The sequence below is a fragment of the Bradyrhizobium sp. YR681 genome, assembly GCF_000282615.1.
Lineage (GTDB): Bacteria > Pseudomonadota > Alphaproteobacteria > Rhizobiales > Xanthobacteraceae > Bradyrhizobium.
In genome coordinates this window covers 57672-101190 of record NZ_AKIY01000328.1, presented here as the reverse complement: position 1 = coordinate 101190, position 43519 = coordinate 57672, and the positions used below count along the sequence as shown (strand labels likewise).

Sequence of the window (43519 nt, the reverse complement as noted above, 5' to 3'; positions counted from 1 at the left end):
AGGGAAGGCCGAGTGATTGGCACCACCTGTATGCTGCTGTGCGGTTTTCTGCGTGTGCCTTTTGCGCAGCAGACCGCGGGTGCGAGGTCAGCACCCGGCCTTCCCTGCGCCCTCTTGGCTATGAGGGTGGAGTCACGAAGCAAAGCTCGGGCGAATTGCGCCGCGAGGACGAGAAGCTGTGTCTGCAAACTCATGCAAGCTGGAAGAGCGAAGCTGCCGCCTCATACGCCGTCATTGCGAGCGCAGCGAAGCAATCCAGAATCCCTCCGCGGAAAGACTCCGGATTTGCATCGCTGCGCTCGCAATGACGCTGTGGAGACAGAGTCGCGCCGCACTCCGCCCTCGTCCCCCGGACGCCGCGCAGCAACGCTTGCGCTTTGCAGCGCCCCCGGAACACGGGAGTGGACCATGCCGCTTACCACCGATAGCTCAGCGTCCCGATCACCTGGCGCCGTTCGCCGGCGTAACAATAGCCGGACTGGCAAGTGTCATACTTCTCGTCGAACAGATTGGTGGCGTTCACGCGCATATAGGCGCCCTGGAAATTCCGGTCGAGCTTGCCCAAATCGTAGTCGATCACGGCGTCGAACAACGTCTTCGCCGCATTTTCGAACGTATTCTGGTCGTTGCCGAAGTTCGCGCCGATATAGCGCACGCCAAGGCCCAATCCCAGCCCCTCGACGGGCGAGCCGGACTGGAAGGTGTATTTGCCGAACGCCGCGACCGAGTTTCGGGGGATGCCGGAATATTCGTTGCCGGTCGTATCGGCGTTGCCCCGCGTGATCACGACGTTGAGATGAGTGTAGGCCGCGGTGAGATCGAGGCCCGGCTTGAGTGCCAGCTTGGCCTCGAGCTCCAGTCCTTTGGACTCGATCTGTCCGGTTGCCGCCTGGAATGCGATGTCGTCGGGATTGGTGCGCAGGACATTGTCCTGCTTGATGTCGAACACCGCGGCGGTCAGCAGCACCGGGAAACTCGGCATCTGATATTTGATGCCCGCTTCGGTCTGCTCGCCGGTGGTCGGCTTGAACGTGGCGCCGGTGACGTCGACGCCGGTCTGCGGGCTGAACGACGTGGCATAGCTGACGTAGGGCGCAATGCCGCTGTCGAACAGATAGCTCAGGCCCGCGCGGCCGGTGAAGGCCGAGGGCTTCGAGGTTTCCGGAGTTCCGCCCAGCGTCGTTGTCGTGCTCTGCGAGACCCAGCTCTGGCGGCCATTGAGCGTCAGGATGAAACCGCCGAGCCTGGCCTGCTCCTGTGCATAGACCCCGACCTCGTTGATCGACTGGCTGGTGAAGATCGAAAATGCCGGCGAGGCGATCGCCTGGGCGCCGTAGTTCATGGTCGCAAGATTGAGATCGGGCGCCGGCCCGTACCCGATCTTGTCGTCGTATTTGGAATGACTGTAGTCGACGCCGAACAGGACGGTGTTCTTGACGGCGCCGAGCATGAACTTGGCCTCGGCCTGGTTGTCGAGGGTAGCGGTCTTGAGATTGTCCACGATGCGCCAGGCGGAGCGCGAGGCGGTCTGGGTCGCAGTGTCGATCGAGTCGATCTGCGTGTACTTCGCGTCCACGCCGACCTGATAGAATCGGAAGTTCTGCCGCACGGTCCAGGTGTCGTTGACGTTGTGCTCGAACGCGTAGCCGATGCGAAATTGCTTCTGGTCCATGGCGCTGAACGCCGGGTCGTTCGAGTAGATGTTGGTCAGCTTGCCATCGGCCGTGCGCGCGTTTCCGATGCTCGCGGCGGTGCGGCTGGTCTGATATTCGCCGAGGATCGTGAATGTCGTATCAAGATTCGGCTTCCAGGTCAGGGCCGGCGCGATATAGGCCCGGTCGTCGTCATTGCCGGGAAACCAGGTCTTGGCGTCGCGGAACAAGCCGGTCAGGCGGTAGTACAATTGGTCGCTGCCGGGCACCGGACCGCCGACGTCAAAGGCGCCCTGGTAACGATCGTAATTCCCGGCCTGCAATTGCACTTCGCCGAACGGCGTCTGTGTCGGCCGCTTTGTCGTGACATCGACGATGCCGCCGGGAGAGCCGAGGCCGTAAAGGCCGGAGGCCGGACCTCGGAGAATCGACACGCTCTCCAATCCGTAGGGCTCGATCTTGGGAATGACGAAATTGCCGCCTGCCTGACGCAAGCCGTCGCGATAGATGCCCGTATAGGTCGCGTCGAAGCCGCGGATATAAAAACTGTCGAAGCGCGGATCGTACCCGAAGGCCGAGGTCGTGACGCCGGGCGTGTAGTTGACGGCGTCCTTGAGCGTCTGGACGTTGCGATCCTCGAGCTCCTTCTTCGTCACCACCGAGAGGGACTGCGGCGTTTCGATCAACGGCGTGTTGGTCTTGGTGCCGGCGGTGCCGGTGGTTGCGACATAGCCGGTTGTCGCAGCGACCGCGCCTCCGGCCGCCTGCGAAGCGCGATTTTGATCGGCTGCCGGATTGGCGCGCCGGTTCGCCGAGGCCGCGCGAGGAGATCGTGTGCGCTGATTGGACGCGGCTGGTCTGCGCGTCTTCGGTGCGTCCGTCGCCTCGACGGTGACCGGTGGCAAATTGCTGCTCTGGGCCAATACCTGGGACGGCAGGATTTCAACGGATACCAATACGACCGAACCGAACATCGTTGCGTTGATCGCAGCTGCGGTGCTGAACCAACGATGTTTCCTCTCCGACAAAGCAACGCCCACCGATGATGATCCCCATTTCGTCCAACCGATTCACGCGAACGCTGGCCAGCTGCGTGCTGGCGCGCGTCGAACGATGCGGACTTCTATGGGTGATGCGTCTCGAATTCCACTGGCGCAGAATAGAATTGCTCGAACGTGTGGAGAGCGATCCTGGAATGATTCGAGACGCGCTTGCAAACGTGAGGTCGCGTGCGGCAGATGCGCGCACGCGGAAATCGTCTCTGCTCGCTGGCGATCGTGGCGTTCCGATCGACGGATTGTCGCCGGGTGCGGCGGCGCGTTGCGGGCCGTGCTGCTCGTCGGATCGATCGACCGGCGCGCCGCGAGCCCGTCACCAGGAGATCGGAATTCTCTGTGCGAATCCGCCGAGATCGGAATCGGTGCTCAGCGGCTGGCGATCGAGCGGCCGGTCGCTGTTGCCGCGTGCGAAGGAGGCGCCGGGCGGCAGGGCATAGTCGGTGAACTTGCGCTCGCCGGGAAGCAGTTCGGTTCCTCCGTCGAGCCAGGAGCGCTTGCTGACATAGAGGCGGGTGTGCGGTCCGGACTGGTAGGAGCGGTTGGGGCCGCGAGGACCGTACTCATAGACGGAATGCTGCGTCGTCCGCGACGGATCGCGCTTGCCGGCCGTGGCGGCATGGGCGGTGAGCGTCGAAGCGAGGAGGGCGACAAGCAGCGTTCCGGTCGTGACAATCGGGTTCATCAGCGGGTACCCCATGCGAGTTCCTGATCTCGTGGCGTCTCGCACCGGCTCGAGCGCCTGTAAACAATCCGGCCGTTGCGCAATGTTGCTGAACGCGGGCATGGACGGATCGCATGGGCTGCGACTTCAATGCGGGCCGGTCGCCGCTGCCGGGCCGCGCGGTCGTCGCGATCGACATGCTCGGCGGTTGACCGGCCAATCAAATTGAACGACCGGAAACAGTACAGCAATATCAAAGCCACACCTCGGCCACAGCCGTTTCGTTTCAGAGCAGTCAGGTGCTCTTGAGGTGTGGAATGTCGGTTTTGCGGGCCTGGCTGATCGCGGTGGTGATGAGCGGCGTATTGATTGCGAGTTCAGTTCCCGTCGTGCTGCTGTCGCAGCCGGCGGCCGCGCAAGTCGTGGAGACGATCGTCGTCGAGGGCAATCGCCGCGTCGAGGCCGAGACGGTCCGCTCCTATTTCAGGCCCGGCCCCGGCGGGCGCCTCGATCAGCCCGCGATCGATGAGGGTCTCAAGGCGCTGATCGGGACCGGCCTGTTTCAGGACGTGAAGATCAACCAGGCCGGCGGCCGCATCGTGGTGTCGGTGGTGGAAAATGCCGTGATCGGCCGCATCGCCTTCGAGGGCAACAAGAAGATTAAGGACGAGCAGCTCTCGGCCGAGATCCAGTCCAAGCCGCGCGGGACCTTCTCGCGGGCGCTGGTGCAGTCCGACACGTTGCGCATCGCCGAGATCTATCGCCGGTCCGGCCGCTACGATGTGCGCGTTACGCCCGAAATCATCGAGCAGCCGAGCAGCCGCGTCGATCTGATCTTCACGGTCGAGGAGGGCGCCAAAACCTCGGTCAAGTCGGTCGAGTTCATCGGCAACAGCGCCTACTCGGCCGCGCGCCTGCGCGACATCATCAAGACCCATGAGAGCAATTTGCTGAGCTTCCTCGGCAACAACGACATCTACGACCCCGACCGCGTCGAGGCCGACCGCGACCTGATCCGCCGCTTCTACCTCAAGAACGGGTTCGCCGACGTCCAGGTCGTGGCCGCGCTCACCGAATACGATCCGGACAAGAAGGGCTTCCTCGTCACCTTCAAGATCGAGGAGGGTCAGCAATACCGCGTTGGTTCGGTCGACTTCCGCTCCGGCATTGCCAATTTCGACGCGGGCTCGATGCGCTCCTATTCGCGTGTCGGTGTCGGTTCGCTCTACAACGTGGAGGCGGTCGAGAAGTCGGTCGAGGAGATGCAGATCGAGGCCTCGCGCCGCGGTTACGCCTTTGCCGTGGTACGGCCGAGCGGCGACCGCAATTTCGAGTCGCACACCGTGTCGGTGGTATTCAACGTCGACGAGGGGCCGCGCACCTATATCGAGCGCATCAATCTGCGCGGCAACACCCGCACGCGCGACTACGTGATTCGCCGCGAATTCGACATCTCGGAAGGCGATGCCTACAACCGCGCGCTGGTCGACAGGGCCGAGCGGCGGTTGAAGAACCTCGACTACTTCAAGAGCGTGAAGATCGTGACGGAGCCCGGTTCCTCGAGCGATCGGGTCATCCTGATCGTCGACATGGAAGAGAAGTCGACCGGCGACTTCTCGATCTCGGGCGGTTACTCCACCAGCGATGGCGCGTTGGCGGAAGTCTCGGTCTCCGAGCGCAACCTGCTGGGCCGAGGCCTTTATGCCAAGGCGTCGGTGAGCTACGGGCAGTATTCGCGCGGCATCTCGCTGTCTTTCGTCGAGCCTTACTTGCTCGACTACCGGTTGGCGCTCGGGTTCGACACCTATTGGAAGCAGCAGAAGTCGAACAGCTATACGAGCTACGGCGTGACGACGCTGGGCTTCTCCCCGCGCTTGGGCTTTGCGCTGCGCGAGGATCTGTCGCTGCAGCTGCGCTATTCGCTCTATCAGCAGAGCATCACGCTCGCCAGCGCCTACAACAACTGCAACAACAACGCGTCTAACGCATCGCTGGCCTTCAACCCGACGCCTGCCTACGTTCAGAGCGTGCTGGGCGGTGTGGACCCGACCAATTCCACGAGCTCAGGGGTCTATGGCTACGGCTGCTATGGCGACGGCGAATCCAGCCTGCCGGTTCGGAAGGAGCTGGCGAGCGGCGCGACCTGGACCTCGGCGATCGGCTACACGCTGAACTACAACACGCTCGACAACAACAAGAACCCCACCGACGGTCTGCTGGTCGACTTCAAGCAGGATTTCGCCGGCGTCGGCGGCAACGTCACTTATCTGAAGACCGCGATGGACACCAAGTACTACACCCCGCTGGTGTCCGAGATCGTCAGCGTGATCCACCTTCAGAGCGGCATCCTCAACAAGATCGGCAACGACGATCTGCGCATGCTGGACCATTTCCAGATGGGGCCTAACCTCGTGCGCGGCTTCGCCTCGAACGGCATCGGTCCGCGCGACATCACCTACCTCAATTACGGTTCGACCGGCGATTCGCTCGGCGGCACCAAATATTGGGGCGCGTCGATGGAGTTGCAGATGCCGTTCTGGTTCCTGCCCAAGGAGGTTGGCCTGAAGGGCGCGGTCTACGCCGACGCCGGCTCGCTCTGGGGCTACCAGGGGCCAACCTCGTGGGCGGCCACGGGTGAGGTCAACACCAAGGCTTGTCCGACCTGCGGACTGCAATATGACGACGGCAACGTGGTGCGCTCGTCGGTCGGCGTCGGCCTGATCTGGGCCTCCCCGTTCGGGCCGCTGCGCTTCGACTATGCCGTGCCGCTGACGAAGGGCAAATATGACAACGTCCAGGAGTTCAGGTTCGGAGGTGGCACCTCGTTCTAGCGATACCAGGCCGGCACGGGAAATTGCGGCATTGTTCGTGCATTTGTGAAAATGCGTGATGACCTTCGCGTGAGCGCGCGTGGACAGATATCGGCGGATGTCCGATAATGCGTCCTGCAATCTGCGGGACACTGTGGCCTGCACGTCAGCTTCCACAGAAGGACTATCCGGATGACACAGGCAGGCGCCTACGGACAGAGGCTCGGGCAATTCCTGCGGTTGGAGGATGCGCCGCCCGCGCTGGTCGCCCGTTCGCTGCGCAGTGCCGAACTCGCGGTCACCGAAACCCGCAACGACCACCCGGTGCCCGGCCTGTCCGGTTCGCTGGCCGCTGAAGATGCCTTTCTCGTCAGCCTGAAGCTGCACGACTACCCGGACTGCGAGCTCTGGGAGAGTGGCAAATCGGTCATGAAGGCGGACGTTCGCGCGGGGGCGACCTATCTCTACGACCTCAAGCGTGATCCGCGCTACGTGATCGACAAGCCGTTCCACTCGCTGTTCTTCTACATTCCGCGTTCGGCCCTCGACAGCATCGCCGAACAGAGCAACGCGCCGCAGATCGACGAGCTCGACTGCCGGACCGGCGTCGGCCATGACGACGAAATCATTCGTCACATCGGTGCGTCGTTGCAGGAGGGGCTGCGCAGGCCGAACGAGGCCAACCAGCTCTTCATCGACCACATGATGCTCGGGCTCACCGCTCATGTCGCCCAGAGCTATGGCGGGCTTCAGCGTGCATCCGCTCCCGCGCGGGGAGGTCTTGCGCCATGGCAGGCCAAGCGCGCCTGCGAACGGCTGGAGTCGGATCTCGGCGGGAAGCTCTCGCTGCAAAAAGTCGCGGCCGAGCTCGACCTCTCGGTCAGCCACTTCTCGCGCGCGTTCCGCATCTCCGTCGGCCTGCCGCCGCACCAATGGCTGCTGCATCAGCGCGTAAAGGCCGCCAAGCAGTTGATGAGCGTCCGCGATTTGCCGCTATCGGAGATCGCGATGTCGGCCGGCTTCGCCAACCAGAGCCACTTCACGCGGGTGTTTTCCTCGGTCGTCGGCGTCAGCCCGGCCGTCTGGCGCCGCGAGGCGCTCGGCGCATCGAGCCGCTGCGCCTAAGCCTCGGCGGTTGCATTTCTAGCGGCGCTTGGCGAGTGAGATGGTGTAGGCGGCGCGGCGCGCAGCAAAGATCTCGTCGGGCGGGTGACCGATGCCGTCGGCGAGATTGGCCGGGTTGAAGATGGAGGCGTCGCAGGCCTGGTCGGGCTCGAAGCCGGTAATCACGATCGTGCCGAGGCGCACCTGTTCGCGGCTGTCCTCGTCCGGCCAGCGCGTGGTCACGTCCATGGTGGGATCGCCGGGGCGATCGAGCAGGGCCATCACGTTGAAGCGGACATGGCCCGCGGTGATCCGCCGGCTCAGCTCGCCGTGCAGGAAGTTGGCCGGCTGGCCCTTCGCTTCGTTCTCGCCCAGCGTAATCTCGCCGCCGGCCGGGACGATCTTGAACTTGATGAAGCGCGTCTCACCTTGCTCGTTCGTTGCCGGGAAGGCATGCACGCCCCAATAGGTCGTGCCGGCTAAGCTTCCGGGCAGCGGACGCGCGGCGATGTAGTTCGCCTGATTGAGCGTTTCGGGATTGGCTGCGGAAAACGCCTTGACCTTCGCGATATCAGGCTTGCCATCCGGCCCGGGGATGCGCGCTTCGAGGAAGGCCTGCATCTGGTCGAGCGTTCGCGCGAAATGCACCGGCGCGCTCTCCACGAGAATATCGGATCGATGATCCTCCTCGCCGAGCTTGAAGCTGAAACCGCGCAGCACCAGATTGTTGGTGTCGGCCACGTCAGGGTTGCCGCCGCCCACCGCAAAGCGCGCCAGCACACGCGATGGTCTTGTGAAGCTCTGCGATTTCGTCACTTCCGCCGCCCGATCCGACGGGGCGTAGGTGCCGCGAACGCACCAGCCTTTGGCGAAGCTCGCGCGCACCTTTGGCGGATTGCCGGCAACCGCTTTGAGCGCGTCGACGATGGAGGCGGGCGTTGCGGTGCCTTTCGGGCTCTCGGACATGGCGGACTTTCTCGCGCGTGCGGGCAGGTGTTAGGCGCGATGCCGATCCGGCGTCTTTCCCAAAGCGGCCAGGTTTTGCCCGATCCTGCTTAATGATTTTTCGGGCGCCGGGGCATCCGGTCGACGGACGCCGCGGTAAAAAAATGCATTATCCTGTTAGTCGAGAGCGCTGAATTCGGACACCAAAGGCAAATTTCCATCGATATTCGCTGAAATTGACCTCGAATAGCGGTAGCCGCACGAAGCGAGGAGATTGACTCATCCCTTTGATAATGCATTATGCATTTATGTTGATCACCGAAGCGCAAGGCAAGGCGCTCCTGCAAGCCGCCGCCATCGCCACGCCATCAAGTCAGGAATTGAGCTCGCTCGACGAGGTCAGGGCCTGTCGCATCGCGCTGCCCGTTGCCGTGAAAGCCCAGGTGGCCGCCGGCGGTCGCGGCAAGGCGGGGGGAATCCGAAAAGCCGGCTCCGGCGCCGAGCTCGAGCAAGCTTTCGGCGCGATCATGGCGATGCGGTTCGGCGGCGAGGCGCCGTCCTCGGTGCTGGTCGAGAGCTGGCTCGACATCGCGCGCGAACTGTATCTGGCGGTCGCGATCGACAGCCGCGTCGGCGGCTTCAACGTGCTCTATTCGCCGCGCGGCGGCATCAATATCGAGGATGGCCCGCCGCCGTTGAGCTATCCCGTCGGGCTCGCCCGCAATTTCCGCGCCCATGTGCTTCGCGCGCTGCTCGAACCGGTCGAGAGCGATGCCAAGGTGCGCGAACGCGTGATTTCCACGGCGAGGCGCCTGCTCGAGGTCGCGCAGGCCAACGAATGCACGACGGTCGAGATCAATCCGCTGGTCGTCTCCAGCGATGGCGCGTTGATCGCGGCGGACGCCAAGATCGTCCTCGACGAAGCGGCCGCCTTCCGCAAGACGGCGACCGCTGCGACCATTGCGGCTGCGCGCGACAAGGCCGCGCGCGAGATCAGGCTGTGCGAAGAGGCCAATCTGATGCTGGTCTGGCTCGATGGCGAGATCGGCCTGATCTCCGGCGGCGCCGGCATGACGATGGCCGCGATGGACGCGATCGACGGCGCCGGCGCGCAGCCGGCCTGCTTCCTCGACGTGAGCGGAAATCCGACGCCGGCGGGATTCGGGCTTGCCTTCGATCTGCTGGATCGCGCGCCGAACGTGAAGGGCATTTTGGTCAGCATGTTCGGCGGCGGGCTGCATACCGATCGTGTGGCCAAGACCCTCGTCGAGCTTCTGGCGAAGCGAGTTTCCTCGAAGCCGGTGACGCTCCGCCTCAACGGCACGCGCAGCGATCTGGCGACGACCATTCTCGGCGAGGCCGGCCACCGGAACCATGCGACGCTGGAGATCGCCGTCGCCGACATCGTGAAGAAGGTTGCGGGAACGCGGTCATGAGCATTCTCCTCGACGCCGACGCGCGCCTGTTGATCGTCGGTATTACCGGCAAGTTCGGGACGTTCTCGGTCAAGGATCTCGCGCAGAGCCACACGCGGGTCGTCGCCGGCGTGGCGCCGGGGCGCGGCGGCCAGTCCGTCGAGGGCATACCGGTGTTTTCGAGCGTCGCCGCCGCGATGAGGGAAACGCACGCCAATGCGGCGCTGATCTATGTTCCGGCCATGGTCGCACTCGACGCGGTGCTGGAGACGATCGAGGCCGGCTGTCCGCTGATTGCCTATCCCGGCGACGGCCTGCCAGTGCTGGACGCGATGGAGATGCGTGCGGCCGCGATCGAGCATAGCGCGCATCTGGTCGGACCGAACTCGCCCGGCCTGATTTCGCCCGGCAAGGCCAAGCTCGGCTTCATGCCCTCATTCTGCTACGCGCCCGGCCCGATCGGCGTGATCTCGCGCAGCGGCTCGCTCTCCTATGAGGCCTGCTTCCGACTGTCGCAGGCCGGCCTCGGTCAGACCAGCGTCATCGGCATCGGCGGCGATCCCGTGCGCGGCGTCAATGCCGCCGAGGCGATCGCGCTGTTCCACGATGATTCGGAGACACGCGCCATCATCTATCTCGGCGAGATCGGCGGCTCGGAAGAATACGCGCTCGCCGAATATGCAAAGCGACCGGACGCAAAGCCGGCTGCGGCGCTGCTGGTCGGCCGGACCGCGCCGGCCGGCAAGAAGATGGGACATGCCGCCGCGATGATCGGCTCCTACGCCGAGAGCTGGGGCGCCAAGGTCGAGGCACTCGATCGCGCCGGCGTGGTGATCGCGCGCGATCTCGACGGTCTTCCCGCCGCGGCCGCCTCGGCGCTGGCCCGCGCCATGAAACCCGCAGCCTAGCAAAACTCAACTCAGACAGGGAATGGAGACCACGATGGCAGACGTCATGGAAAAAGAAAAAGAGGTCGGTCACGCGCCGGCGGAAGGAAAGATCACCGACGAGGCGATCGCGCAGGCGCGCAGCATGATCGGTCTTCAGCTTCGCCCTGAAGGGCCGTATCTCCAGGATGCGACCGACGATACCATCCGCAATTTCTGCAACGGCATCGGCGATCTCAACCCGCTGTATCGCGATGCCGAGCACGGCCGCCAGAGCCGTTACGGCACCAATGTCGCTCACCCCATGTTTCCGATGGCGTTCGGCTGGATCGGCCGCACCCGCTGGGGCCTGCCCGGTGTCCACGGCTTCTACGCCGGCAACGACTGGGAGCTGTTCCGCCACATCCGTCCCGGCGACCGCATCACCGCGATCGAGCGCGTCGTCGGGATCGAGGAAAAGGAGAGCAAGTTCTCCGGCCGCCTCGTGCTGCAATATGTCGAGGCGACCTATTCCAATCAGCGTGGTGACGTCGTCGCGCGTGCGCTCGGGACCTGCACGCGTCACGAGCGCAAGGCCGCGCGCGACGCCGGCAAGTACAAGGACGTCAAGCCCTATGAGTACACCGCCGACGAGTTCGCCGCGCTCGACGAGGCGATCCTGAAGGAAGACGAACGCATGCGCGGCACCGCGGTCCGCTACTTCGAGGACGTCAATGTCGGCGACGAATTGCCGCCGATCGTGCGCGGACCCCTGTCGTTGATGGACACGATGGGCTTCCTGGTCGGCTGCGGTCGCGGTCACACGCACGGCATCGTGCTGAAATCCGCGGTCAAGCATCCCGGCCATTTCTTCCGCAATCCGGAAGCCGGCGGCGGCATCGAATATACCGGCATCGGGCATCATCGCGAGTCGGTGGCCAAGGAAGTCGGCGTTCCCGGCACCTATGATTACGGCCCGCAGCGCTCCTCCTGGCTCGCCAGCCTCGTCACGAACTGGATGGGCGATGCGGCCTTCCTGAAGCGCGTGCGCACCGAGATGCGGCGCTTCAACACCATGGGCGATTCCACCTGGTGCAAGGGCAAGGTCAGCAAGAAGTACGTCAAGGACGGCTTCGCGCTGGTCGACCTGGAGATCTGGGGCGAAAACCAGCGCGGAGAATTGACCACGCCGGGCCTTGCCACCGTGATGCTGCCGTCGCGCAACGTCGAGAACCGCGTGTTCTTCGATGGATCGACCCTCGATCTGGAACTGCCGACGATCCGCTAGCGCGGACGTGAACAACGTCCCGGGAGCATGATGCGCGGTTTCGCATCATGCTCTCGAAAACGCCGGCCAATAACAACAAGGGGAAGCGTTGCCATGATGGACGGGGCCGTTGCGCCGTTGCTCGCCGGAGTGACTGTCGTCGAGATCTCGCGCGGGGTTGCGGCGGGCTACGCCGGCCGTTTGCTCTCGACCCTTGGCGCCGAGACGGTTCTCGTCGAGCCGCCGGACGGCAACCCGCTTCGTCGCGAACCGCCATTTCTTCCGCCGGCGGGTGAAGCCAGCGCCCTGTTCGCATTCCTGGCCGCGGGGAAGAAAAGTGTCATCTGCGATTCCGGGACGCCGGGCGGGCGCGCGGGGCTGTCGGCCCTGCTGGCCGCGGCCGATGTCCTCGTCCACGACCTGCGGGCCGACGAACGTGCGAGCCTCGAAGTCGACGAGCGGACTCTCAGGGCGTGCCATCCGAATTTGATCGACGTCTCGGTGCTGCCGTTCGGCGCGGTCGGGCCGAAGGCTGATTGGCAGGCCGAGGAGATCAACCTGATCCATGCGTCGGGCGAAGGCTTCCTGCTGCCCAACGGCCTTGCCGCCGAACTTTTTCCAGATCGTCCACCGCTGAAGGTCTACGGGCATTTCGCCGAATACCAGGGTGGCGTGGTGGCTGCGCTCGGGGCGCTGTGCGCGTTGATCGGCCGTGAGCACGGCGGCGGCGAGAGCGTCGACGTCTCCGTGCAGGACGCGGCGCTCGCCGTGGGCGCCTTCGCCCTCCAGCGGTTCGGTGACGGCTCGCTGGAGCACCGCCGCACCCGCTCGTTCAAATATGGCGGCGTGCTCGAATGCGCCGACGGCCATGTCGAGCTGCTGACGCTGGAAGAGCGGCAGTGGCGTGGCCTGGTCGAACTGATGGGCCGTCCCGACTGGATGCTCGATCCAGCGCTGTCGGACTCGCTGGAGCGCAGTCGCCGCGGTGTCGAGATCAACCGCGCCGTTCGCGCCTGGGCGCTCGGAGAGCGGACGGCGGACGTCGTCGCGCGGGCCCAGGCGCTCGGCGTCCCCATGGCGAAATATGCAAGCCCGGCCGAGGTGTTGTCGGGCGCACATGAGCGCGCGCGGGAGTTGTTCCAACCCGTGGAGATAGCGGGCGCCGGTTCTCTGCCTGTGCTGTCGGCGCCGTTCCATGTCGACGGCGCGGCACTGCGCCTGAGAGCCGGACCGCCGCGGCTCGGCGAACATCAGCACCTGCTCACGGCCGGTCACCAACGCGATCACCTGCGCGTCGCTGCGGAGGCCTCATGAAACCGCTTGCCGGCGTCCGCATCGCCGATTTCACGCTCCACGCGGCGGGACCGTTCTGCACGCACATCCTGTCGCAGCTCGGCGCGGAGTGCATCAAGGTCGAGAGCGCGGCGCGCCCGGATATCTTCCGCAAGCCGCATCCCGTCTACGGCCGGATGGGGCCGGCGAGCTTCGACCAGGTTGCGGCCAACAAGCTCTCGGTGCGCATCAATCTGAAGGATGCCAGGGGCAGTGCGCTGGCCAGGAAACTGGTCGGGGCAAGCGATCTTGTCTGCGAGAGTTTTCGGCCCGGCGTGATGGAACGGCTCGGTCTCGGCTATGCCGCGCTGGCGGCGCTGAAGCCGTCCGTGGTGATGGTGTCCGTGTCGTCGTCAGGCCAGCGCGGGCCGGATTCGCATTTCGCCGGTTACGCGCCGTTGTTCGGCGCCTGGGGTGCGCTCGGCTATCTCACGGGCTACGAAGACGGCCCGCCGGTCGAGATGCGGCACGTGATGGATCATAGCGTCGGCATGAACGCGGCAATGGTGGCGGTGGCCGCGGTGTACCGCCTGCGCCGCACGGGGCGCGGTGGACATGTCGATGTCAGCGCGCGCGAGGTTGCCTGCTCGCTGGTCGGGGAGGCGTTGCTGTTTGCCGCGGCCGGAGGAAGCCCGGTGCGGATAGGTAATGATCATCCGCGGATGGCACCGCACGGTGTGTTTCGGACCCGCGACGAAGATCGCTGGTTGACCATCGCGGTGCGCACCGACGACGAATGGCGGGCCCTGGTGAGGTTGATGGATACGCCGCATCTGCTGACCGATCCGCGGTTTCAGAGCGCAGCAAGCCGGCACGAATATAGGCGGGCGCTGTACGGCGAAATCGAGCATTGGACGATGACCTGCGAGGCCGGCGCGGCGGAGCGACTGCTTCAGGCTGCCGGGATCGCCGCACATGTCTCCTGCAACATGGAAGACATTGCGCACGACCGGCATCTGCGCGAGCGCGGAACCATCGTCGAGGTCGAGGATATGACCGGCCACAAGCGCGCCGCGCTGAAGGCGCCGATCCGTTTCTCGAAGTCCGACGTCGGCATGACGCGGGGCACACCGCGGCTTGGCGAAAACGAGGACTACGTGTTCGGTGAGCTGCTCGGTCTGAGCCGTGAGGAGCGCCAGAGCCTGATGGATCAGCAGGTGATTTACTGACCGCTTGAAGTGGAGTGCCGTCATGAGCGAGAGCGAAGCGCTGGCCGGAGAAGACTTGCAGGCCTGGGTCGGCCGCAAGGAGACGATCCGGGAGCTGATCGCACCGGATCGTGTCGCCGCGCTCGGTGCCACGCTCGGTATCGAGGGACATCACGCGGCGGGTGCGTCGCTGCCGCCGGGATGGCACTGGATCTTCTTCAACCGCTTCGTGCCGCGACACGAGCTCGGAACGGACGGGCATCCCAAACGCGGCGGCTTTCTGCCGCCGGTGTCGCTGCCGCGCCGCATGTGGGCCGGTGGGCGGCTCACCTACCACAAGCCGTTGACGATCGGGGCGGAGGGCGTGCGCGAAAGCACCATTCTCAAGGTCGAAGCCAAATCGGGCCGCGCTGGAAGGCTGGTGTTCGTGACTGTCAGCCACAGCATTGCCTGCAATGGCGCCGTGTGCATCACCGAGGAACAGGACATTGTCTATCGCGAGGCGGCAGCGCCGGGATCGCCTGCGCCTGTGGCCGCTGCCGCTCCACAGGGTGCGGCATGGTCCGAGACGTTCCGGCCCGACACCGTGCTGCTGTTCCGCTATTCGTCGCTGACCTCGAACGGGCATCGCATCCACTACGACCAGGCCTACGCACGTGACGAGGAAAACTATCCCGATCTCGTCGTGCATGGGCCCCTGACGGCGACGCTGCTGCAAGGCTTTGTGGAACGGCACGCCGGCAAGCCGCTCAGATCGTTCGAATTCAGGGGCGTCTCGCCGCTGTTCGTCAGCTCGGCGTTCAAGCTGGAAGGGAAGGGCGATGCGAATGCGCTCGATCTCTGGGCCAGCGGCCCCGAGGGCGCGCTCGCGATGCGCGCAGCCGCAACGACCTAACGGCCCGCTCCCGGAGCGGGATTGGTCACAAGAAGAGTGCAGGGGAGGTCAAGGAGATGAGATCGGCGCACCTGTCTGTTGTCCCTGCGCAAGATTGCGAGGCGCGGTGCGCGCCCGCGGTCGAGTTGCGCGGCGTCGGCAAGACCTTCAGCTCGCGCAATGGCCGGGTCGACGTCTTGAGCGGACTGAACTTCTCGCTTCAGAACGGCGAATTTCTCGCCATCGTCGGCCCGAGTGGATCCGGAAAGTCGACGGTCCTGAATTTGCTTGCCGGCCTCGATCAGCCGACCGCAGGTTCGGTCTTGTGTCAGGGCGCGCCGGTTGCGGCCGTCAATACGGGAATCGGTTATCTGACGCAGCATGACAGCCTGCTGCCGTGGCGGACAGTGGAGCAGAACATCGCGGTCCCGCTGGAGCTGCGCAACATCGATCGCACGGAGACCGCCCTGCGCGTGCGCGACCTCATTGCGCAGGTCGGCCTCGAGGGCTTTGAGCGGCATTATCCGAGCCAACTCTCCGGCGGCATGCGCAAGCGCGCCATGCTGGCGCGCACGCTGATCTACGATCCGCCGGTGCTGCTGATGGACGAGCCGTTCGGGCCGCTCGACGCCCAGCTCAAGCTGGTGCTCCAGGCCGAGCTTTTGAAGCTGTGGTCGGCGCGACGCAAGACGGTGGTGTTCGTGACCCACGACATCGTCGAAGCGATCACGCTTGCCGATCGTGTCCTGGTGTTTTCGTCACGCCCCTGCCAGATCAGGCTCGACGAGCCGATCGCCATTCCGAGGCCGCGCGAGGTGCACGAGGTGCGCTTCCATCCAGCATTCGAAGAGCATTACCGGCGGCTCTGGGCCGCCCTCGAAGCACCGGCGAGGCGACCCTCATGAGCACGCAAGTGTTGTCCGAGACGCAGGCCGAACCGGCCCTGAGCCTATCCAGCCGCGTGTGGCTCTATCGCGCGATCTCAGTGGTTGCGATGTTGACGGCCTGGCAGGCCGCGTCAGGCCCGCTGCTCGATCCGTTCTGGGTGAGCAGCCCGGCCGCCGTGTTCAAGACGCTGGTGGCATGGACCGCGAGCGGCCAGCTCGCCTATCACCTGATGATCACCTTCAAGGAAACCGCCGCCGGCTTCGTGCTGGGCGCGACCGCAGGCGTCCTGTTCGCATTGCTGATCGGGGCGAGCGACACCCTGCATCGCACGGTCGATCCGTTCGTCACGGCAGTGTACGGCGTGCCGAAGGTCGCGCTCGCGCCGCTCTTCATCATGTGGTTCGGCATCGGGCTCGCGCCCAAGATCGTGCTGGCCGCGATCAGCGTCTTCTTCCTGGTGTTCTTCTCGACCTTGCGCGGCGTGCGGGAAGTCGATCACAAAATGGTCGATGCGCTCCGCACCATGGGCGGCGGCAAATTTGCGGTCCAGCGCATGGTGATCTTTCCGTCGGCATTGCCCTGGCTGTTCACCGGCCTGAAGCTCGGCCTGCCCTACGGCTTCGTTGGCGCGGTTGCGGCCGAGATGATGGCCTCCAATGCCGGCATTGGCTACCTCACGCAGAACTCGGCGGGGCAGCTCGACACCGCCGGTGTGTTCGCCGCGCTGTTTGCACTGATGGTCGTCACCACGCTGCTGAACGAAGCGCTCGGACGGCTGGAGAGCTGGATCTTCCGCTGGCGCTGAGGAGCCTTTGCCAAAACAAGAATAATGGGAGGAGACCATGATCACACGTCGGACGATGCTGGGCGGTATGGCCGGAGGCGCGCTGGCCGGCTCAGTCACACGAGGCCTGGCGCAAGGTGCGGGCGGCAAGCCGGTCACGATCGCGATCGGCGGCTACACATTCGCCTATCTGCCGCTCTTGGTGGCGACAGCGGCGGGCTTCATGAAGGATGCCGGCCTCGACGTCTCCCTGATCGATACCGGCAGCGGCACCAACAGCATGGCGGCGATCCTCGGTGGCAGCGTCGACGTCGCCGGTCTCGTCATGAGCGACGCGATCCTGGCGGTTGCCAAGGGCCAGAAGATCAACACCTTCGCGCCACTGATGTCGCAATATGCGAGCGATGCCGTCGTCAGCCGGAAAACGGCGGAGAAGATCGGTCTTGCCCCGGAGATGCCGCTGAAGGAGCGCATGGCCCGCATGAAGGGCCTGACGCTTGCGATCTCCGGTCGCGGCAGCGGCACCGACAAGATCTGGCGCTACCTGTTGTCGCTCGGTGGGCTCGATCCCGAGAAGGATGTCAGCCTTACAGTGGTCAAGCTCGACAAGATGTATCTGGCGCTGCGCTCCGGCCAGATCGACGGCTTCAACACCACGGCGCCTGCCAACAACCAGGCGGTGGAGGATGGCCTTGCGGTCTGGGCCGCGCGCCCGTCGCACGGCGAAGTGCCCGGCATCGAGAACTTTCTCTACACCGTGCTGTGCGGCCGGCCGGATTTCCTCGACAAGAACCCGGATGTGGTTGCATCGCTCGTTCGTGGCATGACCAGGGGATCGGAGTTGATCCGCAACGATCCCGATGCGGCCGGCCAGGTGTTGCACGATCGCTATTTTCAGCAGACCGACGTGGCACTGATCAAGCGCACGGTGTCGGACCAGCGCATGACCGTTTCGGTGCCGCCGACGCTGTCGGAGCAGCAGTTCGCGCACAACATCGAGTTCGAGCTGAAATTCAGCGACGCCGTGCGCGGCGTCACCTACCAGCAGGCGATCAATCCGCGCTGGCTGGGGACGTAGCTTCTTCGCCTCGCGAGGAGCGGGCGAGGGTGGCTTACCCGAAGTTCACATCCGCGCTGGTCTTGATGGCGGCGAAGCGGGCGAGGCAGCGCAGCGCGCTGTCGTGCTCGTCGGTTGTTCCGCCGGCGCAGCAGTCTTCCAGCACCGTGCAGGCATAGTCGCGGTCGTGCGCTTCACGGGCGCCGGTGTGCACCACGCCGTTGGTGGAGACGCCGGTCAGGATCAGGTCGGTCACGCCCTGGGCGCGCAGGATCGGCTCCAGCGACGTCCCGTAGAACGGGCTGACCCGATGCTTGACGATGTCGCAATCGCCGGTCTCCGGCTTGAGATCGGGATGCACCTCGGTGCCCCAGGTGCCGAGCTTGAACAGGCCGGCGCCTTTGGCGCGCGAGAAGATCGGCGAATTGGGCGGGCACTCCTGATAGTCGGGCGAGAATCCGACGCGGACATAGCCGATCAGCACGCCGGCCGTGCGCGCTTTCGCGATCACCGCCCTGGTGCGGCCGAGCACGTCACGCTCTTTCATCAGCGGAACGTAGGTCTTGGCCCCCGCGCCGTTCTCGTGGACGAGGTCGTTCAGCATGTCCATCACGAGCAGCATTGGTTTCATAGCGTCTCCTTCTCAGAGCTCTTGTTCTCAGGACTCTTGTTCTCAGGACTCTTGTTCTCAGGACTCTTGGATTTGACGGGATTTTCGGACCTTGCCGGCATGCTGTTGCGCAGCTCGGTCCAGCCGGTCTCGATGTGCTGCCGCATCGTCAGCATGGCGCTTACGGCGTCGCCCTCGATCACGTTCTTCAGGAGGTCGTTGTGCTCCCTGGCGGCGCGGAGCGCCCGGCCGCCGATGCGGTTGATGACGTCGAACGGATATTGCGCCCACAACACCTGCACGAAATGCAGCGTCTTCGGCAGCCGCGCGAAGTCGTACATGCGGCGATGGAAGCGATAGTTGATGCCGCGCGCGGACGTGCTGTCATCGGCGAGCGCAGCCTCCTCGAATTGCCGCGCCAGCTCGCGCAACTCCGAGATCTCCTCGGCGGTGATGTTGCGCACCGCACTTTCGACCAGCTGGGTCTCGAGCGTGATGCGGAGCTTCAGGATCTCGGTGGAAGCCTCGACGTCGAACGGCGCCACGGTCGCGCCGCGGTAGGAGTCGCTCGCGAGATAGCCTTCCGCCTCGAGCAGCTTCAGCGCCTCGCGAACCGGCGTGATGCTGATCTTGAGCTCCTGCGCGATTTCGGTCTGCTTCAGCCGGGCGCCACGCGGCAGCCGCCCCGAGATGATGCCCTCGCGGAGATAGTCGGCGACCTGCTCCTCTTTCGTCCGATATTCCATTGGATGCCGCTGCCCCCGCCTGATTTGCCCGCGACTACCATAGACGCGGTCTTCCAGGGAGGATAGAAATACAAACGATAATGCATAATGCATAATTGAGGTTGGTGTCGAATGTCCAGCGCTTTATCCCGCTCTTTCCTGTTTGTGCCCGCCAACCGGCCCGAGCGTTTCGACAAAGCTGTCGCGTCCGGCGCCCACCAAATCATCCTTGATCTCGAGGACGCGGTGGCGCCGGCCGACAAGGGGACGGCGCGCGGTGCCATCGCGCAATGGGCGGGGCGGAATGGTGCCATCGTGCGCGTGAATGGCGCGGATAGCCCGTTCTTCGCTGCCGACATGGACATGGTCCGCCGCGCCGGTGTGACCAAGCTGATGTTGCCGAAGGCCGAGCCCGGATCGCTCAATCGCCTGGTCGGATTGCTGGACCAGTCCTGCCGGATCATCGCTCTCATCGAAACGGTCAGGGGATATGCGGAGTTGCGGAGCATCGGCAACAGCGGCCTGGTATCGCAATTGGCTTTCGGCAATCTCGACTTCGGCATCGATGCCGGCGTGACCGAGACTGCGCAGGAACTCGATCCGGTGCGCCTGCAGATCGTTCTGGAGTCGCGGTTGGCTGGATTGGCAGCGCCGGTCGACGGAGTGACGACCAATTGGACGGATCCTGCGGCCTTCGGGGCGGCGGTCGGTCGCGCCAGGGCGCTGGGCTTTGGGGCCAAGCTCTGCATCCATCCGGCGCAGGTCAAGCTGGTCAACGATGCCTTTCTGCCCACCGCCGACGAACTCAAATGGGCCCGGCGCGTGATGGAGGTCGCCGAAAGCGCAGGCGGCGCGGCGGTGGCGCTGGATGGCAAGATGATCGATGCTCCGGTCATCCGCCGCGCCGAGCTGATCCTGGCCAGCGAGGCATCTATTGGTACATAATGCATAATGCATTTTCTATTGACCGACCAAGTTCCTCCTTCTAAAGATGATCGGAGAAAAACAAATATCGGGGAGGGCCTGTGATGAAGAGGCGCGACTTTCTCAAGCTGTCGGGCGCCGCTGCGCTGGCATCGGCCTATCCCGGCTCGTCGCTGCTCGCCGACGAGATCGGCGTAGATGCCGCCGCCAAGACCATCACCATCGGCGGGTTTACGCCGGTCACCGGGCCGGTCCCCTTTTACGCGATCCTGACTCACGCGGCGGACGCCTATTTCAAGAGCGTCAACGAGGCCGGCGGCATCAAGGGCTGGAAGATCAACTATGTGACGCTCGATGACGGATACGATCCCGCCCGCAGCGTCGCCGCCGTCAGACGCCTCGTCGAGGACAACCATATTTTTGCGCTCGTGGCTGCGGTTGGGACAGCCACCAACGTCGCCGTCATTCCCTATGCCAAGGAAAACGGCCTTGCGATGATCGGGCCGATCGGCGGCGCCAGCGCCTTCTTCGCCGAGCCGAACATCTTTCCGCTGTTGCCCGACTACGGCTGGTCGGCGGCCTCGAATGCCGAGTTCGCCGTCAACGATCTCAAGCTGAAGAAGATCGCGCTGCTGTGGGAGAACGACGAACTCGGCCGCTCCGCCAAGCGCGGCTTCGATCTCTTCATGGAGGCCAACAAGCTCACGGCGGCGGAGTCGGTTCCGTTCGAGGTGAAGACCACCGACTTCACGCCGCACATCCGTCGTGTCGCCAACTCCGAAGCCCAGGCTGCGATCCTGTTCGGATCCAACGCCAATCTCGCGGCCGCGCTGAAGGCGGCCGACCGCCAGGGCGTCAAGCTCACCTGGTTCGCGCCCTTCTTCACCGCCGATCCCGCCACCTACAAGCTGACCGGCGACCTTCTCAACGGCGTCTACTTCTCCTCGTGGCTGCTCCCGGTCGACAGTGGCGAGCCCGAGATCAAGGCCTATCGGGAAGCCATATCAAAATACTATCCGAACGATCCGGTCGGCGTGTTTGGCCTCAATGGCTGGAGCAATGCCGCGCTGTTCGGCAGCATCTTTGGCGCATTGGTCGACAGCGGCAAGCCGATCACGCGTGCCAATCTGATCGAGGCGGGCAATACGCTGAGCAATGCCTCGGTCGGTGGCGCGCGCAAGGTCACCTTCACTGGCGCGGACCACCGCGGCACGCGCCAGGAAGCGATCCTGCAAGCGCAGGGTTCGTTCGTCATGGTGCGCGACTTCAAGCCCTATCCGGCGGTGGCCTTCGACGCCAAGCCGGCCTGAGCCCTTCGTTTCAGCGGGTGGCCGCAAGACACGGCCGCCCGCTGCTCGTGTTAGCTACCAAGAAAAACAAGGAAAGTAGGACATGGCTGGATCGCCCTTGAGCGGGCCCTCGCGTCTCGACGGACAAACCGCCCTCATCACGGGAGCCGCCGGCGGCATCGGCCGCGCCGTCGTCGCCGCGTTCTGCGCGGCAGGCGCCGACGTCATCGCCACCGACATCGTCGAGGACGGCGGCAAGTTTCCCGAACGAGCGAGCTATCGTCGCTGCGACGTGACGGATCGCGCGGCGACCGAAAAGCTGATCGACGACGAGCTGAAGGCGCGCGGCAAGATCGACATCCTGGTGCTCTGCGCCGGCACGATTGCCAACACGCCGTTGGCGCAGTCGACCGACGAGGAATGGGAGAAGATCCTCGCCGTTAACCTGATGGGCACGGTCAATCCCGTCCGCAAGCTCTATCCTGTCATGGCCGAACGCGGCTTCGGCAAGATCGTGGCGCTGGGTTCGATAGCCGCCAAGATCGGCGGCGTCGCCTCGGGGCCCGCCTATGTTGCGGCGAAATCGGCCGTGCACGGCCTGATGAAATGGGTCGCCAAGAACGGCGCGGCCAAGGGTGTCTATGCCAACATCATCGCGCCCGGTCCGGTCGAGACGCCGATGTGGGCGACCGTCACCGATCGCGCCGCGCCGTCGGCGAACGGCAACGTTCCGCTGGGACGGTTCGGCCAGCCCGAGGATATCGCCCAGAGCATTCTCTTCCTCTGTTCGCCGGCGTCGAACTGGATCACCGGCACGGTGCTCGACGTCAATGGCGGCATGTTGATGGATTGACATCATGAGCGCAGCACAGACCATCGGCTTCATTGGGCTCGGCGTCATGGGCGGTCCGATGTGCCGGAATATGGCGAAGAAGCACGCCGGTCGCGTGCTGATCCTCGACCGCGATCCGGCGGCGATCGCCGCGCTGTCCGACACCAAGGCGGAGGCGGCTGCCTCCCTCGAAGCGCTTGCTGCTGTCGCGGACGTCATCTTCCTGTCGTTGCCGGGCGGACCTCAGGTGGAGGCGCTCTCGTCCGCGATCGCGCAGGTGGCGCGGCCGGGAGCCACGATCGTCGATCTCAGCACCACGCCCGTCGCGCTGGCGCGCGGCGTGTCCGAGCACCTGAAGGCCAGGGGCTTTGCCTTCGCGGATGCGCCGGTGGCGCGCACGCGAGAGGCCGCGCAGCGTGGCGAGCTCAGCATCATGGTCGGCGCCGAGGAGGCCGTGTTCGCGCGGATCAAGCCGCTGCTCGACTATATCGGGTCCGACGTCACCCATTGTGGCGAGGTCGGCTGCGGCCAGGTCGTCAAGCTGATCAACAACGCGCTGGTGTTCGAGCACACGCTGGCGCTGGCCGAGATGATGGTGGTCGGCGAGCGCGCCGGTGTGAAGTCCGAGACGCTGCTGAGCGCAGTGTCGAAGGGATCCGGCGATAGTTTCGTGCTGCGCAATCACGGCGCCAAGGCGATGCTGCCGCGCAATTTTCCGGCAAAAGCCTTTCCGCCGGAATACGTGCTGAAGGACCTCGATTACGTGCTTCAGCTCGCTTCCGACAACGGCGTTCGTCCCGGCGTCGCCGAGCTTGCGCGCCGCTACTACAATGCCGCATGCCGGCACGGCCTCTCGGGGCGCTATTTCCCCGGCGTGATCGAGTTCATCGAGCAGGGTGGCGTGCCGGACGAAGGGCAGGGGTGAGCGTGGCGGGATTCATCCGAGACATTCTGCCGCTGCTCTGGTCCGGGACCATCTCCGGCTGCCTCTACGGCGTCGGCGCGCTCGGCCTTGTCATGGTGTTCAAGAGCTCGCGCGTCGTGAATTTCTCGCACGGCAATCTCGCCTGTCTCGGCGCGTTCGTGGTCTTTGGCTTCTCCAGCGGCAGCCTGCTCAGCCTGTCCTGGGCCAGTGCGGTGGCGCTGGCGCTCGGCATAGCCTGCGCGATTGCGGTCATGAGCTATGCCGTGATCGCGCCGATCGTCTTCAAGTCCGATCTGGCCTCCACCATCGCAACGCTCGGCGTCGGGCTGATCCTGCAAGGCGCAGTGCAGCTCGTGTTCGGTGCCGACATCGTCAATCTCGACCTCCCGGTGCCCCGCTTCAATTTCAGCCTCGGGGCGATCCGTGTCTCCTCCTATGATCTCGCCGTTCTCGTCGTCACGCTCGCAATCGTCGGCAGCCTGTTCGTGATCATCGAGCGCACCAAGCTCGGCGTCGCGTTCCGTGCAGTGTCGACCAATCCGTTCGCCTGCGAGGTCTGCGGGCTGAACCTGCGCTCCGTCCACCTGTTCTCCTGGCTCGCCGGCGCCGTCCTCGGCCTCGTCGCGGCGCTGCTGATCGTGCCGACGACGTTCCTGAGTTCGACGACGGTTCCGTCCTTCATGTTGCAGGCTTTTACCGCGGCCGTGGTTGGCGGCTTCTCGAGTCTGCCGGGCGCCGCCGTTGGCGGCATCCTGGTCGGCGTCGCCATGAACCTGTTCTCGTTCTACGTCGCGCCGGAGTTCATGAACACGTTCCTGCTCGGCGTGATCCTGCTGACGCTCAACTTCTTCCCCAACGGACTCCTGGAAAGGGCGATCGGTGGCCGTGTCTGATCTCGCCCACGCGTCCAAGGTCAGCGCGTCCGCTCGCGGCGGTCACGTCGATATCGCGCGGCTGTCCGTGCTCGCTTTGGTCGCGGTGCTGGCGCTGCTGCCCCTTCTGGCCGGCGGCTTCCTGCTCTACAGCCTGTCGCTGAGCATTGCGAATGCGGTTGCCGTTCTCTCCGTCAGCATGCTGGTGCGGTACGGCGGTGAAGTGTCGATCGGGCACAGTTTCTTCGTGGCGCTCGGAGCCTATGCGGTTGCAATCGTCGAGCACCGGCTGGGCCTGTCCATTGCGGTAAGCCTGCCATTGGCGATCCTGCTCGGCGCCGGCGGCGGCTTTATCTTTGCATTCCCCTCCCGCCGGCTCTCCGGAATCTATCTGGCGGTGGCGACCATGGCGCTGGCGCTCGCGCTGCCGGAAATCCTGATCGGCTTCGAGAAGTTCACCGGCGGCTTCGAAGGTCTCTACATCGCGCAGGATCTGGTCCCCGGCGTCTCGAAGGCGTTGCAACGCTATTACGTGACTCTCGTCGTTCTGATTGTCGTCTGTCTGGCGCTCGCGCATTTCCGCAAGTCGGCGCAAGGCCTGGCGCTGTTGATGGCGCAGGCGCAACCGCGCGCGGCCGAGGCCATGGGGATCACGCGGAGCTGGGCGCGTATCTCGATCTTCACGGTGAGCGCGGCGCTGGCTTCGCTAGCAGGGGCGTTGACGGGCTTTGCGTCCTCGACCGTTTCCCCGAACAGCTTCACCTTCTTCAGCGGTGTCTTCCTGCTGGTCGGCTCGGTCGTCAGCCTGAACAGGCTGTCGTTGCCGGCCGCGCTCGTCGGCGGCGCCTTCATCACGCTGGTGCCGACCTATCTGGCGAAGGCCGGCGACTGGGTTCCGATCCTCTATGGCGTCGCGCTCGTCGCGGTCACGCTGGCCGCGAATGCCGGCGACCTGCGCCGCTTCGTGCCGGGCAGGAGGGCGCGATGACGGTAGCCGCCGGCAGCGGGCTCGTCGCCGATGGAATCTCCCTCGGCTTCGGCGGGCTTCAGGTTCTCAGCGATGTCTCGCTGACCTTGCGGCCCGGCGTCATCACGGGCCTGATTGGACCCAATGGCGCGGGCAAGACCAGCTTGTTCAACTGTCTCACCGGGCTCTATCGCGGCCAGCGCGGCCACAGCAGTTTTGCTGGCAGGCCGCTGGACGGCATGGGGCCCGCCCAGCGCGCCGGATGCGGCATCACCCGCAGCTTCCAGAATCTGGCGATGTGCCCGGATCTGTCGCTGCTGGAAAACGTCCTCGTCGGTCTCACCCTCAAGCGGCGGTCCGGCTGGTTCAGCGCCTTCGTGCCGACGCCGGCGCAGCGTGCCGAGCAGCAGGACACCGAGCGCCGTGCCATGGCGGCGCTGAATGAGCTCGGCATCGCGTCCGCCGCCCATCAGAAGCCGTCCGATCTGCCGCCGGGGACGCTGCGCCTCGCCGAGATCGCGCGCGCCATTGCCAGCGAGCCCAGGGCGATCCTGCTCGACGAGCCGGCCGCGGGACTGAACGCCGTCGAGACGCGTGATCTGATACGCGCCTTGAAACGACTGATGAGGCCCGACCTCGTGCTCCTCGTGGTCGAGCACGACATGGACCTGATCATGGAGCTCTGCGAGCACATCTACGTGCTCAATTTCGGCAAGATGATCGCGGACGGCACGCCCGCCGAAATCCGCGCGCATCCCGACGTGATCCGTGTCTATCTCGGAGACGATGCCGATGACTGAGCTGTTCTCGGCACGCGGTCTCTCGGTCAGCTACGGCAGGGCGCGTGTCGTCGAAAATGTCGATCTTTCCGTGCCGGAGAAGGGCGTGGTGGCACTGCTCGGCGCCAACGGCGCGGGCAAGTCGTCGGTGCTCAAGGCCATCGCCGGCCTGGTGCCGGCCGCAGGCGAAATGCGCTTTGCCGGTGAAGACATCGGCGCGCTCGCCGCGCGGCATCGCGTCCGGCGCGGCATTGTCTATGTCCCCGAGGGGCGCCAGATCGTCGGCTCGCTGACGGTCGCCGAAAACCTCCTGCTCGGCGGCTTCTTCCTCGATGCGCGCGTGCAGCGGCAGCGGCGTAATCTCATGCTGGAGCTGTTCCCCGAGATTGCCAACCGCCTGAAGTCGCCGGCCTGGATGCTGAGCGGCGGCGAGCAGCAGATGCTCGCGATCGGGCGCGGCCTGATGAGCGCGCCGCGGCTGCTTCTGCTCGACGAGCCGTCGCTGGGATTGGCGCCGCTCCTGATCCGGCGCGTATTCGAGCGCCTCGTTACAATCAAGCAGGATACCGGCCTTGCCATCATGCTGGTCGAGCAGAATTTCCGCATGACGATGAAGGTCGCCGACGAGCTTTATTTCGTGCGCAATGGCGCCATCGTGGGCCATCGCAGCGCCTCAGATCTTGCCACGCCGGCAAGCCGTGCAGAGGTCGTCGAGGCCTATCTCGGCGCGGGCCAGCCGGCGCCGGCATAAGAACATGGAGTGACGCGATGCGCTTTGAGGGCAGAGAGATTGCGAATGGACTGGCCTTTCCCGAAGGACCGGTCGCGCTCGCCGACGGCAGCGTCATCGTCGTCGAGATCGAAGGCGGCCGGCTGACGCGCGTGCTTCCTTCGGGTCGAAAAGAGGTGATCGCGCATCTCGGTGGCGGGCCGAACGGCGCCGCCATCGGTCCGGACGGCAAATGCTATGTCTGCAACAATGGCGGCTTCTCCTGGCACAGAGACACAAGCAACTTTGTCCGCCCGACCGGCCGCGCCGAAGACTACACGACAGGACGCATCGAGCAGGTCGATCTCGATACCGGCGCCGTCAAGACCCTCTACGAGAGTTGCGGCGGCGTCCATTTGAAAGGGCCGAACGACATCGTCTTCGACGACAGCGGCGGATTCTGGTTCACCGATCTCGGCAAGACCTACGGCCGGCTGATGGACCGCGGCGCGGTCTATTATGCGCGCACCGACGGCTCCATGATCAAGGAAGCGATCTTTCCGATCATGACGCCGAACGGCGTCGGCCTGTCACCGGATGGACGCACGCTTTATGTGTCCGAGACCGAGACCAGCCGGATCTGGAGCTATCCCATCACGGGCGAGGGCGAGGTCGCCAAGGATCCCTGGCCGTCGCCCAATGGCGGCCGGCTTTTGCACGGCCTGCCGGGCTATCAGCGCTTCGATTCGCTCGCAGTCGAGGAGGGCGGCAACATCTGCGTTGCCACGCTGGTGCGGGGCGGGATCAGCGTGCTCTCGCCCGCCGGCAAACTGATCGAGTTCCACGAAGCCGACGAGGTCTATTGCACCAACATCTGCTTCGGCGGCCCGGATATGCGCACGGCCTTCATCACGCTGTCCGGCACCGGGCGGCTGATCGCGGTGGACTGGCCGAGGCCCGGCCTTGCGCTCAACGATTCCCGTACAGCACGCAGATAGCGCCGCCGACCCCACTGACAAACCTCATACCCACGTGTACCGTGGCCGCGGCTTCAACGCGGGTGAGGGGAATCGACGGTTCGTGGCAGCCGGTAGCGACACAGAAAAGGCGGCGCCGACCATCGGCTCCAAGGAGCGGCGGCGCAAGGAGTCGGACCGGCGGATGCTGCGGGCGGCGGTGGCGCTGATCGGCCGGCACGGCACGTCCGGTGCGAGCCTCGCCGATATCGGCGTCGAGGCCGGCTACAGCCGTGGCCTGCCTGTGCAGCGCTTCGGCACCAAGCTCCACCTGCTGGAGACCGTGATCGATACGATCCAGGACCGCTTCATGCGCCAGGTCGAGCGGCGGATCGACGGTCGCACCGGTTGCGCGGCGCTCGCCGAGCGCATCCGGATCCAGATGGAGGCGGTGCGCGACATGCCGGACTCGGCGATCGCGCTGTACCATCTGATCGTGGATTCGACCGGCACAGTGCCGGAACTGAAGCCGCGCATCGCCGAGCTGCATGGGCTCTACCGCGACAATCTCCGCGCCTACCTGTTGCAGGCGCGCAAGATGGGCGAGCTGCGCAAGGACGTCGATATCGAGCAGAACGTGCGCGCGATTTCGGGCGCGATCAGCGGCATCTGCATCCAGGCACTGGTGAGCGGCGACACCAAAAAGCTCGGCGAGGACGCCGAATTCGTCGCCGAACTCTTCCTCGACCGCCTGATGGAGCCGACCTCGAAGCCTGCAAATTCGGGCAAGGCCAAAGCCGGGGCCGGCGCCGGAACCAGGTCTGCTCCTCGGAGAGTCGCGCGCTGAGGTGCGTGGCTCGCGTCCTGCCCGGGCAGGCTTGACGTCTGCCGGGAGCGGCGCCGTTCCCTTGCATCAATTGCTTTCCAAGCTGGGCCGAGCTGCTGCGGCGCGGGGCCACATGGCCGTCCGCATTGCGGGGTCGTCCTCAATTACTTGCTAGTCAGCAAGCAACTGATGTGGTAGCTAACTCGCCAACAACTGAAACAAGTGTTGCGGAGGGAAGAGGTGGCGGTCAGGGCAGGCATCATCGCGGTCGGGGCGTTGCTGGCATTCAGCCTCCAGGCTTCGGCCGGCGAGAAGAAATATGGTCCCGGCGTCACCGACACCGAGATCAAGATCGGCAACACCGCGGCCTATAGCGGGCCGGCCTCGGGTTTCGGTCTGATCGCCAGGACGGGCGAAGCCTATTTCCGCAAGATCAACGAGGAAGGCGGCATCAACGGACGGAAGATCGTGTTCCTGTCGTATGACGACGCCTATTCGCCGCCGAAGACCGTGGAGCAGACCCGCAAGCTCGTCGAGAGCGACGAGGTGCTCTTCATGTTCAATGCGGTTGGCACGCCCACCAACTCCGCCGTGCAGAAATATCTCAACGCGAAAAAGGTGCCGCAGTTGTTCGTCTCCAGCGCGGCCGCGAAGTGGAACGATCCGAAAAACTTTCCCTGGAGCATGGGCTTTGCCCCTTCGCTCGAAACCGAGGGCAAGGCTTACGCGAAATACGTCCTGAAGGAGAAGCCGGGCGCCAGGATCGCGATCTTCTATCAGAACGACGATTTCGGGAAGGACTACCTCAAGGGCATCAAAGCCGGCCTTGGCGACAAGGCGCAGGCGATGATCGTCGCAGAGGAATCCTTCGACGTCACCGAGCCGACCATCGACTCGCACATCGTGAAGCTGAAGGCCGCCGGCGCCGACGTCTTCTTCAACATGGCAACGCCGAAATTCGCGGCTCAGGCGATCAAGAAGATCAACGAGCTGAACTGGAAGCCGCTCCAGCTTCTGAGCTTTGCCTCAGCTTCGATCGGCAGCGTGATCAAGCCGGTCGGATTCGAGAACGCGCAAGGCATCGTTTCGGCGACCTATTTCAAGGATCCCAACGATGCCAGGTGGAAGGACGATGCGGACTTCAAGGCGCTGAACGCTTTCCTCGACAAATATCTGCCGGAGGCCAACCGTACCGACACGCTGATCATCAACGGCTACAACCCGGCGCTGCTGCTGGTCGAGGTGTTGAAGCAGTGCGGCGACGATCTCAGCCGCGAGAATGTCATGAAACAGGCGGCGAGCCTTGGGGGTGTCGAGGTGGGTACGCTGCTGCCCGGCATCAAGATATCGACGTCGCCGACCGATTATGCGCCCATCAAGCAATGGCAGCTGATGCGTTTCGAGGGAACCAAGTGGCAGCTCTTCGGCGATCTCGTCGGCAGCGATTGATTCCGGGGAAAACCGAAGGAACGACTCATGTTTTCCCTGAAGGGCAAGGTCGCGGTGGTCACCGGCGGCGGGCGCGGCATCGGCAAGGGCATCAGCCGCGCTTTGGCGCAGGCGGGCGCGACCGTGATCTGCACGGGACGCACCGCGGCGCCGCTGGAAGCCACCGCCGTCCAAATACGCGAGCAGGGCGGTCATGTGCGGGTTCTCGCGAACGATATCGCACAACCCGGTGCCGCGCAGTCCGTCGCTGATCGTGCGCTGTCGGAATTCGGCCGGCTCGACATCTGGGTCAACAATGCCGGCAGCGCCGCGCGCGAGGATGTCGGTCCGCTGATCGGTCTCGACGAGGGGCAGTGGGACCGGGTCGTCGATCTCAATCTGAAATGGACCTTCTTCGCCGCGCAGGCCGCGGCCCGCGCGATGACGACAGGCGGCTCCATCATCAACATCACGTCGCGCTCCGCCTCGCAGCCCAACCCCATGACGGGCCAGTACGGCGCGGCCAAGGCCGGCGTCGACAATCTCACGGGAACCATGGCGGTGGAATGGGGCCATCTCGGCATCCGCGTCAACGCGATCGCACCGGGGCTGGTGCTCACCGAGGACAATTCCGAGTTCATGTCCGGGCCGCGGGCGCAGAAGCAGATCGACGTCGTGCCGCTCGGGCGGCTCGGCACGCCCGACGACATCGGCCCGCTCTGTGTCTACCTCGCCTCCGATGAGGCGGCCTGGATTTCCGGGGTCGTCATCCAGGCCAATGGCGCGAGCCGTATCCCGTTCGGCTATCTCGCTTATCTGCACAAGGTCGCGAAGGCGAAGCATGACGCTTCGGCCGTGTCATGACGTCACCGGGACGGCTTGAGCCGTATCGCCGCGCTGAACTGAAGCCGCTCTACGATCCCGGAAGCGTCGCGATCATCGGCGCCTCGCCGCGCCCGGCGTCCTTCGGCGCGCGCACCGCAGCCAATCTGAAGGGCTTTTTCGGCGGCCGCAGCTTTCTGGTGAATGACAAATACGACCGGATAGGCGACGCGCCGTGCTATCCGAGCTTGCGCGCGCTGCCGGGGATTCCTGACCTTGCCGTGGTCACGACACCAGCGGCAACCGTGGAGCCGATCATCGAGGCCTGCATTGCAGCTGGCGTTCCGAGCGTCATGCTCTACGCCTCGGGCTTCGCCGAAATCGGCACCCATGAGGCGATTGAAACCCAGAACCGAATCGTGCGTCGCGCACGCGAGGCGAATCTCCGCTTGCTGGGGCCGAACTGCGTCGGGTTGCTGAACTACACCAGCGGCGCCCGCATCACGTTTGCGGCGGTGCCGGAGACGCGGTCGCTGGCGCCATTCGCGATCGGGTTGGTCAGCCAGTCCGGCGCGCTCGGTTTTGCGCTCGCGCAGGCGATCGAGCGCGGCGTGTCGTTCAGCCATGTGCTGACATCGGGCAATTCCGGCGATGTCGACATCGCCGACTGGATCGCAGCGCTGGCGGAAGATCCGGCCTGCGCCGTCATCGCCTGTGCGTTCGAGGGCGTTGCGCATCCCCTGAAGATGCTCGCTGCCGCCGAGCGCGCCTGGGACAACGACAAGCCGCTGGTCGTGTTCAAGCTCGCGACCGGCGAGACCGGCGCCGCGGCCGCACTATCCCATACCGGCTCGCTCGCCGGCTCGAATGCGTCCTGGCGCGCCTTGCTGGAGCGTGGCGGCGCGGTCGTCGTCGACAATTTCGAGGATCTGATCGAGACCGCCGCCTTTTTCGGCAAGGTCTGTCGGCCCAAGGCCGAGGGTGTGGCTGTGCTTGCAGGCTCCGGCGGTGCCGCGATCATGGGCGCAGACAGCGCCGAGCAGCATGGCGTGCCCCTGCCGCAACCGGAGCCGCGCGTGCGCGCCGTGCTGGAGGCGCGCATTCCGCCATTCGGGGCGCCGCGCAATCCCTGCGATGTCACCGCACAGGTGATTTCGGACTCGGAATCGCTGATGGATTGCGCGGATGCGCTTCTCTCAGCTCCGGGTTACGGCGCACTGGTCTATGGCTGTACTTATGCCTATGGGCCCGCGACCGAACGGCTTCCGCATCTCAGCGCGCTCGCCGGCAAACATGGCAAGCCGATCTGTGCGGTGTGGTTGACGCAATATCTGGAAGGGCCGGGTTCCCAGGTGATCGAACGCGATCCCAACATCGCGATCTTCCGCTCGATGGACCGCTGCTTCGCGGCGCTCGCTGCCTGGACGGCGCGGGCCGAACGTGCGGCGCATTTGCCGGTCGGGTTCGTCGTCGATGCCGAACGCAAGGCCCGCGCCGCCGCGCTGCTGCCGTCGCAAGAGACCGTGCTCGGTGAGACCGAGACCAAGGCGCTGCTCGCGATCTACGGCATTGCGACGTCGCGCGACATCACGGTCACCAGGGCGCTTGATGCGGTGCAGGCTGCGCGCGCGATCGGCGGCAAGGTCGCCATGAAGATCGACAGCCCTGACATCGCGCACAAGTCGGACGCGGGCGGGGTGTTGCTCAGTGTCGAGGGCGATACGGCCGTACGTGAAGCCTACGATCAGATCATGGCGACCTGCGCCAGAGCGGTTCCGACGGCGCAGCTGCGGGGCGTGATCGTGCAGGAGATGGTCCCGGCGGGCGTGGAAATCATCGTCGGCGTGAACAATGATCCGCTATTCGGACCCATGATCGTCATCGGCCTCGGCGGGGTCCTGACCGAACTTCTGCGCGACAGCGTGACGGCGCTTGCGCCAGTCGATGAATACGAGGCTCTGCGTCTGCTCGCCCGGCTTCGCGGTGTGGCAATCCTGGACGGCTTTCGCAGCTCGCCGCCGGTCGATCGCAGCGTGCTCGCGCGCACGATCAGCCGCATCTCAGCGCTTGCCTGTGCCCACCGCGATCGCCTGCGCGAGCTCGATGTCAATCCGCTGATCTGCCGCGGCGAATCCGTTGTCGCGGTCGATGGCCTCGCCGTGATCGGCCCGAACGCCTGAGAGGGGATGATGAATTTCGAATGGAGTGCCCGCGAGCAGGCCTTTCGCGACGAGATCAGGTCGTTTCTCGCGCGCGAGCTGCCGCCGGATTGGGAGAAGATCGCCCGCCACGGCCCCGGCTCGAAGCAGCAAACCGAATTTTCGCGCGTGTTCTGCACCAAACTCGCGGAGGCCGGACTGCTCGTCCCACACTGGCCGAAGGAGCACGGCGGCCGCGGCAGCTCGGTGTGGGAGCATTTCATCCTGGGCGAGGAGATGTGGGCGGTCGGCGAGCCGCGCGGCCCGCAATACATGAACGTCAACTGGATCGGCCCGACCATCCTGCGTTTCGGCACCGCGGAGCAGAAGGCGCGCTATATCCCCGAGATCGCAGCCGGCAACGCGGTGTGGTGCCAGGGTTTCTCGGAGCCCTCCGCCGGCTCTGATCTTGCCTCGCTGCGGACGCGCGCCGATCGCGACGGCGACCATTTCGTCATCAACGGCTCCAAGGTGTGGACCTCCTATGCCGGCCTCGCCCAGCACTGCTTCCTGCTGGCGCGCACCGGCGGCAGCCGCAAGGACGGCATCTGCATCTTCCTGATCCCGATGCAGACACCCGGCATCACGGTGCGGCCGATCCCGGCGCTGGTCGGCAACGGCGACCTGCACGAAGTGTTCTTCCAGGACGTCCGCGTTCCCGTATCCAGCATGCTCGGCGAGGAGGGCAAGGCCTGGTCGCTGATCACCTATGCACTTGCCAACGAGCGTATCGGCCTGCCGCGCTATCAGCTCTCCACCCGCGTGCTCGGCGAGATGGTCGAGCAGTTGAAGGCTAACGGCTCGTGGAACGACGATATCGTCAGGTTCAGGGCCGGGCAGGCGCTCGCGGCCAGCGAAGCGGCGCGCATGCTGGTCTACCGCGTGGTCGACCAGCGCTCGCGCGGCCTGCCGCCGAATGCGGAATCGTCCCTGGCGCGTGTCGCCATCGTCGAGGCGGACCACGCGGTCGCCAATTTTGCGCTCGACTTTCTCCCCGAGGCGTTCTCCGGCGACGTCCTGCCGCTGCTCAAGCCGCATCATGAGCGTGCGATCGCCGCCGGCATCGCTTCGGGCGCGGCCGAGATCCAGCTCGGCATCGTCGCCTCCGACTATCTGAACCTGCCGCGGAGCTAGGGCGCATGTTTCTCGACATCAGCGACGACCAGGATGCGCTGCTCACGACGGTGTCCGCCGTTCTTGCCAGGGCCAAAAGCCGGCTCGTGCTTGGGAGCGGCAAGGCGTCCTTCGATCTCGAGCTCGATGCGGATCTGGACAAGAATGGCGTGCTCGACGCGGCATCCTATCCGGAGTTCGGCGTGTCGACGGCGGCGCTCATTGTGCACGAGGTTTGCCGCAGTGCCTCCATCACCGAAGTCGGAGCATCGGCCGTGATCCGCCCGCTCATCTGCTCCGACGCGCCACGACCGCTCGCAGTGCTGACGGGCGATCCGGGGCAGGCGGTCCGCTTCCTGCCGGTTGCGCGCGCCGTCCTCGTCCTGTCGGAGGCCGGCGCGTCGTGGTTTCCGGTCTCGCCGGACGACATCGAGGTCGTCGATTCCTATTTCGCCTATCCCATGGGCCGGATTCATGATCCCGAGCGCTGCCTTGCGCGGTCGCGCTCTGTCGCCGATCCAATGTTGGCGCGGCGCCTCGCCCAGCTCGCCGTCGCTGCGGAGATCAGTGGCGTGCTCCAGGGCGGTCTCGACGCCGTCGTAGAGCACGTCACCGATCGCCGCCAGTTCGGCCGGCCGCTCGGTACGTTTCAGTCGATACAACATCGGCTCGCCGCCTGCGCCTCGAAGATCGCCGCGGCCAAATGGCTGGCGTTCAAGGCCGGCAGCGGCAGCGCCACGCATGCCGACGCCGTCACGGCGCTTGCCTATGCGCAGACCGTGGTCGATCCCATCGTCTACGACCTGCATCAGTTCCTCGGCGCCATGGGGCTGACGCTGGAGCATCCGCTGTATCGCTGGACTTATCGCGCAAAGCTGCTCAAGTCGGAGTTCGGCGGTGCCTCGCGCAGCAATCGCGAATTGGCAGATCTCGCCTGGTGACGGTTAGCGCCCGCTCGATCAGGGAATGGCGGGCTGCGTCTCGGCCAGCGGCATCCAGCCCGCGTCGCTCCGCTGGAAGAGCGGGCATCCGTAGACCGCACGAACCGGAAGCGCCGCGGTCGCAGCCTGCCAGCGATTGCTCTGCTTCATCGCGACGACCATGCCGACAATGTCGACCCCGATCCTCTGCAACAAGCGCACCGCAGCAATCGCGGTCGCACCGGTCGAGATCGCATCGTCGACCACCACCACCCGGCGGCCTTCGATCAGGGGCAGCAGGTTTGGGTCCAGCCGTAACTTTTTGCCGGCCTCGGGGCTGGTGATCGAGGTCACGGGCTCGGACAGCGTGTCCTCGTACCAGAACTTGCGAGAATAGCCGAGCGGGACGAAGCGCGGCTGTCCGAGCCGCTCGGCGACCTGCGATGCAAAGGCAAGGCCCAGGGTCGGCAGTCCGACGATGATCTCGGCATCAAACGCGCGCGCTTGTGTGGCCATGTGGTCTGCGAGCGCCGCGATGACGAGATTGGAGGCTTGGTTGGCGATCAGTGACGCGACTGCACGCTCTGCATCGGGCAAGCGACGTAGCGGCAAGACGAGAATGCGGCCGCAGGGCAGGGTGACGGGATAGCCGAAGCGATAGGGCGGTGCGGCCGGGAAACGTGCGGGGACATCAGGCGTCAATTCCTGCCAATAGCCGGTCGTGGCCTCGGTATAGGTTTCGTTCATGATGCCTGCATCGGTTGCCTAGCCGCTGAGGATTCGCCGGCATGCATCGACGAAAACGTCCGCGCCGGTGACGATGTCGGCGTCGGCCGTGTTCTCGGTCCAGTGATGGCTGATGCCGCCGATCGACGGCACGAACAGCATCGCCGCGGGCATGACGGTCGCAAGCATCTGTGCATCGTGCCCAGCGCCGCTGGGCATGCGGAGGGATCGTCCGCCGGCGACGGCCTTGCTCGCAGCTTCGATCGCGTCCTGAAAGCCGGCGTCCATCATCGCGGGCGCGCCGGTGCGAATCTTTTCCACGGTGACGCTGCAGGGACCCTTCGCGTTGACCTCATCGGCCATCGTGCGCAGCAACTCCTCGAGCCGCGCGATGATGGCCGGATTATCGTCGCGGATCTGGAACAGCATTTCGGCACCGCCGGGAATGATGCTCGGCGCGCCCGGATCGAGCGTGATGCGACCGGTGGTCCAGACGGTGCGCGGACCGCAAGCGGCCGGGAAGCGCTCGTCGATCGCCACGCAGAACTTCGCCAGCGCAACGCCAGCATCCTTGCGCGCGGCCATGCGGGTCGTGCCGGCGTGGTTCTGCTCGCCGGTGAAATTGATGCGATACTGCCAGATGCCGACGATGGAGGTCACGACGCCGACCGCGAGCTTGCCGCTCTCCAGCGTATCCCCTTGCTCGATATGCGCCTCCAGATATCCGACGTGCCGCCCCTTCTCGACGGCGACACGCGCGCGTCCTGCGAGCCCCATCTCGGCGAGCGCATCGCGCATCGGCCGCCCGTTGGTGCGGTCGCGCGCGGCGTCGACTTCTGCCTCGGTCACTTGCCCCACATAGGAGCGCGAGCCGAGGAAGCTGCCAAAATGTCCTTCCTCGTCGCACCAGGCGACGACTTCGACCGCGCCCTTCAGCGAAGCATCGGCATTGAGCACGCGGGCGGCTTCGAGCGCATAGACGACGCCGAGCGGGCCATCGAGCCAGCCGGCGTAGTTCTGGCTTTCCAGATGGGAGCCCGCCAGCAGTTTCGGGCCTGCCTTCGCGCTGGTCCCGAACACATTGCCGATGCCGTCAAGCGTCGCGGAGAGACCCGCATCGGGCAATTTCCGCACCAGCCAGTCCAGAGAAAGCTTGTGCGGCTCGGAGAAGGTCGGCTTGTGCACCCCGGTCTTGTACGCGCCGATGGCACGGAGCGCATTGAGGTCGGCGAGAACCCGCTCGCCATTGGCGCGGGACTGAGTGTCAGGCATGTTCGGCAACCTTCAGCGCCTCGGTACGGATTTCCTCGACCAGCCGTTCCTTCAGCTGGACGAATTCGGGCGTCGTTTTGATCTTGTAGGAGCGAGGATGCGGCAGGTCTACCGCAATTTCGGCCTTGATGCGGCCCGGACGCGCGCTGATGACGATGACGCGGCTGCCGAGGAAGATCGCCTCCTCGATGTCGTGGGTGACGAACAGCACGGTCTTCTGGTCGCGCTCCCAGATACCGAGCAGCATTTCCTGCATCAGGGCACGGGTCTGGTTGTCGAGCGCGCCGAAGGGTTCGTCGAGCAGCAGGATCTTCGGGTCATTGGCGAGCGCGCGTGCGATGGCGGTGCGCTGCTGCATGCCGCCGGAAAGCTGCTTGGGCCAGTGGTTCTCGAAGCCGGATAGCCCGACCCGGCGGATGAAGGCGTCGGCGGCCTTGTTGCGCTCCACCTCGGACACGCCGCGTTCGCGCAGGCCGAAGGCGATATTCTCGCGCACGGTCAGCCAGGGAAACAGCGTGTAGGACTGGAACACCATGCCTCGATCGGCACCCGGGCCGGTAACCTCGCGGCCATCGAGCGTGACGCGTCCGGTGGTCGGGTGGTCGAGGCCCGCAACGATGCGAAGCAGCGTGGACTTGCCGCAGCCGGAGGGGCCGAGGATGGTGACGAAGTCGTTGTTGCCGATGATGAGGTCGGTCGGCTCCAGCGCCCTGGTCGGCGCATTGCCGTGGCGCGCGGGGAAGGTGCGGGAGACCTGTTCGATCTTGAGCGTGGTCATGCGAGCTTCCACGGAAACAGCCAGGCATTGAACGCCTTGAACAGGAAGTCGGAGACGAGGCCAATCAGCCCGATGATGATAATGCCGAAGATGATCTGGCCGGTGTTGAGCAGCGCCTGGCTGTCGGTTATCATGTGACCGATGCCCGAGGACGAGCCGATCAGCTCGGCGACGATGACGTAGGTCCAGGCCCAACCCAGCACCAACCGCATGATTTCGGCGATCTCGGGGGCGGACGAAGGCAGCAGGACGCGGCGGATGATGCCGCGGTCGCTGGCCCCCAGCGTATAAGCCGCTTCCACCAGATCGCGCCGCGTCGCGCCGACGGTCACGGCGATCATCAGGATGATCTGGAACACCGAGCCGATGAAGATGACCAGCAGCTTCTGCAATTCGCCGATGCCGGCCCAGAGAATCAGCAGTGGAATGAAGGCGGAGGCGGGCAGATAGCGCGCAAAGGAGACGAAAGGTTCGAGGAAAGCCTCGACCGGCTTGTAGGCGCCCATCAGCAAGCCGAGTGGGACCGCGATGATCGCGGCGAGGACGAAGCCACCGACGACACGCCAGATCGTCATGCCGATGTCGTAGATAAACCCTTGCTTGGCCAGCAAGTCGTAGCCCTCCTGCACCATCGTCAGCGGATTGGCGAGGAACACTTTCGACACATGGCCGCCGAAGGTCGCCCAAGACCACAGGGCAACGAAAACCACGAAGAACGCAAGGCCGTAAGCCACGCGCTGCCTCGATGTCACGGGATCCAGAGGACGCATCAACGATTTATCCGGGGGTGTATGAACTTGCCGGCCCCGCCGCGAGACGGAACCGGCAGCTCCTGAGGAATTTACTTGATGTAGCTGGCGTCGAAGAGGTCCTCGACCTTCGGCGCGGCCTTGATGATGCCGATCTCGAGCAGGAGCTCGGCGGCCTCCTTGTTGAAGGTCAGGAAGTCGCCGGCAAAGAACTTCTGGTTCGCGGCCTTGTCCTGCCAGCGCAGATATTTTGCCGAGTTGCCGAACGCCTCGCCGGTCTGCTTCACGTCCGCGCCCATGATCTCATAGGCCTTGGCCTGGTCCTTGGCGATCATGTCGAGCGCCTCGAAATAGCTATTGGCGAGCGCCTGGGCTGCCTTCGGATTCTCGCTCAGGAATTTCGGCGTGCAGCCGAAGGTGTCCATCACGATCGGGTAGTCCAGCGTCGTCGCGATGATCTTGCCCTTGTCGGGGGCGGCGCGCACGGTCGACAGATACGGCTCATAGGTCATCGCGGCGTCGTTCTGGCCGGAGACGAAAGCCTGCGCAGCCGCGGCCGGCTCGAGATTCACGATGGTGACGTCCTTCGTCGTGAGGCCGTTCTTCTTGAGCATCCAGGCCAGCGCGAAATAGGGCGAGGTGCCGGGCGCGGAGGCCGCGACGGTCTTGCCCTTCAGGTCCTTGATCGCGGCGACGTCGTTGCGCACGGCCATGCCGTCGGCACCATAGCTCTTGTCGAGCTGGAAGATCTGCTTGGTCGCGACGCCATTGGCGTTCCAGGAGATCCAGGTCTCGACCGTGGTCGCGGCGCACTGGATGTCGCCGGAGGCGATCGCGAGGTGGCGGTCCTTCTGCGGGATCTTCCTGATCGTCACGTCGAGCCCGTTCTTCTTGAAGATGCCGGCCTCCTTCGCCAGCGTCAGCGGCGCGAAGCCGGTCCAGCCGGAGATGCCGACGCCGACCTTGACGTCGTCGGCGAGCACGGGAGTGGAGGCCGCAAGAACAATGATTGTCGCGAAAACTTTTGAACTACGCATGATTGTCGTCCTCTTGCCGATCGATGGATTGACGTCCTGTTGATCCCTGTCGGTCCGTACGGACCGTTGCCCGAAGCGTTGCACGATTTGTGCCGACATCCTTCTCTCAGCCTCCCTTGAATCGGGCGACAAGGCGGTGAGAGTCACCGGGATAAAGCAGCCGCACGGCGGTGATGGTGCGCGCGCTGCGCCAGGTATAGCGGTCGATCACGAGGCAGGGCGCGCCGATGGCGATGTCGAGCGCTTCAGCCGTGCGATCATCCGCGACGATGGCACTGATCGTATGCTCGGCCTCCGTCCATGGGACATGGTGAAGCAGCCATGAGCCGGGTGGTTCGCGCGAGAAATCCGCGGTCGCCGCATCCGGCACGGACGCAAGATCGATCAGCCTGTCCTCGACGGCAAACGGCACCTTGTCGGCGCTGTGACGGCAGGTGATCGCGATGACCTTGCCAGCCTTCTTGACGCCGAGACGGTCGCGGTCGACCGTGGTCGCCGTGCGCAACTTGCGACCGATCAGCTCATAGCCGTAAGCGCGGCCAAGTCCGGTGATCTCGGCGCGCATGTCTGCGATTTTCAGTACCGCCGACTGATGCTGCGGCCGGCGCACGAATGAGCCGGCGCGCCGCCGCCGCTCGATCAGATCGGCCTGCGCGAGCTCTGATAGCGCCTTGTTCACTGTCATGCGCGAGCAGCCGTAACGCGTCACCAGTTCATGCTCGAAGGGAATACGATGCCCGGGCGGCCACTCGCCGGTCAGGATGCGCTTCTCGATATCGGCGCGGATACGTTTGTAGAGCGTCGGCTGGTCGGGGCTGTCGGTGGAGAGGCTCATGTGACGAGCCTCAGAACGGACGCGTTGAAGCGCTCGCGCGCGATCTGGCGCATCCGATGCCGCCCGGTTTCGACGACCTTGTGGCCGCCGGCCCAGACACAATCGATTGCGCCGTTGCCCGCCGCAAAAATCCAGCCATCGATGGCTGCATCGCCCCGACGACCGACGAGCGACGGATGGGCGCTGTCCAGCGTCACGATGTCGGCGCGCGCTCCCGGGGTGAGGCCTACCGTCGTTTGCGCCATTGCTTGCGCGCCGCCGGCGAGCGCATGGTCGAACAGGGTGCGCCCGGTGGAGCGACCTGCGCCGCTGGAGAGTACATTCCGTTGGCGATGCTTCAGCCGCTGGCCGTATTCGAGCTGGCGCAGCTCGTCGGCGACACCGACCAGCACGTTGGAATCGGTGCCGACACCGAACTTGCCGCCTGCGGCGAGAAATTCACGCGCCGGGAAGATGCCGTCGCCGAGGCTGGCTTCCGTGATGGGGCAAAGACCCGCTACCGCAGCGGTTTTCGCGAATGCGGTGACTTCCTCGTCGGTCATGTGGGTCGCGTGGATGAGGCACCAGCGCCGATCGAGAGGCACGTGCTCGAGTAACCACTGCACCGGGCGTCGTTCCGACCAGGCCAGGCAATCCTCGACTTCCCTGACCTGCTCAGCCGCATGGATGTGCACAGGTCCGCCTTCAGCGAGCGGAATGATCTCAGCAAGCTCGTCCGGTGTCACCGCGCGCAGACTGTGCGGGGCGATCCCGATATTGGCGCCTGGCAATCTTGCGATGGCCTTGCGCGAGGCAGCCATCAGCGCGGCGAACTGATCGACCGAGCAGATGAAGCGGCGTTGGCCGCCATGTGGTGCCGCGCCTCCAAAAGAGCCATGCGCATAAAAACTCGGCAGCAGCGTCAGCGCAATGCCCGACGCTTCGGCAGCCTGCGCGATGCGCGCGGCCATCTCGCCGATATCGGAATAGTGCGAGCCGTCGCGATCGTGATGCAGATAGTGGAACTCGCCGACGCGGGTAAAACCCTGCTCCAGCATCTCGACATAAAGTTGTGTCGCGACTGCGGTAACGTCGTCCGGCGTCATCGCCAGGGCGAAGCGATACATCGTCTCGCGCCAGGTCCAGAAGGTGTCGGTGGAATCGCCGCGGAGCTCCGCAAGTCCCGCCATGCCGCGCTGAAACGCGTGGCTGTGCAGGCTCGCAAGTCCCGGCAGCGCGATGGTGTGGCGTTCGTCGCCAGCAGCCGGCGCCACGCCCGGCGTCACCTCCGCGATCGCGCCGGCGGTGATCACCACCTGCACGTCATTGGCCCAGCCCGAGGGCAGGAGCGCGGAGGCGAAATGCAGTCGGGTCATGTTTACACGCCGGCTGGACAGAACCGCCGTACGATTATATGTCTAGACATATAAGTCAAGCATCCCAGGGCGCAGGGACTTCGCGAAGGGGCCGTTGCATGGCAGAGCGCTTCGACCGGATCTGGCACAATGCCCGGCTCGCCACGATGCGGGCCGACCGTCCCGATCTCAGCGAGATCGAGCATGGCGTGATCGCCATCCGCGGCGGCCACATCGTCTATGCCGGCGCGGAGGCGGATTTTCCCATTGATGCCGACGCGATCAAGCGGATCGATTGCGAGGGGCGCTGGATCACGCCGGGGCTCGTCGATTGTCACACCCATCTCGTCTATGGCGGCAACCGCGCGCATGAATTCGAGCTGCGCCTGAAGGGCGCGAGCTACGAGGAGATCGCGCGTGCCGGCGGCGGCATCGTCTCGACGGTGACCGCGACGCGCAAGGCGAGCGAAGCCGAGCTCGTCGCAAGCGCGCTGCCGCGGCTCGATGCGCTGATCGGCGAGGGCGCGACCACGGTCGAGATCAAGTCCGGCTACGGCCTCGACACCGAGACCGAGATGCGCCAGCTCGCGGCTGCGCGCAGCCTCGGCGGTCAGCGGCCGGTTGCGATCCGCACGTCGTTCCTTGGCGCCCATGCGTTGCCCGTGGAAGCTGGCGGCGACAAGGATCGCTACATCGATCTCGTCTGCAAGGAGATGCTGCCCGCGATTGCAAAGGCCGGCCTTGCCGATGCCGTCGACGCCTTCATGGAAGGTATTGCGTTTTCCGGTGAACAGACTGCGCGCGTGTTCGAGACGGCGAGGGGGCTTGGCTTGCCGGTCAAGCTCCACGCCGATCAGCTGTCGAATCTCGGCGGTGCGGCGCTCGCTGCGAAATTCTCCGCGCTCTCGGCCGATCATCTGGAGCATACGGATGAGGCCGGCGCCGCGGCAATGGCGAAGGCTGGAACGGTGGCGGTGCTGTTGCCCGGTGCCTTCTACTTCATCCGCGAGACGCAGAAGCCGCCGGTCGAGGCGTTCCGCAAGCATGGCGTTCACATGGCGCTTGCGACCGATTGCAATCCCGGCAGCTCGCCGCTGACCTCGCTGCTCCTCGCGATGAACATGGGGGCGACATTGTTCCGGATGACGGTGGCCGAATGCCTCGCGGGTATCACCCGTGAAGGCGCGCGCGCGCTCGGTGTGCTCCGGGAGACCGGCACGTTGGAGCCCGGCAAATGGTGCGACCTCGCGATTTGGGATATCGAGCGGCCCGCTGAGCTCGTCTACCGCATCGGCTTCAATCCGCTGCACCGGCGCGTGTGGAGGGGGCAGTGACGGAGCGGGACACAGCGATCGTGGTCAAGCCGGGCGCGGTCAGTTTCGACGATCTCGCGCGCGTGCTTGCAGGACACTCCGTCGTGCTCGATCCTTCGTTCTGGCCGCGCGTCGAGGCAGCGGCCGAGATCGTTGCGAAGGCAGCGCATGCGGCTGTGCCGATCTACGGTATCAATACCGGCTTTGGAAAACTGGCCTCCAAGCGCATTCCACCCGACCAGACCGCGCTGCTCCAGCGCAATCTGATCGTCTCGCATTGCTGTGGCGTCGGTCCGGCCACGCCTGAACCGGTCGTCCGGCTGATGATGGCGCTCAAGATCATCTCGCTGGGGCGCGGGGCCTCCGGCGTGCGCCGCGCGGTCATCGAGCAGTTGCAGGGCATGCTGGCGCGGGGTGTCTGCCCGCTGGTGCCGCAGCAGGGCTCGGTCGGCGCCTCCGGCGATCTCGCGCCACTTGCGCACATGACGGCGGTGATGATCGGCGAGGGGCAGGCGATCGTTGACGGCAAGATCGTCTCCGGCGACGAGGCGCTCGCTGCCGCCGGACTTGCCCCGCTCACGCTTGGCCCGAAGGAAGGGCTTGCGCTGATCAACGGCACGCAATTCTCGACCGCCTATGCCATCTCCGGCGTGCTGCGTGCGTTTCGTCTGGCCCGTGCCGCGCTCGTCACCGGCGCGCTGTCGGTCGATGCGGCGATG

40 protein-coding genes (1 of these 40 running past the window's edge) are annotated in these 43519 nt (G+C 65.0%); 28 read left to right on the top strand and 12 right to left on the bottom strand.

Going from position 1 to position 43519, the window contains the following annotated elements; genetic code table 11:
• Nucleotides 1–415 precede the first annotated feature (415 nt).
• Together PMI42_RS35625 and PMI42_RS35620 are read right to left on the bottom strand one after the other, a co-directional pair.
• On the bottom strand, nt 416–2626 hold the full coding sequence (locus PMI42_RS35625) for a TonB-dependent siderophore receptor (protein ID WP_008144415.1): 2211 nt from the start codon (nt 2624–2626) through the stop codon (nt 416–418).
• A 397-nt stretch (nt 2627–3023) separates the two neighbouring features.
• Entirely contained in the window at nt 3024–3392 is a 369-nt protein-coding gene (locus PMI42_RS35620; protein ID WP_035967608.1) for a hypothetical protein, read from the bottom strand.
• Between the two features lie 296 nt (nt 3393–3688).
• Between PMI42_RS35620 and bamA the strand changes: the two genes are divergently transcribed.
• Both bamA and PMI42_RS35610 read left to right on the top strand, forming a co-directional pair.
• Nucleotides 3689–6202 carry an outer membrane protein assembly factor BamA gene (gene bamA / locus PMI42_RS35615; RefSeq protein WP_008144411.1) on the top strand — a complete coding sequence of 838 codons (2514 nt, stop codon included), beginning with the start codon at nt 3689–3691 and terminating at the stop codon, nt 6200–6202.
• Nucleotides 6203–6373: 171 nt separating this feature from the next.
• Nucleotides 6374–7306, top strand: coding sequence for a helix-turn-helix domain-containing protein (locus PMI42_RS35610; RefSeq protein ID WP_008144408.1), 933 nt, complete (start codon nt 6374–6376; stop codon nt 7304–7306).
• Nucleotides 7307–7324: 18 nt separating this feature from the next.
• Here PMI42_RS35610 and PMI42_RS35605 read toward each other — a convergent pair whose 3' ends face one another.
• A complete protein-coding gene (locus tag PMI42_RS35605) occupies nt 7325–8251 on the bottom strand; it encodes a catalase family peroxidase (RefSeq protein ID WP_008144406.1) in 927 nt (308 codons plus the stop codon).
• A 287-nt stretch (nt 8252–8538) separates the two neighbouring features.
• On the opposite strand from PMI42_RS35605, the gene PMI42_RS35600 reads away from it, so the two are divergent.
• The 9 genes from PMI42_RS35600 to PMI42_RS35560 all read left to right on the top strand — a co-directional run bounded on the left by PMI42_RS35600 (nt 8539) and on the right by PMI42_RS35560 (nt 17882).
• Nucleotides 8539–9666: an ATP-grasp domain-containing protein gene (locus PMI42_RS35600; protein ID WP_162137433.1), complete on the top strand. Its 1128-nt coding sequence runs from the start codon at nt 8539–8541 to the stop codon at nt 9664–9666.
• The gene (locus PMI42_RS35595) at nt 9663–10553 is read left to right on the top strand and encodes a succinate--CoA ligase subunit alpha (RefSeq protein ID WP_008144401.1); all 891 of its coding nucleotides are present in this window, start codon (nt 9663–9665) and stop codon (nt 10551–10553) included. The genes PMI42_RS35600 and PMI42_RS35595 overlap by 4 nt, the downstream gene beginning before the upstream one ends.
• Before the next feature lie 34 nt (nt 10554–10587).
• Nucleotides 10588–11799, top strand: a complete 1212-nt coding sequence (locus PMI42_RS35590; RefSeq protein WP_008144399.1) for an FAS1-like dehydratase domain-containing protein — start codon at nt 10588–10590, stop codon at nt 11797–11799.
• A 93-nt stretch (nt 11800–11892) separates the two neighbouring features.
• Entirely contained in the window at nt 11893–13092 is a 1200-nt protein-coding gene (locus PMI42_RS35585) for a CoA transferase (protein WP_008144397.1), read from the top strand.
• On the top strand, nt 13089–14279 hold the full coding sequence (locus PMI42_RS35580; protein WP_008144395.1) for a CaiB/BaiF CoA transferase family protein: 1191 nt from the start codon (nt 13089–13091) through the stop codon (nt 14277–14279). The genes PMI42_RS35585 and PMI42_RS35580 overlap by 4 nt, the downstream gene beginning before the upstream one ends.
• A 22-nt stretch (nt 14280–14301) precedes the next feature.
• Nucleotides 14302–15153: an HTD2 family dehydratase gene (locus PMI42_RS35575; RefSeq protein WP_008144393.1), complete on the top strand. Its 852-nt coding sequence runs from the start codon at nt 14302–14304 to the stop codon at nt 15151–15153.
• Between the two features lie 56 nt (nt 15154–15209).
• A complete protein-coding gene (locus PMI42_RS35570; protein ID WP_008144390.1) occupies nt 15210–16037 on the top strand; it encodes an ABC transporter ATP-binding protein in 828 nt (275 codons plus the stop codon).
• Complete coding sequence (locus PMI42_RS35565; RefSeq protein WP_008144388.1) at nt 16034–16825, top strand: ABC transporter permease; 792 nt, start codon at nt 16034–16036, stop codon at nt 16823–16825. The genes PMI42_RS35570 and PMI42_RS35565 overlap by 4 nt, the downstream gene beginning before the upstream one ends.
• 37 nt (nt 16826–16862) lie before the next feature.
• Complete coding sequence (locus PMI42_RS35560) at nt 16863–17882, top strand: ABC transporter substrate-binding protein (protein ID WP_008144386.1); 1020 nt, start codon at nt 16863–16865, stop codon at nt 17880–17882.
• 34 nt (nt 17883–17916) lie between these two features.
• Here the strand turns inward: PMI42_RS35560 and PMI42_RS35555 are convergent, their stop codons facing one another.
• On the bottom strand, nt 17917–18492 hold the full coding sequence (locus tag PMI42_RS35555; RefSeq protein ID WP_008144384.1) for a cysteine hydrolase family protein: 576 nt from the start codon (nt 18490–18492) through the stop codon (nt 17917–17919).
• Nucleotides 18489–19217 carry a GntR family transcriptional regulator gene (locus PMI42_RS35550; RefSeq protein WP_008144382.1) on the bottom strand — a complete coding sequence of 243 codons (729 nt, stop codon included), beginning with the start codon at nt 19215–19217 and terminating at the stop codon, nt 18489–18491. The genes PMI42_RS35555 and PMI42_RS35550 overlap by 4 nt, the downstream gene beginning before the upstream one ends.
• Nucleotides 19218–19328: 111 nt before the next feature.
• On the opposite strand from PMI42_RS35550, the gene PMI42_RS35545 reads away from it, so the two are divergent.
• The 15 genes from PMI42_RS35545 to PMI42_RS35475 all read left to right on the top strand — a co-directional run bounded on the left by PMI42_RS35545 (nt 19329) and on the right by PMI42_RS35475 (nt 34777).
• Nucleotides 19329–20141, top strand: a complete 813-nt coding sequence (locus tag PMI42_RS35545; protein WP_008144379.1) for an HpcH/HpaI aldolase/citrate lyase family protein — start codon at nt 19329–19331, stop codon at nt 20139–20141.
• Between the two features lie 83 nt (nt 20142–20224).
• A complete protein-coding gene (locus tag PMI42_RS35540; RefSeq protein ID WP_008144375.1) occupies nt 20225–21430 on the top strand; it encodes an ABC transporter substrate-binding protein in 1206 nt (401 codons plus the stop codon).
• 82 nt (nt 21431–21512) lie between these two features.
• Nucleotides 21513–22262 carry an SDR family NAD(P)-dependent oxidoreductase gene (locus tag PMI42_RS35535; protein WP_008144373.1) on the top strand — a complete coding sequence of 250 codons (750 nt, stop codon included), beginning with the start codon at nt 21513–21515 and terminating at the stop codon, nt 22260–22262.
• Between the two features lie 4 nt (nt 22263–22266).
• Nucleotides 22267–23166 carry an NAD(P)-dependent oxidoreductase gene (locus tag PMI42_RS35530; protein ID WP_008144370.1) on the top strand — a complete coding sequence of 300 codons (900 nt, stop codon included), beginning with the start codon at nt 22267–22269 and terminating at the stop codon, nt 23164–23166.
• A 2-nt stretch (nt 23167–23168) separates the two neighbouring features.
• A complete protein-coding gene (locus PMI42_RS35525; RefSeq protein ID WP_202802816.1) occupies nt 23169–24059 on the top strand; it encodes a branched-chain amino acid ABC transporter permease in 891 nt (296 codons plus the stop codon).
• Complete coding sequence (locus tag PMI42_RS35520; RefSeq protein WP_157195878.1) at nt 24052–25026, top strand: branched-chain amino acid ABC transporter permease; 975 nt, start codon at nt 24052–24054, stop codon at nt 25024–25026. The genes PMI42_RS35525 and PMI42_RS35520 overlap by 8 nt, the downstream gene beginning before the upstream one ends.
• On the top strand, nt 25023–25805 hold the full coding sequence (locus PMI42_RS35515) for an ABC transporter ATP-binding protein (RefSeq protein WP_008144364.1): 783 nt from the start codon (nt 25023–25025) through the stop codon (nt 25803–25805). The genes PMI42_RS35520 and PMI42_RS35515 overlap by 4 nt, the downstream gene beginning before the upstream one ends.
• Complete coding sequence (locus tag PMI42_RS35510; RefSeq protein WP_008144362.1) at nt 25798–26535, top strand: ABC transporter ATP-binding protein; 738 nt, start codon at nt 25798–25800, stop codon at nt 26533–26535. The genes PMI42_RS35515 and PMI42_RS35510 overlap by 8 nt, the downstream gene beginning before the upstream one ends.
• Before the next feature lie 17 nt (nt 26536–26552).
• Complete coding sequence (locus tag PMI42_RS35505; RefSeq protein ID WP_008144359.1) at nt 26553–27491, top strand: SMP-30/gluconolactonase/LRE family protein; 939 nt, start codon at nt 26553–26555, stop codon at nt 27489–27491.
• Between the two features lie 82 nt (nt 27492–27573).
• Complete coding sequence (locus PMI42_RS35500; RefSeq protein ID WP_202802815.1) at nt 27574–28296, top strand: TetR/AcrR family transcriptional regulator; 723 nt, start codon at nt 27574–27576, stop codon at nt 28294–28296.
• A gap of 219 nt (nt 28297–28515) precedes the next feature.
• The gene (locus PMI42_RS35495) at nt 28516–29724 is read left to right on the top strand and encodes an ABC transporter substrate-binding protein (protein ID WP_008144354.1); all 1209 of its coding nucleotides are present in this window, start codon (nt 28516–28518) and stop codon (nt 29722–29724) included.
• 27 nt (nt 29725–29751) lie between these two features.
• Complete coding sequence (locus tag PMI42_RS35490) at nt 29752–30567, top strand: SDR family NAD(P)-dependent oxidoreductase (RefSeq protein ID WP_008144352.1); 816 nt, start codon at nt 29752–29754, stop codon at nt 30565–30567.
• Complete coding sequence (locus PMI42_RS35485; RefSeq protein WP_008144349.1) at nt 30564–32705, top strand: acetate--CoA ligase family protein; 2142 nt, start codon at nt 30564–30566, stop codon at nt 32703–32705. The genes PMI42_RS35490 and PMI42_RS35485 overlap by 4 nt, the downstream gene beginning before the upstream one ends.
• 6 nt (nt 32706–32711) lie before the next feature.
• Nucleotides 32712–33857 carry an acyl-CoA dehydrogenase family protein gene (locus PMI42_RS35480; RefSeq protein ID WP_240535318.1) on the top strand — a complete coding sequence of 382 codons (1146 nt, stop codon included), beginning with the start codon at nt 32712–32714 and terminating at the stop codon, nt 33855–33857.
• Nucleotides 33858–33862: 5 nt separating this feature from the next.
• Complete coding sequence (locus PMI42_RS35475) at nt 33863–34777, top strand: acyl-CoA dehydrogenase family protein (RefSeq protein ID WP_008144344.1); 915 nt, start codon at nt 33863–33865, stop codon at nt 34775–34777.
• 18 nt (nt 34778–34795) lie between these two features.
• On the opposite strand, the gene PMI42_RS35470 is transcribed toward PMI42_RS35475, so the two are convergent.
• The 7 genes from PMI42_RS35470 to PMI42_RS35440 form a co-directional block, all read right to left on the bottom strand.
• Entirely contained in the window at nt 34796–35503 is a 708-nt protein-coding gene (locus tag PMI42_RS35470) for a phosphoribosyltransferase (RefSeq protein WP_008144341.1), read from the bottom strand.
• An 18-nt stretch (nt 35504–35521) separates the two neighbouring features.
• Nucleotides 35522–36754: a Zn-dependent hydrolase gene (locus PMI42_RS35465; RefSeq protein ID WP_008144338.1), complete on the bottom strand. Its 1233-nt coding sequence runs from the start codon at nt 36752–36754 to the stop codon at nt 35522–35524.
• The gene (locus PMI42_RS35460; protein ID WP_008144336.1) at nt 36747–37532 is read right to left on the bottom strand and encodes an ABC transporter ATP-binding protein; all 786 of its coding nucleotides are present in this window, start codon (nt 37530–37532) and stop codon (nt 36747–36749) included. The genes PMI42_RS35465 and PMI42_RS35460 overlap by 8 nt, the downstream gene beginning before the upstream one ends.
• A complete protein-coding gene (locus tag PMI42_RS35455) occupies nt 37529–38302 on the bottom strand; it encodes an ABC transporter permease (RefSeq protein WP_035967585.1) in 774 nt (257 codons plus the stop codon). Before PMI42_RS35455 ends, PMI42_RS35460 begins: the two co-directional genes overlap by 4 nt.
• Before the next feature lie 71 nt (nt 38303–38373).
• The gene (locus PMI42_RS35450; protein WP_008144332.1) at nt 38374–39318 is read right to left on the bottom strand and encodes an ABC transporter substrate-binding protein; all 945 of its coding nucleotides are present in this window, start codon (nt 39316–39318) and stop codon (nt 38374–38376) included.
• Nucleotides 39319–39424: 106 nt separating this feature from the next.
• The gene (gene hutC, locus PMI42_RS35445) at nt 39425–40153 is read right to left on the bottom strand and encodes a histidine utilization transcriptional repressor HutC (RefSeq protein WP_008144330.1); all 729 of its coding nucleotides are present in this window, start codon (nt 40151–40153) and stop codon (nt 39425–39427) included.
• Nucleotides 40150–41508 carry a formimidoylglutamate deiminase gene (locus PMI42_RS35440; RefSeq protein ID WP_008144328.1) on the bottom strand — a complete coding sequence of 453 codons (1359 nt, stop codon included), beginning with the start codon at nt 41506–41508 and terminating at the stop codon, nt 40150–40152. The genes hutC and PMI42_RS35440 overlap by 4 nt, the downstream gene beginning before the upstream one ends.
• A gap of 98 nt (nt 41509–41606) precedes the next feature.
• On the opposite strand from PMI42_RS35440, the gene hutI reads away from it, so the two are divergent.
• Nucleotides 41607–42821, top strand: a complete 1215-nt coding sequence (gene hutI / locus PMI42_RS35435; protein ID WP_008144326.1) for an imidazolonepropionase — start codon at nt 41607–41609, stop codon at nt 42819–42821.
• Nucleotides 42818–43519: the 5' end (the start) of a histidine ammonia-lyase gene (gene hutH, locus PMI42_RS35430; protein ID WP_008144323.1), read on the top strand. It continues 858 nt past the right edge of the window; 702 of the gene's 1560 nt are visible here — the first part of the coding sequence; it begins with the start codon at nt 42818–42820; its stop codon lies off the right edge, out of view. Before hutI ends, hutH begins: the two co-directional genes overlap by 4 nt.

What these genes read in the sequence shown, in the direction of transcription:
- PMI42_RS35485 (WP_008144349.1), top strand. Translation starts at nt 30,564, where the DNA reads ATGACGTCACCGGGACGGCTTGAGCCGTATCGCCGCGCTGAACTGAAG.
- PMI42_RS35550 (WP_008144382.1), bottom strand. Translation starts at nt 19,217, where the DNA reads ATGGAATATCGGACGAAAGAGGAGCAGGTCGCCGACTATCTCCGCGAG.
- hutI (WP_008144326.1), top strand. Translation starts at nt 41,607, where the DNA reads ATGGCAGAGCGCTTCGACCGGATCTGGCACAATGCCCGGCTCGCCACG.
- PMI42_RS35580 (WP_008144395.1), top strand. Translation starts at nt 13,089, where the DNA reads ATGAAACCGCTTGCCGGCGTCCGCATCGCCGATTTCACGCTCCACGCG.
- PMI42_RS35470 (WP_008144341.1), bottom strand. Translation starts at nt 35,503, where the DNA reads ATGAACGAAACCTATACCGAGGCCACGACCGGCTATTGGCAGGAATTG.
- PMI42_RS35540 (WP_008144375.1), top strand. Translation starts at nt 20,225, where the DNA reads ATGAAGAGGCGCGACTTTCTCAAGCTGTCGGGCGCCGCTGCGCTGGCA.
- PMI42_RS35535 (WP_008144373.1), top strand. Translation starts at nt 21,513, where the DNA reads ATGGCTGGATCGCCCTTGAGCGGGCCCTCGCGTCTCGACGGACAAACC.
- PMI42_RS35625 (WP_008144415.1), bottom strand. Translation starts at nt 2,626, where the DNA reads ATGTTCGGTTCGGTCGTATTGGTATCCGTTGAAATCCTGCCGTCCCAG.
- PMI42_RS35490 (WP_008144352.1), top strand. Translation starts at nt 29,752, where the DNA reads ATGTTTTCCCTGAAGGGCAAGGTCGCGGTGGTCACCGGCGGCGGGCGC.
- PMI42_RS35515 (WP_008144364.1), top strand. Translation starts at nt 25,023, where the DNA reads ATGACGGTAGCCGCCGGCAGCGGGCTCGTCGCCGATGGAATCTCCCTC.
- PMI42_RS35555 (WP_008144384.1), bottom strand. Translation starts at nt 18,492, where the DNA reads ATGAAACCAATGCTGCTCGTGATGGACATGCTGAACGACCTCGTCCAC.
- PMI42_RS35510 (WP_008144362.1), top strand. Translation starts at nt 25,798, where the DNA reads ATGACTGAGCTGTTCTCGGCACGCGGTCTCTCGGTCAGCTACGGCAGG.
- PMI42_RS35455 (WP_035967585.1), bottom strand. Translation starts at nt 38,302, where the DNA reads ATGCGTCCTCTGGATCCCGTGACATCGAGGCAGCGCGTGGCTTACGGC.
- PMI42_RS35620 (WP_035967608.1), bottom strand. Translation starts at nt 3,392, where the DNA reads ATGAACCCGATTGTCACGACCGGAACGCTGCTTGTCGCCCTCCTCGCT.
- PMI42_RS35480 (WP_240535318.1), top strand. Translation starts at nt 32,712, where the DNA reads ATGATGAATTTCGAATGGAGTGCCCGCGAGCAGGCCTTTCGCGACGAG.
- PMI42_RS35460 (WP_008144336.1), bottom strand. Translation starts at nt 37,532, where the DNA reads ATGACCACGCTCAAGATCGAACAGGTCTCCCGCACCTTCCCCGCGCGC.
- PMI42_RS35600 (WP_162137433.1), top strand. Translation starts at nt 8,539, where the DNA reads ATGTTGATCACCGAAGCGCAAGGCAAGGCGCTCCTGCAAGCCGCCGCC.
- PMI42_RS35465 (WP_008144338.1), bottom strand. Translation starts at nt 36,754, where the DNA reads ATGCCTGACACTCAGTCCCGCGCCAATGGCGAGCGGGTTCTCGCCGAC.
- PMI42_RS35590 (WP_008144399.1), top strand. Translation starts at nt 10,588, where the DNA reads ATGGCAGACGTCATGGAAAAAGAAAAAGAGGTCGGTCACGCGCCGGCG.
- PMI42_RS35565 (WP_008144388.1), top strand. Translation starts at nt 16,034, where the DNA reads ATGAGCACGCAAGTGTTGTCCGAGACGCAGGCCGAACCGGCCCTGAGC.
- PMI42_RS35610 (WP_008144408.1), top strand. Translation starts at nt 6,374, where the DNA reads ATGACACAGGCAGGCGCCTACGGACAGAGGCTCGGGCAATTCCTGCGG.
- PMI42_RS35450 (WP_008144332.1), bottom strand. Translation starts at nt 39,318, where the DNA reads ATGCGTAGTTCAAAAGTTTTCGCGACAATCATTGTTCTTGCGGCCTCC.
- PMI42_RS35605 (WP_008144406.1), bottom strand. Translation starts at nt 8,251, where the DNA reads ATGTCCGAGAGCCCGAAAGGCACCGCAACGCCCGCCTCCATCGTCGAC.
- bamA (WP_008144411.1), top strand. Translation starts at nt 3,689, where the DNA reads ATGTCGGTTTTGCGGGCCTGGCTGATCGCGGTGGTGATGAGCGGCGTA.
- PMI42_RS35530 (WP_008144370.1), top strand. Translation starts at nt 22,267, where the DNA reads ATGAGCGCAGCACAGACCATCGGCTTCATTGGGCTCGGCGTCATGGGC.
- PMI42_RS35505 (WP_008144359.1), top strand. Translation starts at nt 26,553, where the DNA reads ATGCGCTTTGAGGGCAGAGAGATTGCGAATGGACTGGCCTTTCCCGAA.
- PMI42_RS35440 (WP_008144328.1), bottom strand. Translation starts at nt 41,508, where the DNA reads ATGACCCGACTGCATTTCGCCTCCGCGCTCCTGCCCTCGGGCTGGGCC.
- PMI42_RS35575 (WP_008144393.1), top strand. Translation starts at nt 14,302, where the DNA reads ATGAGCGAGAGCGAAGCGCTGGCCGGAGAAGACTTGCAGGCCTGGGTC.
- PMI42_RS35545 (WP_008144379.1), top strand. Translation starts at nt 19,329, where the DNA reads ATGTCCAGCGCTTTATCCCGCTCTTTCCTGTTTGTGCCCGCCAACCGG.
- PMI42_RS35585 (WP_008144397.1), top strand. Translation starts at nt 11,893, where the DNA reads ATGATGGACGGGGCCGTTGCGCCGTTGCTCGCCGGAGTGACTGTCGTC.
- PMI42_RS35560 (WP_008144386.1), top strand. Translation starts at nt 16,863, where the DNA reads ATGATCACACGTCGGACGATGCTGGGCGGTATGGCCGGAGGCGCGCTG.
- hutC (WP_008144330.1), bottom strand. Translation starts at nt 40,153, where the DNA reads ATGAGCCTCTCCACCGACAGCCCCGACCAGCCGACGCTCTACAAACGT.
- PMI42_RS35595 (WP_008144401.1), top strand. Translation starts at nt 9,663, where the DNA reads ATGAGCATTCTCCTCGACGCCGACGCGCGCCTGTTGATCGTCGGTATT.
- PMI42_RS35570 (WP_008144390.1), top strand. Translation starts at nt 15,210, where the DNA reads ATGAGATCGGCGCACCTGTCTGTTGTCCCTGCGCAAGATTGCGAGGCG.
- PMI42_RS35475 (WP_008144344.1), top strand. Translation starts at nt 33,863, where the DNA reads ATGTTTCTCGACATCAGCGACGACCAGGATGCGCTGCTCACGACGGTG.